At 64.9% G+C, this 55,496-nt stretch carries 56 protein-coding genes and 1 pseudogene (1 of these 57 running past the window's edge); 14 read left to right on the top strand and 43 right to left on the bottom strand.

Annotation, left to right across the window (positions count from 1 at the left end; all coding sequences use genetic code 11):
- Positions 1–725, top strand: the 3' portion of a protein-coding gene (locus tag I6F21_RS28120) for a LysR family transcriptional regulator (RefSeq protein WP_036040912.1). Its footprint begins 187 nt before the window's first position; 725 of the gene's 912 nt are visible here — the last part of the coding sequence; its start codon lies beyond the left edge, outside the window; its stop codon occupies positions 723–725.
- Between the two features lie 3 nt (positions 726–728).
- Here the strand turns inward: I6F21_RS28120 and I6F21_RS28115 are convergent, their stop codons facing one another.
- On the bottom strand, positions 729–1,730 hold the full coding sequence (locus I6F21_RS28115) for a D-glycerate dehydrogenase (RefSeq protein ID WP_036009043.1): 1,002 nt from the start codon (positions 1,728–1,730) through the stop codon (positions 729–731).
- A 321-nt stretch (positions 1,731–2,051) separates the two neighbouring features.
- Here I6F21_RS28115 and I6F21_RS28110 point away from each other — a divergent pair, with 321 nt between their 5' ends.
- Positions 2,052–2,582, top strand: coding sequence for an SH3 domain-containing protein (locus I6F21_RS28110; protein ID WP_225183835.1), 531 nt, complete (start codon positions 2,052–2,054; stop codon positions 2,580–2,582).
- Between the two features lie 175 nt (positions 2,583–2,757).
- Here I6F21_RS28110 and irrA read toward each other — a convergent pair whose 3' ends face one another.
- Positions 2,758–3,246, bottom strand: a complete 489-nt coding sequence (gene irrA, locus I6F21_RS28105) for an iron response transcriptional regulator IrrA (RefSeq protein WP_036009037.1) — start codon at positions 3,244–3,246, stop codon at positions 2,758–2,760.
- A gap of 348 nt (positions 3,247–3,594) precedes the next feature.
- Here irrA and fabA point away from each other — a divergent pair, with 348 nt between their 5' ends.
- The 3 genes from fabA (at position 3,595) to fabI (ending at position 6,315) form a co-directional block, all read left to right on the top strand.
- Positions 3,595–4,116 (top strand): bifunctional 3-hydroxydecanoyl-ACP dehydratase/trans-2-decenoyl-ACP isomerase, encoded by a 522-nt coding sequence (gene fabA, locus I6F21_RS28100; protein WP_036009034.1) that lies wholly within the window; start codon positions 3,595–3,597, stop codon positions 4,114–4,116.
- 39 nt (positions 4,117–4,155) lie between these two features.
- A complete protein-coding gene (gene fabB / locus I6F21_RS28095) occupies positions 4,156–5,379 on the top strand; it encodes a beta-ketoacyl-ACP synthase I (protein ID WP_036024480.1) in 1,224 nt (407 codons plus the stop codon).
- A gap of 135 nt (positions 5,380–5,514) precedes the next feature.
- Complete coding sequence (fabI, locus tag I6F21_RS28090; protein ID WP_036024482.1) at positions 5,515–6,315, top strand: enoyl-ACP reductase FabI; 801 nt, start codon at positions 5,515–5,517, stop codon at positions 6,313–6,315.
- A gap of 130 nt (positions 6,316–6,445) precedes the next feature.
- Here fabI and I6F21_RS28085 read toward each other — a convergent pair whose 3' ends face one another.
- From I6F21_RS28085 to I6F21_RS28070, 4 genes are all read right to left on the bottom strand, one after another.
- Positions 6,446–7,042, bottom strand: coding sequence for a glutathione S-transferase family protein (locus tag I6F21_RS28085; protein WP_036024484.1), 597 nt, complete (start codon positions 7,040–7,042; stop codon positions 6,446–6,448).
- Between the two features lie 11 nt (positions 7,043–7,053).
- On the bottom strand, positions 7,054–7,863 hold the full coding sequence (locus I6F21_RS28080) for a hypothetical protein (RefSeq protein WP_225183834.1): 810 nt from the start codon (positions 7,861–7,863) through the stop codon (positions 7,054–7,056).
- A 100-nt stretch (positions 7,864–7,963) separates the two neighbouring features.
- Complete coding sequence (locus tag I6F21_RS28075) at positions 7,964–8,431, bottom strand: GNAT family N-acetyltransferase (protein WP_036009017.1); 468 nt, start codon at positions 8,429–8,431, stop codon at positions 7,964–7,966.
- Positions 8,432–8,438: 7 nt separating this feature from the next.
- Positions 8,439–9,365: a hydrogen peroxide-inducible genes activator gene (locus I6F21_RS28070; RefSeq protein ID WP_036009013.1), complete on the bottom strand. Its 927-nt coding sequence runs from the start codon at positions 9,363–9,365 to the stop codon at positions 8,439–8,441.
- 114 nt (positions 9,366–9,479) lie between these two features.
- On the opposite strand from I6F21_RS28070, the gene katG reads away from it, so the two are divergent.
- Positions 9,480–11,654 carry a catalase/peroxidase HPI gene (gene katG / locus I6F21_RS28065; RefSeq protein ID WP_036009010.1) on the top strand — a complete coding sequence of 725 codons (2,175 nt, stop codon included), beginning with the start codon at positions 9,480–9,482 and terminating at the stop codon, positions 11,652–11,654.
- A 64-nt stretch (positions 11,655–11,718) separates the two neighbouring features.
- Here katG and I6F21_RS28060 read toward each other — a convergent pair.
- The 9 genes and pseudogenes from I6F21_RS28060 to rimP form a co-directional block, all read right to left on the bottom strand.
- Positions 11,719–12,451: pseudogene (locus I6F21_RS28060) on the bottom strand (superoxide dismutase).
- A gap of 205 nt (positions 12,452–12,656) precedes the next feature.
- Positions 12,657–14,819 (bottom strand): polyribonucleotide nucleotidyltransferase, encoded by a 2,163-nt coding sequence (pnp, locus tag I6F21_RS28055; protein WP_225183833.1) that lies wholly within the window; start codon positions 14,817–14,819, stop codon positions 12,657–12,659.
- A gap of 375 nt (positions 14,820–15,194) precedes the next feature.
- A complete protein-coding gene (rpsO, locus tag I6F21_RS28050) occupies positions 15,195–15,464 on the bottom strand; it encodes a 30S ribosomal protein S15 (protein ID WP_008540131.1) in 270 nt (89 codons plus the stop codon).
- Between the two features lie 2 nt (positions 15,465–15,466).
- Positions 15,467–16,585 carry a tRNA pseudouridine(55) synthase TruB gene (gene truB / locus I6F21_RS28045; RefSeq protein WP_225183832.1) on the bottom strand — a complete coding sequence of 373 codons (1,119 nt, stop codon included), beginning with the start codon at positions 16,583–16,585 and terminating at the stop codon, positions 15,467–15,469.
- Positions 16,582–17,013 carry a 30S ribosome-binding factor RbfA gene (rbfA, locus tag I6F21_RS28040; RefSeq protein ID WP_036008998.1) on the bottom strand — a complete coding sequence of 144 codons (432 nt, stop codon included), beginning with the start codon at positions 17,011–17,013 and terminating at the stop codon, positions 16,582–16,584. Before rbfA ends, truB begins: the two co-directional genes overlap by 4 nt.
- A 156-nt stretch (positions 17,014–17,169) precedes the next feature.
- Positions 17,170–19,875, bottom strand: a complete 2,706-nt coding sequence (infB, locus tag I6F21_RS28035; protein WP_225183831.1) for a translation initiation factor IF-2 — start codon at positions 19,873–19,875, stop codon at positions 17,170–17,172.
- Positions 19,876–19,945: 70 nt separating this feature from the next.
- Complete coding sequence (locus tag I6F21_RS28030) at positions 19,946–20,629, bottom strand: RNA-binding protein (protein WP_225183830.1); 684 nt, start codon at positions 20,627–20,629, stop codon at positions 19,946–19,948.
- A 23-nt stretch (positions 20,630–20,652) separates the two neighbouring features.
- On the bottom strand, positions 20,653–22,263 hold the full coding sequence (gene nusA / locus I6F21_RS28025; protein ID WP_036008974.1) for a transcription termination factor NusA: 1,611 nt from the start codon (positions 22,261–22,263) through the stop codon (positions 20,653–20,655).
- Between the two features lie 2 nt (positions 22,264–22,265).
- Complete coding sequence (rimP, locus tag I6F21_RS28020; protein WP_124162444.1) at positions 22,266–23,021, bottom strand: ribosome maturation factor RimP; 756 nt, start codon at positions 23,019–23,021, stop codon at positions 22,266–22,268.
- A gap of 368 nt (positions 23,022–23,389) precedes the next feature.
- Between rimP and I6F21_RS28015 the strand changes: the two genes are divergently transcribed.
- A complete protein-coding gene (locus I6F21_RS28015; RefSeq protein WP_225183829.1) occupies positions 23,390–24,472 on the top strand; it encodes a DUF2336 domain-containing protein in 1,083 nt (360 codons plus the stop codon).
- A 125-nt stretch (positions 24,473–24,597) separates the two neighbouring features.
- Here I6F21_RS28015 and trmB read toward each other — a convergent pair whose 3' ends face one another.
- From trmB to I6F21_RS27950, 13 genes are all read right to left on the bottom strand, one after another.
- Positions 24,598–25,311: a tRNA (guanosine(46)-N7)-methyltransferase TrmB gene (gene trmB, locus I6F21_RS28010; RefSeq protein WP_225128076.1), complete on the bottom strand. Its 714-nt coding sequence runs from the start codon at positions 25,309–25,311 to the stop codon at positions 24,598–24,600.
- Entirely contained in the window at positions 25,308–26,465 is a 1,158-nt protein-coding gene (locus I6F21_RS28005) for a M20 family metallopeptidase (RefSeq protein WP_036024516.1), read from the bottom strand. Before I6F21_RS28005 ends, trmB begins: the two co-directional genes overlap by 4 nt.
- 85 nt (positions 26,466–26,550) lie before the next feature.
- A complete protein-coding gene (locus I6F21_RS28000) occupies positions 26,551–26,964 on the bottom strand; it encodes a helix-turn-helix transcriptional regulator (RefSeq protein ID WP_018319423.1) in 414 nt (137 codons plus the stop codon).
- Between the two features lie 219 nt (positions 26,965–27,183).
- Positions 27,184–28,797, bottom strand: a complete 1,614-nt coding sequence (gene lnt / locus I6F21_RS27995; protein WP_109141848.1) for an apolipoprotein N-acyltransferase — start codon at positions 28,795–28,797, stop codon at positions 27,184–27,186.
- Positions 28,794–29,912, bottom strand: a complete 1,119-nt coding sequence (locus I6F21_RS27990) for a hemolysin family protein (protein WP_036008986.1) — start codon at positions 29,910–29,912, stop codon at positions 28,794–28,796. Before I6F21_RS27990 ends, lnt begins: the two co-directional genes overlap by 4 nt.
- Position 29,913: 1 nt before the next feature.
- On the bottom strand, positions 29,914–30,423 hold the full coding sequence (gene ybeY / locus I6F21_RS27985) for an rRNA maturation RNase YbeY (RefSeq protein ID WP_036008983.1): 510 nt from the start codon (positions 30,421–30,423) through the stop codon (positions 29,914–29,916).
- A gap of 59 nt (positions 30,424–30,482) precedes the next feature.
- Complete coding sequence (locus I6F21_RS27980; protein ID WP_036008958.1) at positions 30,483–31,478, bottom strand: PhoH family protein; 996 nt, start codon at positions 31,476–31,478, stop codon at positions 30,483–30,485.
- A gap of 64 nt (positions 31,479–31,542) precedes the next feature.
- On the bottom strand, positions 31,543–32,937 hold the full coding sequence (gene miaB, locus I6F21_RS27975; RefSeq protein WP_225183828.1) for a tRNA (N6-isopentenyl adenosine(37)-C2)-methylthiotransferase MiaB: 1,395 nt from the start codon (positions 32,935–32,937) through the stop codon (positions 31,543–31,545).
- A 168-nt stretch (positions 32,938–33,105) separates the two neighbouring features.
- A complete protein-coding gene (locus I6F21_RS27970; protein WP_225183827.1) occupies positions 33,106–33,786 on the bottom strand; it encodes an HAD family hydrolase in 681 nt (226 codons plus the stop codon).
- 53 nt (positions 33,787–33,839) lie between these two features.
- A complete protein-coding gene (locus I6F21_RS27965; protein ID WP_225148322.1) occupies positions 33,840–34,295 on the bottom strand; it encodes a Fur family transcriptional regulator in 456 nt (151 codons plus the stop codon).
- A 39-nt stretch (positions 34,296–34,334) separates the two neighbouring features.
- Positions 34,335–34,820 carry a ribosomal protein S18-alanine N-acetyltransferase gene (rimI, locus tag I6F21_RS27960; RefSeq protein WP_225183826.1) on the bottom strand — a complete coding sequence of 162 codons (486 nt, stop codon included), beginning with the start codon at positions 34,818–34,820 and terminating at the stop codon, positions 34,335–34,337.
- Positions 34,817–35,512 (bottom strand): tRNA (adenosine(37)-N6)-threonylcarbamoyltransferase complex dimerization subunit type 1 TsaB, encoded by a 696-nt coding sequence (gene tsaB, locus I6F21_RS27955; RefSeq protein ID WP_225183825.1) that lies wholly within the window; start codon positions 35,510–35,512, stop codon positions 34,817–34,819. Before tsaB ends, rimI begins: the two co-directional genes overlap by 4 nt.
- A 337-nt stretch (positions 35,513–35,849) precedes the next feature.
- Positions 35,850–36,491: a carbonic anhydrase gene (locus I6F21_RS27950; RefSeq protein ID WP_036008941.1), complete on the bottom strand. Its 642-nt coding sequence runs from the start codon at positions 36,489–36,491 to the stop codon at positions 35,850–35,852.
- Positions 36,492–36,592: 101 nt separating this feature from the next.
- On the opposite strand from I6F21_RS27950, the gene I6F21_RS27945 reads away from it, so the two are divergent.
- On the top strand, positions 36,593–37,474 hold the full coding sequence (locus tag I6F21_RS27945; protein WP_036024530.1) for a CoA ester lyase: 882 nt from the start codon (positions 36,593–36,595) through the stop codon (positions 37,472–37,474).
- A gap of 41 nt (positions 37,475–37,515) precedes the next feature.
- Here I6F21_RS27945 and I6F21_RS27940 read toward each other — a convergent pair whose 3' ends face one another.
- Positions 37,516–38,328, bottom strand: coding sequence for a Crp/Fnr family transcriptional regulator (locus tag I6F21_RS27940; protein WP_036024531.1), 813 nt, complete (start codon positions 38,326–38,328; stop codon positions 37,516–37,518).
- Between the two features lie 378 nt (positions 38,329–38,706).
- Positions 38,707–39,462, bottom strand: coding sequence for an SDR family oxidoreductase (locus tag I6F21_RS27935; RefSeq protein ID WP_036008930.1), 756 nt, complete (start codon positions 39,460–39,462; stop codon positions 38,707–38,709).
- Positions 39,463–39,656: 194 nt separating this feature from the next.
- Between I6F21_RS27935 and I6F21_RS27930 the strand changes: the two genes are divergently transcribed.
- Entirely contained in the window at positions 39,657–40,550 is an 894-nt protein-coding gene (locus I6F21_RS27930) for an AraC family transcriptional regulator (protein WP_225183824.1), read from the top strand.
- A gap of 11 nt (positions 40,551–40,561) precedes the next feature.
- Positions 40,562–41,335, top strand: coding sequence for an N-acyl homoserine lactonase family protein (locus I6F21_RS27925; RefSeq protein WP_081492926.1), 774 nt, complete (start codon positions 40,562–40,564; stop codon positions 41,333–41,335).
- 9 nt (positions 41,336–41,344) lie between these two features.
- Here I6F21_RS27925 and I6F21_RS27920 read toward each other — a convergent pair whose 3' ends face one another.
- From I6F21_RS27920 to I6F21_RS27905, 4 genes are all read right to left on the bottom strand, one after another.
- Positions 41,345–41,764 carry a hypothetical protein gene (locus I6F21_RS27920; protein ID WP_036008979.1) on the bottom strand — a complete coding sequence of 140 codons (420 nt, stop codon included), beginning with the start codon at positions 41,762–41,764 and terminating at the stop codon, positions 41,345–41,347.
- A 237-nt stretch (positions 41,765–42,001) separates the two neighbouring features.
- On the bottom strand, positions 42,002–42,787 hold the full coding sequence (locus I6F21_RS27915) for a hypothetical protein (RefSeq protein WP_036024535.1): 786 nt from the start codon (positions 42,785–42,787) through the stop codon (positions 42,002–42,004).
- 79 nt (positions 42,788–42,866) lie between these two features.
- Complete coding sequence (gene leuD / locus I6F21_RS27910) at positions 42,867–43,472, bottom strand: 3-isopropylmalate dehydratase small subunit (RefSeq protein WP_225183823.1); 606 nt, start codon at positions 43,470–43,472, stop codon at positions 42,867–42,869.
- Between the two features lie 170 nt (positions 43,473–43,642).
- Positions 43,643–44,041, bottom strand: a complete 399-nt coding sequence (locus tag I6F21_RS27905) for a metallopeptidase family protein (protein ID WP_225171998.1) — start codon at positions 44,039–44,041, stop codon at positions 43,643–43,645.
- Positions 44,042–44,198: 157 nt separating this feature from the next.
- Between I6F21_RS27905 and I6F21_RS27900 the strand changes: the two genes are divergently transcribed.
- Both I6F21_RS27900 and I6F21_RS27890 read left to right on the top strand, forming a co-directional pair.
- Entirely contained in the window at positions 44,199–44,474 is a 276-nt protein-coding gene (locus I6F21_RS27900) for a hypothetical protein (protein ID WP_036024546.1), read from the top strand.
- A gap of 474 nt (positions 44,475–44,948) precedes the next feature.
- Entirely contained in the window at positions 44,949–45,488 is a 540-nt protein-coding gene (locus I6F21_RS27890; RefSeq protein WP_036024552.1) for a hypothetical protein, read from the top strand.
- Positions 45,489–45,712: 224 nt separating this feature from the next.
- Here I6F21_RS27890 and leuC read toward each other — a convergent pair whose 3' ends face one another.
- The 7 genes from leuC to ffh form a co-directional block, all read right to left on the bottom strand.
- Entirely contained in the window at positions 45,713–47,119 is a 1,407-nt protein-coding gene (gene leuC, locus I6F21_RS27885; RefSeq protein WP_036024581.1) for a 3-isopropylmalate dehydratase large subunit, read from the bottom strand.
- Positions 47,120–47,527: 408 nt separating this feature from the next.
- Positions 47,528–47,908 (bottom strand): 50S ribosomal protein L19, encoded by a 381-nt coding sequence (gene rplS / locus I6F21_RS27880; protein WP_036008895.1) that lies wholly within the window; start codon positions 47,906–47,908, stop codon positions 47,528–47,530.
- A 110-nt stretch (positions 47,909–48,018) separates the two neighbouring features.
- A complete protein-coding gene (gene trmD / locus I6F21_RS27875) occupies positions 48,019–48,774 on the bottom strand; it encodes a tRNA (guanosine(37)-N1)-methyltransferase TrmD (protein ID WP_225142373.1) in 756 nt (251 codons plus the stop codon).
- An 87-nt stretch (positions 48,775–48,861) separates the two neighbouring features.
- Positions 48,862–49,179 carry a hypothetical protein gene (locus I6F21_RS27870; RefSeq protein WP_225142489.1) on the bottom strand — a complete coding sequence of 106 codons (318 nt, stop codon included), beginning with the start codon at positions 49,177–49,179 and terminating at the stop codon, positions 48,862–48,864.
- 418 nt (positions 49,180–49,597) lie between these two features.
- Positions 49,598–50,122 (bottom strand): ribosome maturation factor RimM, encoded by a 525-nt coding sequence (gene rimM, locus I6F21_RS27860; RefSeq protein ID WP_225142371.1) that lies wholly within the window; start codon positions 50,120–50,122, stop codon positions 49,598–49,600.
- A 9-nt stretch (positions 50,123–50,131) separates the two neighbouring features.
- Positions 50,132–50,464, bottom strand: a complete 333-nt coding sequence (rpsP, locus tag I6F21_RS27855; RefSeq protein ID WP_025032875.1) for a 30S ribosomal protein S16 — start codon at positions 50,462–50,464, stop codon at positions 50,132–50,134.
- Between the two features lie 100 nt (positions 50,465–50,564).
- Entirely contained in the window at positions 50,565–52,115 is a 1,551-nt protein-coding gene (ffh, locus tag I6F21_RS27850) for a signal recognition particle protein (RefSeq protein ID WP_109141835.1), read from the bottom strand.
- Positions 52,116–52,569: 454 nt separating this feature from the next.
- Between ffh and I6F21_RS27845 the strand changes: the two genes are divergently transcribed.
- Both I6F21_RS27845 and I6F21_RS27840 read left to right on the top strand, forming a co-directional pair.
- Complete coding sequence (locus tag I6F21_RS27845; RefSeq protein ID WP_036008880.1) at positions 52,570–53,634, top strand: MBL fold metallo-hydrolase; 1,065 nt, start codon at positions 52,570–52,572, stop codon at positions 53,632–53,634.
- Positions 53,635–53,810: 176 nt separating this feature from the next.
- Positions 53,811–54,221, top strand: coding sequence for a hypothetical protein (locus I6F21_RS27840; protein WP_225113772.1), 411 nt, complete (start codon positions 53,811–53,813; stop codon positions 54,219–54,221).
- An 89-nt stretch (positions 54,222–54,310) separates the two neighbouring features.
- Here I6F21_RS27840 and I6F21_RS27835 read toward each other — a convergent pair whose 3' ends face one another.
- Positions 54,311–55,015, bottom strand: coding sequence for an SIMPL domain-containing protein (locus I6F21_RS27835; protein WP_036008873.1), 705 nt, complete (start codon positions 55,013–55,015; stop codon positions 54,311–54,313).
- A 5-nt stretch (positions 55,016–55,020) separates the two neighbouring features.
- Positions 55,021–55,496: GyrI-like domain-containing protein (locus I6F21_RS27830; RefSeq protein WP_225183822.1), on the bottom strand; the 476-nt coding region annotated here is incomplete at its 5' end.

Genomic DNA, 55,496 nt, shown 5'->3' with positions numbered 1-55,496 from the left:
CGGGCGAGCTGCTGTTGTCGCGCGTCGCACCGGCGCTACGCGATGTCGGCGATGCCTTGGAGCAGGTCCGGGGCCTGCGCGGGGTCGCCTCGGGCCGCCTGCGCATCAATGCGCCGCCGCCCGCGGTCGATCTGGTGCTGGCGCCGCTGGCCGGGCCGTTCCTGAGTGCCCATCCGCAGGTCGATCTCGACATCGTCAGCGAAAGCGGCTTCGTCGACATCGTGAGCGGGGGCTATGACGCCGGCGTGCGCTATGGCGAGCATCTCGCGCAGGACATGGTGGCGATCCCGCTGAGCGGCCCACAGAGCTACGTCGTGGTCGCTTCGCCCGGTTACATCGCGCGGCGCGGCAGGCCGAAGCATCCGAAGGACCTGCTCGACCATGATTGCATCCGCGCACGCTATTCGAGCGGCGTCATGCACGATCTGGAATTCGAGAGAGCCGGGCAGGTGGTGAAGGTCGATCCGCCGGCGAAGCTGATCTCGACTAACATGAATCTTGCGATGCGCGCCGCGCTCGACGGCGTCGGCATCTGGGCCACGCTCGACGGCTATGTTGGCGATGCCGTGAAGTCGGGCGATCTGATCAGCCTAATGGAAGAATGGTGCGAGCCGTTTCCAGGCCCGTTCCTGTATTATCCGAGCCGGCGCCAGACGCCGCCGGCGCTGCGCGCGTTCATCGATTTCGTTGCGGATTGGCGCAAGCGCGAAGGGCGCGGGAAGTAAACCTCAAAGCATGCTCGGCAGCACGCGGTCCGGCGGCTTGTGGGCGTCGAGGAAGGTGCGGATGTTGATGATCACCTTCTCGCCCATCTCGACGCGGCCTTCGATCGTGGCCGAGCCCATATGCGGCAGCAGGGTCACCTTGCCGGCTCTGGCGAGCCGCACCAGCTTCGGATTGACCGCGGGCTCGTGCTCGTAGACGTCGAGGCCGGCGCCGCCGATCTCGCCGCCTTCGATCAGCTTGATCAGCGTGTCCTCGTCGGTGACCTCGCCGCGCGCGGTGTTGACGATATAGGCGTCTTTTCGGATCAGCTTCAGCCGCCGCGCCGAGAGCAGGTGATAGGTCGCCGGCGTGTGCGGGCAGTTCACCGAGATGATGTCCATCCGCGCCAGCATCTGGTCGAGGCTTTCCCAATAGGTCGCGCCTAACTCCTCGGCGATCACGGGGGCGACGGGACGGCGGTTGTGATAGTGGATCTGCAGGCCGAAGGCGCGGGCGCGGCGTGCCACCGCCTGGCCGATGCGGCCCATGCCGATGATGCCGAGGCGTTTGCCCCCGATGCGGTGGCCGAGCATCCAGGTCGGCGACCAGCCGGCCCAAGGCTTGCCTTCGGTCAGGATCGAGGCGCCTTCGATCATGCGCCTGGGCACCGCGAGGATCAGCGCCATGGTCATGTCGGCGGTGTCTTCGGTCAGCACCTTCGGCGTGTTGGTGACGGTGATGCCGCGGGCATGGGCGGCTGCGACGTCGATATTGTCGACGCCATTGCCGAAATTGGCGATCAGGCGGAGCTTGCAGTCGGGCTGGTTGACGACCTCGGCGCTGATGTGATCGGTCACGGTCGGAACCAGCACGTCGGCGGTGCGGGCGGCTTCCGCGATCTGCTCGGGCGACATCGGCGTGTCGTCGAGATTGATCCGCGCGTCGAACAGCTCGCGCATCCGCGTCTCGATCGAATCCGGCAGCTTGCGCGTCACCACGACGAGGGGCTTTTTCTTCACCGACATGTCCTGCTCTCATGAGACATCGCAGGCCGCCTCTGTCGCCAAAGGCCGGTCGTTGAGGCCTCATTAACCCGGTTGTTCGACACTGCCCTTGCCGTGTCCGTCCCCGGCGTTTCCTCCAAGCTCACCCGACATTTCCGGCCGGAAAATCGGGGCCAATTGGTTGCTCAAGTGCCCGTTCTCTCTAGCAGAAGGCCGGGCCAAGACAAGAACCACGGCTCAAGGCTTGGAACCCGCGTGGGGCGGGGAGAAGGGGCAGGCGCGGCAGGGTTTGGAATTTGGGGTGAGGGCCCGGTGTGCCGGGTCTTCGAAGGAGACGGGTTGATGGCGTTGGGGCGTTTTTGTTGGGTGATGGCGCTCGTTTGCACCTGGTTGAGCGCCTCGGTCGGGCCCTCGCATGCGGCGAAGGACAATACCCCGCAGACCACCAGCGGCTTGCCGGTGCCGCGCTATGTCAGCCTCAAATCGGATCACGTGAACGTCCGCGCCGGCCCGACCAAGGACAATGACGTCGCCTGGGTCTACACCCGTGCCGGCCTGCCGGTCGAAATTACCGCCGAGTTCGAGAATTGGCGCCGGGTGCGCGATTCCGAAGGCGCCGAGGGCTGGGTCTATCATTCGCTGCTGTCGGGCCGCCGCACCGCGGTCGTCACCATGAAGCACAAGGACGATCTGGCTCCGATCTATGACCGGCCTGATCTCGACAGCGCGGTTGCGGCCAAGCTCCAGGCCGGCGTCGTCACCCAGGTCAAGAAATGCGCCGCAGGCTGGTGCCGCGTCGTCGGTAATGGATTCGACGGCTGGATCCAGCAGGAGCGCCTCTGGGGCGTCTATTCGGACGAGCAGTTGAACTGACGCCAAAGGCGTCATCCCGGGGCGATGCGCAGCATCGAACTATGGTGCGCAGTTGTGCACCTGAGGATCTCGAGATTCCGGGTCTGGTCCTTCGGACCATCCCGGAATGACGGGCTAAAGGAAATGGCCGGGACAAGCCCGGCCATGACGATCTCAGCTCGATCTTAAGACGATCTCAGCGCTTCTTGCGCAGGCGCACGACCATGTCGATGCGGGAGATCTCGTAGCCCTCGGGCACCTCCGGCATCTTGGACAGCGCCAGATGCGGATCCTCGATGTCGACCAGCTCGTGGCTGTTCTCGAGATAATAGTGGTGGTGGGTGGTGACGTTGGTGTCGAAATAGGTCTTCGTGCCGTCGACGCTGACCTGGCGCAGCAGGCCGGCATCGGTGAGCTGGTTCAGCGTGTTGTAGACGGTCGCCAGCGACACCGGGACCTTGGCGAGGGTGGCTTCCTCATAGAGCATTTCAGCCGTGAGGTGGCGTGCGCCCTTGCCGAACAGCAGCCAGCCCAGCGCCATGCGCTGGCGCGTCGGCCGCAACCCCGCGGACTGCAGCATTTCGTTGACGTCGTGCCAGGGACACCCGGTCAGGGCCGGCTGGCGGCCGGACAGGAGGGCCGCGGCATGGTCGTCGTCGTGTTGGGACGCGGTATTCTCGTTCATTTCCAAGATTTCGGGCACGCGTGAACAATATCTCCCTGTAACATAAGAAGAGAAAGATGCAGATGCAAGTTTCTCGCAACTAGAGACGTTCTAATTAGGCTCGGAACCGGTTGGGGGAGCCCGTCATTTTACCTTCATCTCTGCGCTTTGCTACCCGAAATGGCCTGTGTTAGAGAGCGCGCGGTTCCGCTTAGCCGATTTTGGCGCAGCCGGGCATGGAGGCCCGGTTGGCAATCCATGCGAAGCTTGCGCAAGTCGCGGCCGGCGGTGGCGATTGGCGGTCCGATCGAGACGGGCCCATTTTCGCCAGGAACGCCGCTCAATCGGGATTTGAACAGAGGCTCGTGAATGCTGAACAGGCGCAACGGTTACGACTATGAAGATCTGCTGGCCTGTGCCCGCGGCGAGATGTTCGGCCCAGGCAACGCCCAGCTGCCGCTGCCGCCGATGCTGATGTTCGACCGCATCACCGACATCAACGACAATGGCGGTGAGTTCGGCAAGGGTCTGGTGCGCGCCGAGCTCGACGTGAAGCCCGACCTCTGGTTCTTCGGCTGCCATTTCAAGAACGATCCGGTCATGCCCGGCTGCCTCGGACTCGATGCGCTGTGGCAGATGGTCGGCTTCTACCTCGGCTGGAGCGGGGGGGAAGGCCGCGGCCGGGCGCTTGGCCTGAGCGAGCTGAAGTTCGGCGGCCAGGTGCTGACCGACGCCCGCAAGGTTGTGTACAACGTCGATATCAAGCGCGTGATGCGTTCGAAGCTCGTGCTCGGCATCGCCGACGGGTGGCTTTCGGTCGATGACCAGATTATCTATCGCGCCAAGGATCTGAAGGTCGGCCTGTTCAAGCAGGGCACGAGCCTGGGCTGAGCGCATCACTAAGAAGACAACGATTGAGGCGAGGCTGTCATGAGGCGGGTTGTGGTCACCGGGATGGGCATCGTCTCGTCGATCGGAAACAACACCCAGGAAGTGCTTGCGAGCCTTCACGAGGCGAAGTCGGGCATTTCGCGGGCTGAGAAATATGCCGAGCTCGGCTTCCGTTCGCAGGTGCAAGGCGAGCCGTCGCTCGATCCGTCGACGGTGGTCGACCGCCGCGCGATGCGCTTCCTCGGCCAGGGCGCGGCGTGGAATCACATCGCGATGGAGCAGGCGATCCAGGATTCCGGCCTGTCGCCCGACGAAGTCTCCAACATCCGCACCGGCATCATCATGGGCTCCGGCGGCCCCTCGGCGCGCACCATCGTCGAAGCCGCCGACATCACCCGCTCCAAGGGACCGAAGCGCGTCGGCCCGTTTGCGGTGCCGAAGGCGATGTCCTCCACGGCATCCGCGACGCTCGCGACCTGGTTCAAGATCAAGGGCGTGAACTATTCGATCTCATCGGCCTGCGCGACCTCGAACCATTGCGTCGGCAATGCCTATGAGACCATCCAGATCGGCAAGCAGGACGTCATCTTCGCCGGCGGCTGCGAGGAGCTGGACTGGTCACTGTCGGTGCTGTTCGACGCCATGGGCGCGATGTCCTCGAAGTACAACGACACGCCGGCCACGGCCTCGCGTCCCTACGATCTCAATCGCGACGGCTTCGTCATCGCCGGCGGCGCCGGCGTGTTGGTGCTGGAAGAGCTCGAGCATGCCAAGGCGCGCGGCGCGCGCATCTATGGCGAGGTGGTCGGCTATGGCGCGACCTCTGATGGCCACGACATGGTGGCGCCGTCGGGCGAAGGCGCCGAGCGCTGCATGCGCATGGCGATGTCGACGGTGAAAACCAAGGTCGACTACATCAACCCGCACGCGACCTCGACGCCGGCCGGGGACCCGCCGGAGATCGAGGCGATCCGCAAAGTGTTCGGCGTCGGCGAGAAGTGCCCGCCGATCTCGGCGACCAAGGCGCTGACCGGCCATTCGCTCGGCGCCACCGGCGTGCAGGAAGCGATCTATTCGCTGCTGATGATGAACAACGGCTTCATCTGCGAGAGCGCGCACATCCAGGAGCTCGACCCCGTGTTCGCCGACATGCCGATCGTGCGCAAGCGCATCGACAACGCCAAGATCGGCACCGTGCTGTCGAACTCCTTCGGCTTCGGCGGCACCAACGCCACGCTGGTGTTCAGCCGGCTGGATGCGTGATCTCTGACTTTGTCATGCCCCGCGAAGGCGGGGCATCCAGTACGCCGCGGCTTCTCTATTTATCACGACGGTCTCTGGAATACTGGATCGCCCGCCTGCGCGGGCGATGACGTCGAAAATAGGAGCGATGGCGGCATGGAAGGTTTGATGAAAGGCAAGCGCGGTCTGATCATGGGCATCGCCAATGATCATTCCATCGCCTGGGGCATGGCGCGGACGCTTCATGCCCATGGCGCCGAGCTTGCCTTCACCTTCCAGGGCGAGGCGCTCGGCAAGCGCGTCAAGCCGCTGGCGGAGCAGCTCGGCGTCGATCTGGTGCTGCCTTGCGACGTCGAGGACATCGCCAGCGTCGATGCCACCTTCGCGGTGCTCCGCGAAAAGTGGGGCAAGCTCGACTTCGTGATCCACGCGATCGGCTTTGCCGACAAGAACGAGCTGAAGGGCCGCTATGCCGACACCAGCCGCGAGAATTTCTCGCGCACCATGGTGATCTCCTGCTTCTCGTTCACGGAGGTCGCAAAGCGCGCCGCCGAGCTGATGACGGAGGGGGGCAGCATGATCACGCTGACCTTCGGCGCCTCAGAGCGCGCGATGCCGAACTACAACGTGATGGGCGTGGCCAAGGCGGCGCTGGAGGCCTCCGTGCGCTATCTCGCCGCCGATTTCGGACCGCGCGGCATCCGCGTCAACGCGATCTCCGCCGGCCCCATCCGCACGCTCGCCGGCTCCGGCATCGGCGAGGCGCGGGCGATGTTCGCCTTCATGCAGAAGCATTCGCCGCTGCGCCGCGGCGTCACGCTCGACGACCTCGGCGGCTCGGCGCTATATCTGTTGTCGGATCTCTCCGGCGGGGTGACCGGCGAAGTCCATTATGTGGATTCCGGCTACAACGTCATCCTGATGCCGCGGCCGGATGATCTGAAGTCATCGGAATAGCTTCGTAGCCTGGATGGAGCGCAGCGAAATCCGGGACAGGCTCATCCGCGGATGCGATTGCCCCGGATTGCGCTGCGCTCCATCCGGGCTACTGCAGCTACTTCGCTTTGCCTACCCTACGAGAGCTTGCTTAACCCGCCGCGATCTTCTCCGCGCGCTGGAAGGCCGGCCGCGCCGTGCAGCGCGCGAGATAGGCGTCGAACGCCGGGCGCGACGGCACCATCTTGAACAGGCGCACCGCGAAATTCAGGCCGGAGCCGATGACGACGTCGGCTGCGGAAAATTCCTCGCCGAGAATCCACGGGCCCTTCTCGAGCGCGGCCTCCAGCACGTCGAACACCTGCGTCGCGCTGCCCCAGGCCGCGGTCGAGGTCGGGATCTCGATCTTGGTGAAGATCTGGATAATGGCGGGCTCGATGCAGCCCGGCGAGAAGAACAGCCATTGCAGGTAGCGCGCCCGGCGCGGATCGGTCACGGCTGGCGCGAGCCTGGTTTCGGGATAGCGGTCGGCGATGTAGGCGCAGATCGCGGCGGCTTCGGCGAGCGCGGCATCGCCGTCGGTCAGCGCCGGCACCTTGCCCATCGGATTGATCTTCAGATAGTCCGGCGCCTTCTGCGCGCCGGTCGAGATGTCGGTCAGCACGCGCTCATAGGGCAGGCCGCTCTCCTCCATCAGCCAGAGCGTCGTGAACGAGCGCGAGCGGGGCGACCAATAAAGCTTGATCATGGCGGGAACCTTTATTGCTGGAGCAGCTGAGGTAGCGTTTTGTCGAGACTCGTCGTCAGCAGCGTGCGGACACCATCGCGCAGCGCTTGGTTGCCCGCCACCTCGTTGGCAGACGCCGGAAAGGCCGTCTCATCCAATTCCTTGTTGGGGCCGCTGATCGGGTTGATCCCGATCAAGCGTGACATCATGGGTTCGGCATCCGTTGACGCCGCGCCCTTCTTGACGACCTCGAACGACTGTCCGTCGTACACGGTGATATAGGTCAGCGCGAACAGGAACGTGCGTCGCTTGATGGGATTGCCCCACTTCACGATGCCAAATCCTTCGACGGATTGATTCGTGTTGCTGAAGCCGTTCTGAAATCTCTCGACCAGGACATAGAGCTGACATTTGGTGCCTGCCGCGCTCTGCTGAACGAATTCCTGCCGCTCCTGGTTTCGTCTCAGCATCGGCGATCCGGATCCGCCAGCCTGCGCCCAGGCGCTCGGTGAATAAGCGAGGCGCTTGACAGATTTGCCGGCTGCGGCCGCGCGAACCCGCGACATGACGATGTCATCAAGTCCCCAGCCATCGATCGCGACGGGCACGTACTCGTTGCCAAACATGGTGAAGCCAACCTGCTGAACACCGAACCGGTTGCCGACGACGGAAATGAGACCAATCCCGCACGGTCCTGCATCCGCAGCGACAGCCTGTTTGGAGCTCGGGGCGGCTTTCGGCGTGGTGCTCTTGGCTGGCCGAGCCGGCGATGGAGCGGATTGGGCCGCCGCGCCTGCGATGAGCCCTAACAGAAAGATCGTAGTCAAGCAGATGCGAAACATGGGACGGCTGATGCAGGTTGCGGTTTCAGGATATTCTCATCGACGAGAGACATCTACTAGTGCGCGCCGATGACAACCGCAAGGTGAAGACCCGCTCGTCCTACCCGCCGCCTGGCCGTTGCCGCTTCCACCGGTAACACTTCATCACGAACCCGTTCGACGGCTCGATCTCTTCCTTCTCGAACACAAAACCTTCGCGCTCGTACCAGCGCCAGGCCTTCTCGTTCTCGCGGACGCAGCGCAGATAGATCTCGTCGGGCATTTGCGTGCGCGTGAAAGCGAGCAATTGCCGGCCGAGCGATCGGCCCTGATGGGCAGGCGCGACGAACAGCATGTCGAGATAGAGCTTCGGCAGGTGCAGCGCGAGCATCGCTCCGATCGTGCCGCGATCGTCGGCGACGAACAGGCTCCAGCCGTTCTCGATCTCGCGCTTGATGCGCGCACGCAAATTGGCCAGCAGGAAGTCGCTGGCTTCGCCGAGCCCGGTCGAGACCCAGCTCTCCATCCAGACGCGGCCGATCTCATCGTATTCGTCGGAGCGGGCGAGGCGGATGACCGGATGCGACATGAGCCAGTCAAGCCTTCTGGCCGCGCAGGGATTGCCGCGCGCGCACCTTGCCCGCGGACAGGCACACCACCTCGGAGATCTGCAGCAGCTGCCGCGACAGCGGGCTGGTCTTGCGCCAGACCATGCCGATGGTTCGCGACGGCTCGGGGTCGCGGAAGCGCGCCAGCGAGACCGAGGCGGAGCGCGTCTCCACCGGCACCGCCATCTCCGGGATCAACGTGACGCCGATGCCGGCGCTGACCATCTGCACCAGCGTCGATAGCGAGTTCGCATCGAGCATCTCGCGCGGCGGCGCGGCCTGCATGTTGCAGAAGGAGAGCGCCTGGTCGCGGAAACAGTGCCCTTCCTCGAGCAGCAGAAGCCGCATCTCGCGCATCATCTCGCGCGACGGCACCGGCGTGCCTTCATCGGCGCCCGGCCGCACCAGCAGAAACTTCTCCTCGAACAGCGCGACCTCGGTGAGCGAGGGCTCCGACACCGGCAGCGCCACGATGGCGGTGTCGAGCCGGCCCTCCACCAGCTCCTGGATCAGCCGCGGCGTCATGGTCTCGCGCACGCGGATGTCGAGCTCCGGGTGCATGCGCGTGAGGTTCTTGGTGATCTTGGGCAGCAAATAGGGCGCGATGGTCGGGATCATGCCGATGCGCAGGCGGCCGGCGAAGCGGTCCTGCGAAGCGCGCGCGAAATCGCCGAGCTCGTCGACCGAGCGCAGGATGTCGCGGACCCGTTGCGCCAGCTCCTCGCCGAACCGGGTCAGCGCGACCTGGCGCGCGCTGCGCTCCAGCAACAGGCCGCCGAGCGTCTCCTCCAGTTCCTTGATCTGCATCGACAGCGCCGGCTGCGAGATCGAGCAGGCCTCGGCGGCACGGCCGAAATGGCCGTGGCGCGCCAGCGCATCGAAATACCGGAGCTGGCGCAGCGTCAGATTGATCATCAGAAAATCCTATCGCAGCGATCACTAAAGTCAACTTCCCCTGATAGGACGCGACGCTTAGAGTGGTTCTACCTGGCCAAGGGCGCGAGTTCGACGCCGCCAGAGGAGGTATTCATGGACGACACTTCGAAGTGCCCGTTTTCGGGCGGAAAACCCACGCGCTCAAACCGCGATTGGTGGCCGACGCAGCTCAACATCGAGGTGCTGCACAAGAATTCCGACAAGTCCGATCCGATGGACAAGGACTTCGATTACGCCAAGGAGTTCAAGTCGCTCGACCTGAACGCGGTCATCAAGGACCTGACCGCGTTGATGACGGATTCTCAGGAATGGTGGCCGGCCGACTTCGGCCACTATGGCGGCCTCATGATCCGCATGGCCTGGCACAGCGCCGGCACCTATCGCACCACCGACGGCCGCGGCGGCGCCGGCGCCGGTCAGCAGCGTTTCGCCCCGCTCAACAGCTGGCCCGACAACGCCAATCTCGACAAGGCGCGCCGTCTGCTCTGGCCGATCAAGCAGAAATACGGCCAGAAGATTTCCTGGGCCGACCTGATGGTGCTCGCCGGCAACGTCGCGCTCGAATCGATGGGCTTCAAGACCTTTGGTTTCGCCGGCGGTCGCGTCGACGTCTGGGAGCCGGAAGAGCTCTATTGGGGGCCGGAAGGCACCTGGCTCGGTGATGAGCGCTACAGCGGCGAGCGCCAGCTCGCCGAGCCGCTCGGCGCGGTGCAGATGGGCCTCATCTACGTCAATCCGGAAGGCCCGAACGGCAAGCCGGATCCGGTCGCCGCGGCCAAGGACATCCGCGAGACCTTCGCCCGCATGGCGATGAACGACGAGGAGACCGTCGCGCTGATCGCTGGCGGCCACAGCTTCGGCAAGACCCATGGCGCCGGCGATCCCTCGCTGGTCGGTCCAGAACCGGAAGCCGGTGCGCTTGAAGACCAGGGCCTCGGCTGGAAGAGCAAGCATGGGGCGGGCCACTCCGCCGACTCCATCACCAGCGGTCTGGAAGTGACCTGGACGAAGACGCCGACGAAGTGGAGCAACAACTTCTTCGAAAATCTCTTCAACTTCGAATGGGAGCTGACGAAGAGCCCGGCCGGCGCTCAGCAATGGACCGCCAAGAACGCCGAAGCGATCATTCCGGACGCGTTCGATCCGTCGAAGAAGCATCGGCCGACCATGCTGACGACCGACCTCTCGCTGCGCTTCGATCCCGCATATGAGAAGATCTCGCGTCGCTTCCTGGAGAACCCGGATCAGTTCGCGGACGCCTTCGCCCGTGCCTGGTTCAAGCTCACCCATCGCGACATGGGTCCGATCCAGCGCTATCTCGGCCCGCTGGTGCCGAAGGAGACGCTGATCTGGCAGGATCCGATCCCCGCCGTGAACCACGAGCTGGTCAGTGAGCAGGACATCGCGGCCCTCAAGTCGAAGATCCTGGCCTCGGGCCTGACGGTGCCGGAGTTGGTCTCGACGGCCTGGGCCTCGGCCTCGACGTTCCGCGGCTCGGACAAGCGCGGCGGCGCCAACGGTGCGCGCATCCGCCTTGCTCCGCAGAAGGACTGGGAGGTCAACGAGCCGGCTCAGCTCGCCAAGGTGCTCGGCAAGCTCGAAGCGATCCAGAAGGACTTCAACGCCTCATCCGGCGCCAAGAAGGTCTCGCTCGCCGACCTGATCGTGCTCGGCGGCACCGCCGCCGTCGAGAAGGCTGCCAAGGATGCCGGCGTCGACGTCAAGGTCGGCTTCACGCCGGGCCGCATGGATGCTTCGCAGGAGCAGACCGATGCGGCCTCCTTCGCCCCGCTGGAGCCGCGAGCCGATGGCTTCCGCAACTACATCGGCAAGCGGCATCAGTTCATGCAGCCCGAAGAGGCCCTCGTCGACCGCGCCCAGCTGCTGCGGCTGACCGGTCCGGAGATGACGGTGCTGGTCGGTGGCCTGCGTGTGCTCGGCGCCAATGCCGGCGGGTTGAAGCACGGCGTCTTCACCTCGAAGGTGGGAACGCTAAGCAACGACTATTTCGTCAACCTGCTCGACATGAGCACGCAGTGGGCACCGCCCGGTGCGGACGGCGTCTACGAAGGCCGCGACCGCAAGACCAACACCGTCAAGTGGACCGCAACGCGCGTCGATCTGATCTTCGGCTCGCACTCGCAGCTTCGCGCCTTCGCCGAGGTCTATGCCACCTCGGACTCCAAGGAGAAGTTCGTGAAGGACTTTGCGAAAGCCTGGACCAAGGTGATGAACCTCGACCGCTACGACATCGCGGCGCGATCCTGATCGGGGGCCCGCAAACAAAAGGGCGGCCGAGAGGCCGCCCTTTTTTCATCATCCCGGATCGGCGTTACACGTCGAGTGTGCCGGCCTTCGCGGCAGCGTAGCGCTCGCCCACCGCCTTCCAGTTCACCGTATTCCACCATGCCTTGAGATAATCGGCGCGCCGGTTCTGGTAGTTCAGATAGTAGGCGTGCTCCCAGACGTCATTGCCGAGCAGCGCCCGCTTGCCGTCCATCATCGGATTGTCCTGGTTGGGTCGCGTTTCGATGGCGAGCTTGCCATCCTTGCTGACAGTCACGAACACCCAGCCCGAGCCGAAGACCCGTCCGCCGGCAGCGTTGAAGTCGGCTTGCAATTTCTCCATGCCACCGAGATCGCTGTCGATCGCGGCGAGCAGGGCGCCTTCCGGCTTGCCGCCGTTCGGTCCCCATGATCTGCCAGAACATCGTGTGGTTGGCGTGGCCTCCCATGTTGTTGCGGACGCCGGTGCGGATCGCGTCGGGTACGGCGCCGAGATTGCCGAGCACCTCACCGACCGGCTTTCCAGCGATCTGCGGATTGTCCTTCGCGAAATTGTTCAGGTTGGTAATGAACGCCTGGTGATGGCGGCCGTGATGAATCTCCATCGTCTTGGCATCGATATGCGGTTCCAACGCGTTCGGCGGATAGGCCAGCGGATCGAGTTTGAACGGCCCTGTGGGCGCCATGGCCGCCTGCGCAAACGCCAAGCGCGGGGCAGCGGCGGCCGCAACGAGGCCGGTGGCTGCGAACATGAGACGGCGCCGGGATATGGATGACATCTGGTTCTCCTGTCTGGGACGATCCGCTGAGTGAAGCGTATGGCGGTAGACGTAGATACGCGGTTGCAGCCACTGCGGGTTTCGAACGAAGTGGCTGTGATGGTGCGACGGAATCGCGCATGGCGTTCGACGAAGCAGGTAGCAAACGGCCAAAAAAAGAAGGGCGGCCTTTCGGCCGCCCTTGGTGTTCAGATGTTCCGAGAGGTTACTCGCCGGCGGCTTCGCGCGGGGCCTTTTCGCCCTCGGCGGCCTTCTCCTTGCCCTCGAGATCCTCACCGGTGGTCTGGTCGACCACCTTCATCGACAGGCGGGTCTTGCCGCGATCGTCGAAGCCGAGCAGCTTGACCTTGACCTTGTCGCCTTCCTTGACGACGTCGGAGGTCTTCTGCACGCGGTTGGCCGCGAGCTGGCTGATGTGGACGAGACCATCCTTGGAACCGAAGAAGTTCACGAAGGCGCCGAACTCCATCACCTTGACGACAGTGCCGTCATAGATCTGGCCGACTTCCGGATCGGACGCGATCGACTTGATCCACTTGATCGCCGCCTTCATCGCCTCGCCGTCGCTGGAGGCGACCTTCACGGTGCCGTCATCCTCGATGTTGACCTTGGCGCCGGTCTTCTCGACGATCTCGCGGATCACCTTGCCGCCGGTGCCGATCACCTCGCGGATCTTGTCGGTGGCGATCTTGAAGGTCTCGATGCGCGGCGCATATTCGCCCAGCTCGGCGCGGGCCGCGGTGAGGGCCTTGGCCATCTCGCCGAGGATATGGATGCGGCCGTCCTTGGCCTGAGCCAGCGCGACCTTCATGATCTCTTCGGTGATGCCCTCGATCTTGATGTCCATCTGGAGCGAGGTGATGCCCGCTTCCGTGCCGGCGACCTTGAAGTCCATGTCGCCGAGATGGTCCTCGTCGCCGAGAATGTCGGAGAGAACCGCAAAGCGCTTGTCCTCGAGGATCAGGCCCATCGCGATGCCCGCGGTCGGCCGCTTCAGCGGCACGCCCGCATCCATCAGCGCCAGCGAGGCGCCGCAGACCGAAGCCATCGAGGACGAGCCGTTGGACTCGGTGATCTCCGAGACCACACGCGTGGTGTAGGGGAATTCATGGTGCGGCGGCAGCACCGGACGAATCGCGCGCCAGGCCAGCTTGCCGTGGCCGATCTCGCGGCGCTTGGTGCCGCCGAGGCGGCCGGTCTCGCCGACCGAATAGGGCGGGAAGTTGTAGTGCAGCAGGAACGTTTCCTTGTACGTCCCGGACAGCGCGTCGATGTACTGCTCGTCCTCGCCGGTGCCGAGCGTGGTCACGACCATAGCCTGGGTCTCGCCGCGGGTGAACAGCGCCGAGCCGTGGGCGCGGGGCAGCACGCCGACCTCGGCGACGATGTTGCGCACCGTCTTGCTGTCGCGGCCGTCGATGCGCTTGCCGGTATCGAGGATATTCCAGCGAACGATCTTGGCCTCGAGCTCCTTGAACACGCCGGCGACACGGAGCTTGTCGTATTTCGGCTCCTGGCCCTCCGGGAAGTAGTGGGCCATCACCTTTTCCTTGGCGACGCCGACGGCGGCATAACGCTCCTGCTTGATCGGAATCGCGTAGGCGGCGCGCAGCTCCTGCTCGACCAGGCCGAGCATCTCCTTCTCGAGCGCGGCGTTGTCGATGACGGTGACTTCGCGCGGCTCCTTGGCGGCCTTCTCGGCGAGCTCGATGATCGCGTTGATGACAGGCTGGAAGTGGCGGTGACCAAACATCACCGCGCCGAGCATGATGTCTTCGTTCAGTTCCTTGGCTTCCGATTCCACCATCAGCACGGCGTCGGCAGTGCCGGCGACGACGAGGTCGAGCTGGGTGTCGACCATCTCGTCGAGCGTCGGATTGAGAATGAACTCGTCATTGGCGAAGCCGACGCGGGCTGCGCCGATCGGGCCCTTGAACGGCACGCCGGACAGCGTCAGCGCCGCGGAGGCCGCGACCATCGCCACGACGTCGGGATCGTTCTCCATATCGTGCGACAGCACGGTGACGATCACCTGGGTCTCGTTACGCCAGCCGTCGACGAACAGCGGGCGGATCGGTCGGTCGATCAGGCGGGAGACCAGCGTCTCCTTCTCGGTCGGACGGCCCTCGCGCTTGAAATAGCCGCCGGGAATGCGGCCCGCAGCGTAGGCCTTTTCCTGGTAATCGACGGTCAGCGGCAGGAAGTCGACGCCTTCGCGCGGCGCCTTCGCCGCGACGACGGTGGCGAGCACCACGGTCTCGCCATAGGTGGCGACGACGGCGCCGTCGGCCTGGCGGGCGATCTTGCCGGTTTCGAGCTTGAGTGGGCGTCCGCCCCAGTCGATCTCGACTGAATGCTTATTGAACATAGAGGTCTTCTTTCATGGGTTCTCGAAAGAAGGGACGCTTCCAAAAACAAAAACCATGCGCAAGATTGCGGGACGCTGATCGGAGCGGATGATCAGCGTCCTGCGATCCTGCCATGGTTTTTGGATGTCGGATGGCGTCCATCCTTTCGGGTCATACGGGCGCCTTGCCCGTTGTGCCCAGCCGCCGGATTGCTGCTGGACTGTCAGTCGGCACGAATGCAAACACCGAAACTTCGATCTTCGCTCATCATGCCCGGACGCGAATCAACAATCCGCATCCGACGCGCACGCAACCTCGATCAAAAAGCTTAAAAACAAGCGCTTTCGTTCGAAACCACGCGCGAAAACGCGCGCCGGTGGCGCGCGCAGGAACTCTTAACGACGAATATTGTGCTTCTCGAGCAGCGCCTTGTACCGCGCCTCGTCCTTCTTCTTGAGATAGTCGAGGAGCGAGCGGCGGGTCGAGACCAGCTTCAAGAGGCCGCGACGCGAATGGTTGTCCTTCACGTGGGTCTTGAAATGGTTGGTGAGGTTGTTGATGCGTTCCGACAGGATCGCGACCTGAACCTCGGGCGAGCCGGTGTCGCCGGCCTTGGTGGCATTCGTCTTGATGACTTCCGCTTTGCGTTCTGCGGCAATCGACATCGTCAATTTCTCTCGTTGCGACCGGGGCTGGCAGTCAGGCCGGTCAGGTTGAACACACGCTTGGGGATGATTTCGCCATTGCCAACTTCGGCAAGCGCCAAAAGACGGCCTGCCACCGTGACATAGACTGTGCCGCTACAAGTGGGCGCATCCCGTCCGCGCAACAAAACGGCCTGGCCCCGATGGAGCCTTGCCGCATCAGCCCGAGTGACGGCCAGTGCCGGGATGTCGTCCAGCGCGGTCTCAACGGGCAAAAGCGCGTCGGCGAGGCTGCCCTCGCCGGACGCGGCTCTATCGCACAAAGCCTCCAACTGATCCAGCGGAATCATGTCGTTTTCGCCAAATGGGCCGACCAGGGTCCGCCTCAGCGCGCAGATATGGCCGTAAGTGCCGAGAATCCGGCCCATATCGCGGGCGAGCGCCCGCACATAGGTGCCCTTGCCGCACTCGGCCTCGAACACGGCCCGGTCGTTATCTGGTTGATCGACAAGGGTTAAATGGTGAATCTCGACCGGGCGGGGCGCCAGTTCCACAACCTCGCCGTCGCGGGCGAGGTCATAGGCGCGCTCGCCCTGGACCTTGATCGCCGAATAGCGCGGCGGGATCTGCTCGATCACCCCGGTGAAGCGGGGCAGCAGGGCCAGGATCGCCTCCCGGCTCGGACGCTGCTCCGAGGTCGCGGTCACCCGGCCCTCGATGTCGTCGGTATCGCGCTCCTCGCCCCAGCAGACCGTGAAGCGGTAGCGCTTGCGGCCGTCCATCACGAAGGGGACGGTCTTGGTGGCTTCCCCGAGCGCGACCGGCAAGCCCCCCGAGGCGAGCGGATCGAGCGTGCCGGCGTGTCCGGCGCGCTTGGCGTTGAACAGGCGCTTGAGCACGGCGACGGCCTGCGTCGAGGTCATGCCGATCGGCTTGTCGAGCACGACCCAGCCATGGACGTCGCGGCGGTCGCGGCGGACCTGGTTGCCCTTCTGCTGCTTGGCGCGCGGATCGTTGTTGACGCGGCGCGGCTCTTGATGCGGCTGCGAATTGCCGCCCATCTCCGCGAAATCGTTGGTCTGCGCGTCGCGCTGATCGGTGTCGTTGCCGCCGATCGTGCCGTGAGCGGGGTCCATGGTCATTGCTCTTCTTCCCGATCCGAATGCGGATCCTGTTCCAGGTCCTTCTGCACCGCAGGCGTTCGCAAAAGCTTCTCGATCCGTTCCGCTTCGTCGAATCGTTCGTCGACGCGGAAGCGAATGTCAGGTGCAAATTTCAGGTTAACGCGCCGCGCGACCTCGCCGCGCAAGAACTTCTTGTTGCGCTCGAGCGCAGCGATGACGATCTCGGTGTCGCGGCCACCGAGCGGCATCACGTAGACCGTCGCGAGCTTCAGGTCGGGCGACATCCGCACCTCCGGCACGGTGATGATGTGACCTTCGAGGTCGGCATCATGCACATTTCCTTGCGCCAGAATATCGGCCATCGCGTGGCGAACCTGCTCGCCGACGCGCAGCTGACGCTGCGAGCCTCCGGGCGCGGAACTCTTCTTCTGATGATGCCGTGGCATTTTTCGAAAATCACCTCGTCATGCCCGCATCTGGGACACGGGCATTGTCATTTGTCCTGTTGAAACGAAGAGGGGGTGGATGGCCGGAAAAAACCGGCCATCGCACTCCCGCAATCTCAGTTCAAAAAGATCCGAACGCTTCGGTAAGATTTGGACTTACAGGGAGCGCTGGATCGTCTCCACGCGATAACACTCGATCACGTCACCGGCACGCATGTCGTGGTAGTTCTCGAAGGCCATGCCGCATTCCTGGCCGGACTGGACTTCCTTCACTTCGTCCTTGAAGCGCTTCAGCGTCGACAGCTTGCCTTCGTGCACGACGACGTTGTCGCGGATGAGGCGCACATTGGCGCCGCGTTCCACGGTGCCGTCGGTGACGCGGCAGCCGGCAACCTTGCCGACCTTGGAGATGTTGAAGATCTCCAGGATTTCGGCATTGCCCAGCATGGTTTCGCGCAAGGTCGGCGCGAGCAGACCGCTCATCGCCTTCTTCACGTCGTCCACGAGGTCGTAGATGATGTTGTAGTAGCGGATCTCGATGCCGTTGCGCTTGGCGGCCGCAGCGGCCTCCTTGTTGGCGCGAACCGAGAAACCGATGATTGCGGCGTTGAAGCCTTCGGCCAGCGTCACGTCGGATTCCGAGATACCGCCGACGCCGGCATGCAGGATGCGGGCGGCGACCTCGTCGGTGCCGAGCTTCTCCAGCGAGCCGAGGATGGCTTCCAGCGAGCCCTGCACGTCGGCCTTGACGATCAGCGGGAATTCCTTGCGGCCCGCCGTCTTCAATTGCGACATCATCTGCTCGAGCGAGCCGCGCATGCCGGAGATCGAGGCTGCCGCGTTCTCGCGCTTCTGGTGCGCGCGGTAGCTGGTGACCTGGCGGGCGCGGGCTTCGTTCTCGACCACCGCGAGACGATCGCCGGCCTCGGGCGGGCCGTTGAAGCCGAGCACCTCGACCGGCACCGAGGGGCCGGCCTCCTGCACGGTCTCGCCCTGATCGGAGATCAGCGCGCGGACGCGGCCCATTTCGGCACCGGCGACGATAATGTCGCCGACGCGAAGCGTGCCGCGCTGCACCAGCACGGTCGCGACCGGACCGCGGCCGCGATCGAGCTTGGCCTCGATCACGGTGCCTTCGGCCGGACGCTCCGAATTGGTCTTGAGGTCGAGGATTTCGGCCTGCAGCGCGATCATCTCGAGCAGCTTGTCGAGATTGGTCTTGTTCTTGGCGGACACCTCGACGTCGACGACTTCGCCGCCGAAAGATTCCACCTGCACCTCGTGCTGGAGCAGCTCGGTGCGCACGCGCTCGGGCTTGGCGTCGGGCTTGTCGATCTTGTTGATGGCAACGATGATCGGCACGCCGGCCGCCTTGGCGTGATTGATGGCTTCGACCGTCTGCGGCATCACGCCGTCATCGGCCGCGACCACCAGCACGACGATGTCGGTCACCTTGGCGCCGCGGGCGCGCATCGCGGTGAACGCGGCGTGGCCGGGCGTGTCGATGAAGGTGATCTTCTTGCCGGTTTCAGGCGATGTCACCTGATAGGCGCCGATGTGCTGGGTGATGCCGCCGGCTTCGCCGGAGACCACGTTGGCGTGACGGAGCGCGTCGAGCAGCGAGGTCTTGCCGTGGTCGACGTGACCCATGACGGTCACCACGGGCGAACGGGTCTCGGTGTCGGTCGAATCGTCGGTCGCGTCGAACAGACCTTCTTCAACGTCGGAGGCGGCAACGCGCTTGACGGTGTGGCCGAGCTCTTCGGCAATCAGCTGCGCGGTGTCGGCGTCGATCACGTCGGTGATCTTGTGCATCGCGCCCTGCTTCATCAGCATGCGGATGACGTCGACCGCGCGCTCGGACATGCGGTTGGCGAGTTCCTGGATGGTGATCGCTTCCGGAATGACCACTTCGCGGATGAGCTTTTCCTTGGGCTCGTTCGAGGCGTGGCCCTTCAGGCGCTGGGTGCGGCGGCGGAACGAGGCGATCGAGCGCTCGCGCACCTCATCGGCATTGAGCGCGGTGACGACGGTCAGGCGGCCGCGCTCCTTCTGCGGGCCGGGCTTGTGGGTGGGCTTGGGGGCTACCACGGGACGCGCGGCGCCGCCGGGACCGCGGCGGATCTGGCGCGGCGCCTCGTCGTCGTCAGCTTCGGCCGCAACGGCGGGGCCGCGGCCAGCCGGTCCACCCGGACGCTGCGCGGTCGTGGTTGCAGGGCGCGCCGTCGTGGTTCCAGGACGCGCTGTGGTGGTGGTTCCAGGCCGGGACGCAGGCGCACCGGCGCGCGGTGCGGAGGCGGCCGGTACCGCGGCGGCGGGACGCGGTGCGGACGGCTGCTCGCCTTCGCCAAAACGCTTCTTGGCCTCGGTCTCGGCCTTCCGCTTGGCTTCGTCCTCGTGACGGTGGCGCTCTTCCTCGGCCTTGCGGCGGGATTCGGCGGCTTCGCGCTCGGCGCGCTCGGCAGCCTCACGGGCGGCGCGGCGCTGGGCCTCTTCCTCGGCCTGGCGGCGTTCCTCGACCTCGCGCAGCTTGGCATCGGCGAGCGCACTGGCGCGGGCCGAACGCTCATCCTCGGTGAGGGTACGAAGCACCACGCCGGAACCGGCGTTGCGCGGCGGGGGCGGAGCCGGACGCGGCGGCGCGGCGGGTGCGGCCGGCGCCGGCTTTGCCGTCACCTCGGGCGCGTGCGGCTCGGGTCCATCGCCAATGCGGCGCTTGCCGCGCTTCTCGACCACGACCTGCTTGCTGCGGCCATGGCTGAAGCTCTGGCGCACGGTGCCCGTTTCGACGCGCGGCTTGAGCGATAGCGTCTTGCTCGGAACGCTCAGCTTCTTGTCGCCAGGGGTCTTGGTATCAACCATTCAGCAGTCCTAATCCTGATTTATCAGTGTTGTGCGTTGCCGCACCATCCAATCGGGTCGTCGTTGTCTCTCAGAAATCCTGGCCGGGTTTTTCGGCAGTCTTGTCGTCGTCCGCCATCCGGTATCGGACCAGGATCTGGCTACGTGACAGGAATGGCTTGCTCGCCGGGCCCGCGAGCAGGGCAGCATGTATCACATTTGACCGGGTCAGTGCCAAATCCAATTCTACCGATTTCAGAGCGGTGACGACGGGAATCTGCGCCTTAGCACCGCGATTCCCGGCATTCTGACGCGCCAGCATGTCCAATTTGCGGATTCCGTCCGCGGCCCCGTCGCTGGCATGGATCAGGACCTCGACCGTTCCTTCCCGCAGGGCGCTCTCGACCTTGCCGAAGCCGGCCACGACCTGACCCGCCTTGGCGGCGATCCCAAGGGCTTCGGTCACGCTCCGGACCAGGAGCGCCTCGATGTCGGTGGGAAGCGTCTGAGGGATGCGCAGCTCGCGCTTGAAGGCCTTGCTAAACTGGTGACGCCGCACCGCTTCCGCAACCGTCTTGCGGGAGGCGGTGAGCCACATCCCGCGTCCGGGCAGCTTGCGCTTGAGATCGGGAACTATTTGTCCGTCAGGCGATGCAACGAAGCGGATCAGCTCGTCGATCGGCCGGACCTCGCGGCTGACCGCGCACATGCGCATGGTCGCGGACCTTTCGGTCCGCGGCCCATGGTCAAGTTCGAGGTCGGAATCTGCAAGCATCCGGGCGACATTCTCCTTTGCCCTTAAGCCGGTTGATCTTCGGTCGCCTCGGCCTCCTCGGTGGGCTTGGCGAGATCGGCTTCGGTGATCCAGCCGGCCTTGACGCGGGCCTGCATGATCATCGCTTCGGCGTCGTCACGGGAGATGTCGATGCCGTCGAGCGCACCGGCGTGCTTGGTCGGCTCGCTGCCTTCCTTGCGCTCGGTCCAGCCGACCAGATCGTCGGTGGCGCAGCCGGCGAGGTCCTCGACGCTCTTGATGTCGTTCTCGCCGAGCTTCACCAGCATCTTCGAGGTCACGCCGGGCACGTCCTTGAGCGCGTCCTCGACGCCGAGCTCCTTGCGCCTCGCCTCGAGCTCGGCTTCCTGCTGCTCCAGATATTCGCGGGCGCGGTTCTGCAGCTCCTGCGCGGTCTCCTCGTCGAAGCCCTCGATGCCGGCGAGCTCCTTGACGTCCACCATCGCGAGCTCCTCGACCGAGGTGAAGCCCTCGGACGCCAGCAGCTGGCCGACCACTTCGTCGACGTTGAGCGATTCCATGAAGACGCGGGTCGAGTTCTCGAAGTCGGCCTGGCGGCGCTCCGATTCCTCCTGCTCGGTCAGGATGTCGATATCCCAGCCGGTGAGCTGCGAGGCCAAGCGCACGTTCTGGCCGCGGCGGCCGATCGCGAGCGAGAGCTGGTTGTTGGTGTCGGGCACCACGACCTCGATGCGCTCGCGGTCCTCGTCGATCACGACCTTGGAGACTTCCGCCGGCGCCAGCGCGTTGACCACGAAGGTCGCGATGTCGGGCGACCATGGAATGATATCGATCTTCTCGCCCTGCAGCTCGTTGACCACGGCCTGCACGCGCGAGCCGCGCATGCCGACGCAGGCGCCGACCGGATCGACTGAGGAATCGCGGGAAATCACGCCGATTTTCGCGCGCGAGCCCGGATCGCGGGCCACCGCCTTGATCTCGACGATGCCATCATAGATCTCCGGCACTTCCTGCGCGAACAGCTTCGCCATGAACTGGGGATGGGTGCGGGAGAGGAAGATCTGCGGGCCTCTCGTCTCGCGGCGGACGTCGAAGATGTAGGCACGAACGCGGTCGCCGTTGCGGAACACCTCGCGGGGCAGCATCTCGTCGCGGCGGATGATGGCTTCGCCGCGGCCGAGATCGACGATCACGCTGCCATATTCGACGCGCTTGACGACGCCGTTGACGATGTCGCCGATGCGGTCCTTGAATTCCTGGTACTGCCGGTCGCGCTCGGCCTCGCGCACCTTCTGCACGATGACCTGCTTGGCCGATTGCGCGGCGATGCGGCCATATTCCAGCGGCGGCAGGGTGTCGGCGATGGTGTCGCCGACCTGGGCGCCGGGATTGGCGCGCTGCGCGTCCACCAGCGAGATCTGGTTGGAGTGATTCTCGACCTTGTCGACCACCAGCATGTGGCGCGACAGCCGCAGCTCGCCCTTCTTCGGGTCGATCTCGGCATGAACGTCAGTCTCGCTGCCGTAACGTGCACGCGCCGCCTTGGCGATGGCGTCCTCCATCGCCGCGATGACGATGCCGCGGTCGATCGACTTCTCGCGTGCGACGGCGTCGGCGATCTGAAGCAATTCGAGTCGGTTGGCGCTGACTGCCATGGCTAGTCTCCTTGGTCAGGCTCGATCTCGCCGCGCCGCGCGCGTTCGGCGGCAAGGCGATGTTTCTTCGTGTTGGTCGGGGCCGGCTTCTTCTTCGGCTTGGTGTTCTTGGTGATCTTCGCACTGATCTCCGCGTGCGGTGCAGCCGGCGGCTCCAGTCCGAGATCCCTGCGCATCTTGCGCTCCTCGGCCTTGCCGCGGCGCATGGATTCGGCGATCAGCTCGTCGGTCAGCACCAGCCGGGCCTCGCCGATATCCTCCATGGTCAGGAGAACGTCGGCATCGTCGCCAGCCTTGGCATCGTCGCGATGCAGATGCACGCGGTCGCCCTCGACCGCGCCGAGCGTGCCGCGGAAGCGCTTGCGCCCCTCATGCGCGACCGCCATCTCGATCTTCACCAGGTGCCCGGAATAGCGCTCGAAATCGGAGCGGCGCACCAGCGGGCGGTCGATTCCCGGCGAGGAGATCTCGAGCCGATAGGCGCGGTCGATGGGATCGGCGACGTCGAGCACGGGCGACAGGGCCCGCGAGATCGCCTCGCAATCCTCGATCTGCATCGAGCCGTCCGGCCGCTCGGCCATGATCTGCACGGTGCAGCCGGCCTCGCCGGAAATGCGGATCCGGACCAGGCGGTAGCCCATGCCCTGGAGCACGGGAGCTGCCACCGCGGACACCCGTGCCGCGACGCCGGGCTCGACCACGAGCCGCGGCTCGGCCAGCAATTCGGCATCCGTGGAACCAGGGTTCGGTTCGGTCATGTCCAGGGTCAGAGCGCTCGTTGGTTAAGGCTTGGGTTAAGGCTTGGTTACGATTTCAAAGCCCGCTTCGGAACTTTCCCGACGACACGTCGGGCGCATCTCCCGCCGAGCCGCGTTCAGGTAATAAAAAAGAGCGGGTCCTTGCGGGCCCACTCTCACTACGCGGATCGTATGAGAAGATGAATTGGCGCTGATATAGCCCTTTCCGCTTCTCCGGACAAGGCCCATTGCAGCGGGAACGGGGCCTTTTTGCGCCCGTCTGCGGGCCCTGCAACGCTTCCTTCATCAAGCAGGCCTAGATTTCCCGATTGTGGGGCGGCTTGGACCTAGGGCGCACCCGCGGCGTGCCCCGTTCGAGTTGCGTTTTCATGACCGTTGCCACGTCGCTCATTCCTGGACTGGACGATATCGTCAAGCGCGGCGACCCGAGGCGTCGTGGCGAGATCGCGCGCGCCATTTCCCAGCTGTTCTTCCAGGACGCGGAAAAGCTCCGCCCTGAACTGATCGATCTCTTCGACAATCTCCTGATCGATCTCGTCCCGCATGCCGAGCTGGCCTCGCGCGCCGATCTGGCCGAGCGCTTCTCGCGCCTGAACAACGCGCCGCCGCACCTCGTCAATCAGCTCGCGCGCGAAAACGAGATCGCGGTCGCCGGCCCCGTGCTGCGCCGCTCGCCAGTGCTCGACGACGCGGCTCTGGTCGAGATCGCGCGCTTGAAGGGCCAGGGTCATCTGTTGGCGATGACTGAGCGTCCAGCTTTGTCTCCCGCCGTCACCGACGTGCTGGTCGAGCGCGGCGATCGCGACGTGGTGCGCCGTGCCGCCGCCAATGCCGGTGCGGTGTTCTCGCCGGGCAGCTATTCCGAGATGATCAAGCGCGCGGCGCAGGACGGCGTGCTGACGCTGAAGATCGGCCAGCGCAACGACCTTTCCGGCGAGCACCTGAAGCAGCTGCTCGATGGCACGCTCGACGTCATCCGCCGCCGCCTCTCCACCGTGGTCAATCCCGCGCGCCAGGTCGAGATCAAGCGCGCGATGGCGGCGATCGAGGGGGCCGCGCTGCCGCCGGGTCCGCGCCGCGATTTCTCCGCGGCACAGCGCACGGTGCTGACCTTGAATCGCGAAGGCCATCTCGGCGAGAGCGCGCTGCTCGGTTTCGCCAAGGCGCACAAATACGAGGAATCGGTCGCCGCGCTGTCGGCGATGTCGGGCGTTCGCCTCCAGGTCCTCGACCGCCTGATCGCAGGCGACCGCTACGATCCGCTTCTGATCCTCGGCCGCGTGCTGAGCCTCGGTTGGCCCACGGTGCGCGCGCTCATCCTGCTCTGGTACGGCTCGAACCGCACGCCGGCCGATGCCGATATCGAGGCCGCGCGTCTGAACTTCACGCGCCTGATGCCGGCCACCGCCGAACGCGTCGTGAATTTCTGGCGCAACCGGCAGACGATCTAGCGTCCCACTCCGTCATTGCGAGCGAAGCGAAGCAATCCAGAACTCGTTCCGCGAAAACGCTCTGAATTGCTTCGTCGCCAGCGCAAATTGCCTTGCAATTTGTCGCGGGCTCCTCGCAATGATGGCTAACCCACCCGCCTGAACCGCAGATAAGCCGCCTTGCGTCCCTCGCGCGCGGCCTTTCGGCCGTAGCGCGTCATGGTGTAGCCCGGCCATGGAAGCCGGAAATCGTCGGCGCGTTCGGCCAGCCAGACGAAGTCCTGCGAGCGCGCAAGATGCGCCAGTGTCCAGGCGCAGTAATCGTCGATGTCGCAGACGAAGCGGAATTCGCCGCCTCGCTTGAGCACGCGCGCCATCGCGGCAATGGTGCGGTCCTGGACGAAGCGCCGCTTCCAGTGTCGCCGCTTCGGCCAGGGATCGGGATGGATCAGGTCGATCCGCGACAGCGACTCCTTGGGAAGCCAAGCCAAGAGCTCGGCGGCATCGCCCGCGAACAGGCGGATGTTGCCGATGTTGGCCGCCTCGATCTGCGCGAGGATCTTGGCCATGCCGTTGACATAAGGCTCACAGCCGATGAAGCCGGTGGTGGGGAAGTTCTGTGCCTCGGCCGCGAGATGCTCGCCGCCGCCGAAGCCGATCTCGAGCCTGACGTCGTCGGCTGCGGGATCGAAGATGTCGCGGGCGTCCGCCGGCGCCTCACCGTCGATATCGAGGGCAAGATGCGGCAGCAGTTGCTCGATCAAGCCGGCCTGGTGCTGCCTCAGCTTGTGACCCTTGCGGCGCCCGAAGAAGGCGCGCTCGCTGTCGTCGCGGTCGGGGCTTGATTTACGTTCGCTCATCGCAGCGTCTGATAAAGCCGATGGAGCAGCCGCGCGCGTGGAGCCAGCGAGGAGACATAGAGCTGCTCATAATGGGTGTGTGCACCCTTGCCGTCGACGCCGAGCCCGTCGAGCGTTGCGGTGAAGGGAGCGGTGAAATTGCCGTCCGAGCCGCCGCCGGTGTGGGTGTCGATCAGCTCGAAGCCGATCTCGCCGGCGAGCGTCTTGGCATGCTCGTACAGCGAAGCTCCCGCATTGCTCTTCTCGTAAGGCGGCCGGTTGAGCTCGCCCGTGACCGTGACGGTGACGCCATCGGTCTTCGAGGTCAAAGAGAGAATCTTGCCGACGAACTCGTCCGCGTCCTTGAGGCTCACGACGCGCAGATCGACTTCGGCATAGGCCTCCTCGGGCGTGACGTTGGGGCGCGTGCCGCCGCGCACCACGCCGACATTGACGGTCACGCCGCGCGCAACATCGTTCATTCCTTCCAGCGCGAGGATGACGTTGCCGAGTTCGCGGACGGCGCTGCGGCCGTCTTCGGGCCGCGAGCCGGCATGCGCGGGCACGCCCTTGATGAATACCCGGAAGCGTCCGACGCCCTTGCGCCCGGTGACGATCTTGCCGCCGTCGCGCGCCGGCTCGGTCACCAGCACGTATTTGGCGTTGCGCCCTTCCTGCTCGATCAGCGCACGCGAGGTCGGGCTGCCGATCTCCTCGTCGGAGGTGAACAGATGCGTGATGCCGAGCGGCGAGCGATCGCCCGTCGCGCAAAGCGCGCGGAAGGCGTGGTGGGCGATGTAGGCGCCGCCTTTCATGTCGTAGATGCCCGGACCGAACGCGACGTCGCCTTCGACCTTGAACGGCAGGCGCTCGATGAAGCCGATGGGATGGACGGTATCGAGATGGCTCAGCACCAGGATGCCCGGCTGATCCTGCCCCCAATTCGTGCGCGCCACGAGATGATCGCCGCAGCCGTCCGTGCCGGCGATGCGCTCGAGCGTGACGGGCAGGTCGCCGTATTGCTCCGCGACCACGGAGACCAGCTTGTTGACCTGTTCAGGTGCTTCCGTCGGCGTCTCGATCTCCACCCAGCGGCGGATGCCATCGAGAATAGTTTGTGAATCGAACCAATTGGAGCCGGTCATGGACGCATCTGTGCCTTTGAATCGCATCATCGAAGCGGACGCGCATCAAAGCGCGGTCGTAAATGACGACATAGGCCAGATTTGATGCAGTCTCAAATCGCGGGGGACATGAGCTTCAACGCTTGTCCGGACCTTCGCGGGCCGCAATCTGCTCGACGAGATCGACGATCGAGCGGCGCATCTTCGAATCAGTGATTCGCGTGAACGCCTTGGTCAAAGCGAGCCCTTCGGAGGTGGCGAGAAAGTCCGAGACGTAAGAGGGCGAGGCGCCTTCGCTGAAGCCATCCGGACCCGGCACGCCGCTCGGGCCGCCCTCGAACAGGAAGGACACCGGCACCTGCAGAATCTCCGCGATCTGCTGGATGCGGCTTGCGCCGACCCGGTTGGTGCCCTTCTCGTACTTCTGAATCTGCTGGAAAGTCAGGCCCAAAGCTTCACCGAGCTTCTCCTGGCTCATGCCCAACATGATGCGGCGCATGCGCACGCGACTGCCGACATATTTGTCAACAGGGTTGGGCGCTTTCGACATTTCCTCAGCCCTCCAAACACCACCTTCGGCGCAATGATCAAGCATGCCTCGGGTGCAGCACCGTCAAAATCAAACCCTGTTATTGGGAAACATTGCGGAGAAATTTAGCAATGCACCGCCATCTTTCGCAGCCGGTGCAGAATGGGGAGCCCGCGTGCAGTCTGTCAACCGTGGGACTACGGTTGTCAAAGGATTCCGGCCGCTGCGGCGGCGGTGCGATCAGGGCTGGCGTTTGCCTATTCGTCGGCGGACCGCCAGCAGCACGGCCACCGCGACGAGCATGATTGCGGGCACATCACCCACCCGTGCATAAACCGTCGGTGGGATCGCGGCCGGCAGGTTTGCGTCCAAAATGCCTTCGAGGCCGAGACCGAGGTTCGCGACGGTGCGGCCGACCGGATCGATCACTGCGGAGATGCCGGTATTGGCCGAGCGGACCAGCGGCAATCCGAGCTCGATCGCGCGCATCCGCGACTGTTCCAGGTGCTGGTAGGGACCGGTCGAGATGCCGAACCAGCCGTCATTGGTCAGGTTCACGATCCAGCCCGGACGTTCGTTGCGTACAGCCACTTCGTCGGGAAAGATCGCCTCGTAGCAGATCAACGGCAACACGGGCGGCGCGCCGGCAACGGGGAGCGCATGCCGCACGGTGCCTGGAATGAAGCCGCCGCGCACACGCGTCAGTTGCTCGAAACCGAGCTTCTCCATCAACGACTGGTACGGAAGAAATTCTCCGAACGGTACCAGATGCAGCTTGTCGTAGACGGCGAGCACGCTGCCGTCGTGATCGATCACGTAGATCGAGTTGTAGGCGCGCGTGATCGGCGTGCCCCGCGGCACATCGGGCGCGCGGACCGATCCCGTGATCAGCACCGTGCCCTTCGGCAACAGATCGGCGATTTGCGCCATCGCGTCGGCTTCGCGGGTCAGGAAGAACGGGAAGGCGGATTCCGGCCAGATCAGGATGGTGGCATCGCGCACGCCGGTCGATTGCGGGCCGGAGGCGCGGTCCGACAGCGCAAGGTACTTCTTCATCACCTCCGGCTTGGCGGCATAGTTGAATTTCTCGTCCTGCTGCAGGTTGGGCTGCATCAGGCGCAGCTTGGCGCCGGATACGATCGTGGTCGGATGCAGCGACAGGCGGATTGCGCCAAAGATGCTCATGACGAGCAGGAGCGCGCCGGCCGCGGCCGGCACCCGCCATTGCAGGCGCCGATCCGGCGTGCGGTCGATCAGCGTCGCCGGGCTCGCGAAGATCGCAATCGTCAGGAACGTCACGCCCCACAGGCCGATCAGCGAGGCCGTCTGCGCCAGCGGCAATGGCTCGGACAGCGCATAGCCGAACGTGTTCCAGGGAAAGCCGGTCAGCGCATGGCCGCGCAGCCATTCGCTGATGGTGAGGCTCGCTGCGAGCGCCAGCACGCGCGTGGCGTTCTTGCTCCAGAGCAGGCGCGCCAGCGCAAAGCCGATCGCCGTGAAGATCGAGAGATAGGCCGGCAGGCCCAGCACCGCGAACGGCGTCAGCCAGGCGAATGTGTCGGCTTCGACGAAGAAGGCGTAGCCGATCCAGTAGAGGCCGGGCACGAAATAGCCGAGCCCGAACCAATAGCCGGTCAGGGCGGCGGCGGGCACGCCGCCATAGCGGCCGGCCCCGGCGCCGTCGATCAGCCAGACCAGCACCGGGAAGGTGACGAACAGCACCGGAAAGAGGTTGAACGGCGCCAGCGCCAGCACCGACAGCGCTCCGGCCGCCATGGCGACGACTGCGCGCTGCCATCCCCAGGTGAGGATGATGGCGAGCGCAATTTGCCGTAGGCGCTGCGATGGGCTCACTGCGAGGCGGCCCCGTCGCGCGGCGGCGATGTCGGCGTGTCGCTGGCCGGCGCTTGTCCGCTCTCCGGCGTGGCTTCACGCCGCCGGCTCTCGCGCTGGGTGCGGGGCGCCGGGCGTTCCTTCCGCGTCGCGATGCGCAGCCGCTTGACGCGGCGCGGATCGGCATCGAGTACCTCGACCTCGTAATTGCCGGGGCCCGAGATCACCTCGCCGCGCACCGGCAGGCGCCCGACGAAGCTGACGAGATAGCCGCCCAGCGTCTCCACCTCCTCGCCAGCCTCGCCGGTGACGAAATCCTCGCCGATCACCGAGCGGACGTCGTCGAGGCTGGCGCGGGCGTCGGCGATGAAGGCGTTGTCGGGCAGGCGCACGATCGAGGGCGGCTCGTCGCTGTCGTGCTCGTCGTCGATCTCGCCGACGATCTGCTCGACGATGTCCTCGATCGAGACCAGCCCGTCGCTGCCGCCATATTCGTCGACCACCAGCGCCAGATGGATGCGCGAGGCCTGCATCTGCGCGAGCAGGTCGATCGCCCGCATCGACGGCGGCACGTAGAGCAGCTTGCGGATGATGTGCGCCTCGTGAAGCGGCAGCGCGAGATCGACCGCGCGCAAATCGAGCCCGGCCGGCAGCGGCTTCTTGCGCTTGGTCTTGGTGGCTTCCGACACGCGGGCGCGCGCGGTCATGAAGGCGAGCAAATCGCGGATGTGGACGATGCCGACGGGATCGTCGAGCGTCTCGTTGAAAACGACGAGGCGCGAATGGCCGGCGCTCTCGAAGCGGTCCATCAATTCCCCGAGCGGAATGTCGCGCTTCACCGCGACGATGTCGGCGCGATGCACCATGACGTCGGCGATGCGGCGCTCGTGCAGGCTGAGGATGTTGCGCAGCATGGTGCGCTCGACCGCGGAGAAGCCGGTGTCGTCGGGCGTCGAGGCGTCGAGCACGACCTGGAGGTCGTCGCGCACCGACCCCGCCTTCCAGCCGAACAGCGTGCGGATGGCGCGCAGCAGCCAGCTTTCGGCGCTCGGGCGCAGCACCTCGCCCGGCGTCACCACAACCGGCAAATTGGCCGTGGTGCGGGGATTGTCGTGGGTAGGCTCGGAATCCGGCATCTCAGTGCGTCCCCGGGCGGTCGGCATAGGGATCGGGGATGCCGAGATGGGCGAGGATCTCGGTTTCGAGCGCTTCCATCTCCTCGGCGTCGCCCTCGTTCTCGTGGTCGTAGCCGATCAGGTGCAGGAAGCCGTGCACGGCGAGGTGGCTCAGATGATGGTCGAACGGCTTGTGCTCCTCGTCCGCCTCGCGCCGCATGGTCTCATAGGCGATCGCGATATCGCCGAGCATGCGCGGGGCATCGCCCGGCTTCCACGCGCCCTCCGGCTGCAGCGCCGGGAACGACAGCACGTTGGTCGGCTTGTCGATGCCGCGCCAGTTGCTGTTGAGCGTGCGGATGCCGGCATCATCGGTCAGCATCACGGCCACTTCGGCGTCGGCAACATCTTCGTCGACGCTCTCGGCGGCCGCCGCCAGTGCGCGCTGGATCACGGCTTCGGAATCGGGCTCGCGCTGCCAGCAATCGGCGACGACGAGGACCTCGGTCATGGGAAGGTTGGAATGGGACATTGTGTTGTCTCGGACGAAGGGTGCCGTGCTCGCGCCCTGTTTGGTCCGGTGCTGCCTCGTCAGGATTGACCGGTGGCCGGCCGCTGCGGCGGCCCTTCATAGGCGGCGACGATCCGCGCCACGAGCTCGTGGCGGATCACGTCCTCGGCCTTGAAATGAACCTGGGCGATGCCCTCGACGCCGCTCAGGAGGCGGGTCGCCTCGGCCAGGCCCGAGGTCTGGCCGTTCGGGAGGTCGATCTGCGAGGGATCGCCCGTCACGATCATGCGGCTGTTCTCGCCGAGACGCGTCAGGAACATCTTCATCTGCATCGACGTGGTGTTCTGGGCCTCGTCCAGGATGATGGCGGCGTTGGTCAGCGTGCGGCCGCGCATGAAGGCGAGCGGCGCGATCTCGATCTCGCCGGTCTGCAGCGCGCGCTCGACGATGCGCGCATCCATGAGGTCGTAGAGCGCATCGTAGATCGGCCGCAGATAAGGATCGACCTTCTCGCGGAGATCGCCGGGCAGAAAGCCGAGCCGCTCGCCGGCTTCCACCGCCGGGCGCGACAGGATGATCTTGTCGACCTCCTTGCGCTCGAACAGCTGCGCGGCATGCGCGACGGCGAGCCAGGTCTTGCCGGTGCCGGCGGGGCCGATGCCGAACACCAGTTCGTGCCGCTTCAGCGCGCGGATGTAGGAATCCTGCGCCGCCGTGCGTGCCCGCACCGGACGCTTGCGCAAGTTGATGCTGTCGAAGGTCGATTTGGCCGATTTGGCGTCGAACTCGAACAGCGAGCCCTGCGCGATCACGGCGCGGATCGCGCCCTCGACCTCGCCCTGGTCGAGATCGTGCCCCTTCGCGGCCTGCGCGTAGAGCATCTCCAGCACGCGGCGCGCAGCGTCGCAGCCGTCGCGGGTGCCGCCGATCGTGATGTGGTTGCCCTTGGAATCGACGATGACGCCGAGCCGCCGCTCGATCTGCGCCAGGTGCTGGCCGTAGGGGCCGACCAGGGCGGATGCGGCGCGGTTGTCGTCGAAGTCGATGACGACCTGGGTCTCGGGCGGAACTTGCATGTCGCGGTCAAATTTGCGGCTGGGAGCGAACGAAGACGAATCCGATGCGCTTTTGGGCAAGGGTTCAGGCTCCACTGGCTTGCGATAAAGCGGGCTCGCGCGCCTTGCGCGGCGTCACGAGCTCGCCGAGAAAACTGTAGCGCTCGAGGCTGTCGATTCTGACAGGCAGGATCTGTCCAATGATGTCGGGCGCGGCCATTACGTGGGCGGGCTGGAGGTAGGCGGTGCGGCCCACGATCTGGCCCGGCTTGCGCGCCGGACGCTCGAACAGCACGTCGACCGTTGAGCCAATCGCGGCCTTGTTGAAGGCCGATTGCTGGCTGTCGATCAGTTCCTGGAGCCGCTCCAATCGCTGGTCCATCTCGGCGGGGGACACCATCTCCTGCATATCCGCGGCCGGCGTTCCCGGCCGGGCGGAGTATTTGAACGAATAGGCCGCAGCGTAGCCGATTTGCGTGACAAGCGCGAGGGTGGCGAGAAAATCTTGCTCGCTCTCGCCGGGGAAGCCGACGATGAAATCCGATGAAAAAGCAATGTCTTGGCGTGCGGTACGAAAACGGTCGATGACCCGCCGGTAATCATCGGCGGTATGTTTGCGGTTCATGGCCGCCAAAATGCGGTCCGAGCCCGACTGCACCGGCAGGTGCACGAACGGCATCAGGGCACCGAGATCGCGATGGGCCGCGATCAGGCTGTCATCGACGTCGCGGGGGTGGCTGGTCGAATAGCGCAGCCGCGCGATGCCGGGAATCGCCGCCAGATGTTCGAGCAGCCGGCCGAGCGGCCAGGTTTGTCCGTCCGGCCCCTCGCCGTGATAGGCGTTGACGTTCTGCCCGATCAGCGTGAGCTCGCGCACGCCGTTGTCAGCGAGCCGCTTCACGTCCTCGACGATCTTCGCCACGGGGCGCGAGACTTCGGCGCCGCGCGTGTAAGGCACGACGCAGAAGGTGCAGAACTTGTCGCAGCCTTCCTGTACCGTGACGAAAGCGGAAATGCCGCGCGCGCGGATCGCGTCCGGCTTGGGCTGGGCCAGGAAGCCGAACTTGTCGGCGGCGGGAAATTCGGTCTCGATCGCGCGGCCTTCGCCCTCTGCGCGCTTCAACAGCTCCGGCAGATGATGATAGCTCTGCGGTCCCACCACGACGTCGACGACAGGCGCGCGCCGCACGATCTCCTCGCCCTCGGCCTGCGCCACGCAGCCCGCCACCGCGATCTGCATCGCGCGGCCTGCACGCGCGGCCTCGTCCTTGGCGACGCGTAGCCGGCCGAGCTCGGAATAGACCTTCTCCGAGGCCTTCTCGCGGATATGGCAGGTGTTGAGGATGACGAGGTCGGCATCCTCCGCGCTCGCCGTCTCCACGAATCCTTCCGGGGCCAGCGTGTCCACCATGCGCTGGGCATCGTAGACGTTCATCTGGCAGCCATATGATTTGATGTGCAGCTTGCGCGGCGGCGTCATGGAACCCGAAATGGAGCTGGAGGACGGCCCTCAGATATAGGCTGGAGGGCCGAAAATCCAGCGAATGGAGCCATTTCCGCTTGTTGCGAACCCGGAATCCAGAGTTTTGCTGCGAGATTCCGGGTTCACGCGCCCACGCGTGCCCCGGAATAACGGTCTGGGCGAAAATCAGCCCGCCAGAGCGTCCGCCTCAACCCGCCGGACCAGTTCCGGCAATTGCCGCATATCGACGAATGTCAGGTTGGCGCCTGCGGCGCGCAACCGTTCGGCGTGGCCCGGCGGGCAGTGGCCGCCGCCATGAAAGCCGAGCACGGTCATCCCGGCGGCGTGCGCGCCTGTGACCCCGGGGACGCTGTCCTCGATCACGAGACACCGCTCGGGTGGGACCTTCATCTGCGCCGCGGCGAAGAGGAACAAATCGGGCGCGGGCTTGCCGCGCGCGACTTGGCTGGCGGAAAAGATGTTCGGGGCGAGCAGGTCGTAGAGCCCGGCGCAGGTCAAGCCGTGGTGGATCTTGTCCGGCGTGCCGCTCGACGCAACGCATTTGGGCAGGTCGATCGCGGCGATTGCTGCCGCGACATGGATGATCGGCTGCAGATCGCTGGCGTAGGATTGCAGCGTGGCCGCATTGATCTGCTGCTCCAGATCGTCGGGAAGACTGCGGCCGATCTCCTGTTCGACCATCCGCCGCGCGTCTTTCTCGGACACGCCGAGAAATCGGACCAGCACCTGCTCCGACGTGATCGGATAGCCGTGCTTCGTCAGCACGTCTGCATGCGCGCGACAGGAGATCACCTCGCTGTCCACTAGCACGCCGTCGCAATCGAAGATGATGAGATCGATGGGCATTAAGGCATGACCCGGAAAAGTGTGAAGCGGTTTTCCGACCAGGTCATGCCCAATCAAGACGTCGGCTTGTCGTCGTCGAGCGGGACGCAATAGAGCTCGAGCCGGTGATCGACCAGGCGATAGCCGAGCTTGCGGGCGATCTCGGCCTGCAGCTTCTCGATCTCCTCGGAGGTGAACTCGATCACCTTGCCGTCGCGCAGATTGATGAGGTGGTCGTGATGGCTGTCGCGCATCTGCTCGTAACGCGCGCGGCCCTCGCGGAAATCGTGGCGTTCGATGATGCCGGCGTCCTCGAACAGCTTCACGGTGCGATAGACCGTCGAGATCGAGATCTTGTCGTCGACCGCAACGCAGCGCCGGTAGAGTTCCTCGACATCGGGATGATCAATCGCTTCGGCCAGCACGCGGGCGATGACGCGGCGCTGCTCGGTCATGCGCATGCCCGTTGCGGCGCAGCGCGCCTCGATCTCGGATGTCTTGGACACAGAAGAATGTTTCAGTGTGGTCATAGCGTTGTCTGCCTGGGCGGGCGCTTTCTGCCACCGATGTTACGACAAGTCACGCCGCATCAGAAGGGCGTTCAATTGTTCCCCGTTGGGCTGCTTATAGTAGCGATCGCGGCGTCCGACCACCACGAATCCGGCTCGATCGTAAAGCCGCCGCGCCGGCTGGTTGTTCTCCTCCACTTCCAGAAATATGGTGCGTACGCCGCGCCCGGCGAGGTGGCCGAGATGGGTCATCAGCAGCGTGCGGGAGAGGCCGCGGCCGCGATAAGCCCCGTCCACCGCGATCGAGAGAATCTCCGCTTCGTCCGCGCCGATCCGCGACACCGCAAAGCCGATCGTCTTGCGGCCGAGCCGCAAGCGATGCACCAGCGTGTTGCGCTCGCTCATCATGCTCTCGAACTCGCCTTCGCCCCAGCCGTGCGCGAAGGAGGCGCCGTGCAGCTGCGCGAGGCGCGCGGCATCGCGCACGGTCGCGGGCTCGACGGCGGCGGTGCCGCCGCGCCACCACTCCGACAGCCATCCCATCATGAGGTCGCGGCTTGTGCTGCGAGCGGCGTCGATGCCGCCGGCTTGGCGTCGGGCGCTTTCAGATAGAACGGCCGCGCTGGTGTGGTGTCGGGATTGGCCGCCGCGCCGAGCCAGGCGACCCAACTGATGTCGGGCGCGGGCTGCGCGTCGACCGCGACGGGTTGCGGTCCGTCCTTCGGCCAGCGACCTGCGAGGATCCCGGCGGCATTGCCGACCAGATGCGGCGCGCCGAATTGCGAGGCCGCGATCGCCGCGTCGATGGAGGCGACAGCCGGCCGCACCAGCTGGCTGCCGTCGCCGGCGACGATCTGGAAATAGACGTGATCGTGCCGCGCATCGATCGCAGAGATCACCGGCACCGTTCCGCTCTTGGCGACGACCCCAGCGGCATAGGCCGACAGCGTCGTCAGCCCGACCGCCGGCCGTTTCGCCGCAAGCGCAAGGCCCCGCGCCGCCGAGATGCCGACGCGCAGGCCGGTGAAGCTGCCGGGCCCAACGGTGACGGCGATGCGATCGAGCGAGGTGAAGGAAAGGCCGGCCGATTGCATCACGCGCGCGATCATCGGCATCAGGGCCTCGGCATGGCCGCGCTTCATCAGCTGCGATTCCCGTGCGAGGAGCTCGCCGGCGTCGGTGTCGAGAACGGCGGCCGCGCATGCTTCGAGCGCAGTATCGATGGCAAGGATCAGCATGATGGAGCAAATGGCGAGTGGCGAATGGAGAACACTCTAGCGAACCAGGCGCCTGTCCGCCATTCGTCAGGCAGGATTTGCACTTCCGATATGCCCTATTGCGCAAGGAGGGCTATCGCATTTGAGAGTTTTTCCCTGCGGCCATCCTTCGAGACGCCCGCTGGGGCGGGCTCCTCAGGATGAGGGCGGAGTGCGCGGCAACAGTTTCAAGGAGCACTGACGCTGACTAGCCTCATCCTGAGGAGGCGCGTAAGCGCCGTCTCGAAGGACGAGGCGTGCGCACGCCCGCTGCCACAAATCATATGCGATAGCCCCGCATTTCGCAGGGTGGGCAGGATTATCCCTCGCGTGCGTTCCTGAATTCCTTAGTCGCCTTGTCCAGCACGAACAGCGACCCCTCCGCCACGCCGAAATAGGCGCCGTGGGTCTGCATCCGGCCGCTCTCCACGGCCTTGCGGACGAACGGGAAGGTCATCAGGTTTTCCAGGCTGCGGAACACGGCGGCCTTCTCGATGCGCTCGACGAATTGCGCCATGGTCTCGTGCTCGCGCTGCTCGACCACCTCGCCCGGCTTGATGAACATCTGCATCCAGCGGCCGATGAAGTCGCCGGGCGTGAGCGGCTCGATCTTGTCGATGAAGGCGCGGATGCCGCCGCATTGGGCGTGGCCGAGCACCACGATGTGCTTCACCTTCAGCACCGTCACCGCAAACTCCAGCGCTGCCGAGACGCCGTGCGCGCCTTCGTCAGGCTGATAGGTCGGCACCAGATTGGCGATGTTGCGGACAACGAAGAGCTCGCCCGGTCCAGCGTCGAAGATCACCTCGGGGGAGACCCGGGAGTCGCAGCAGCCGATCACCATGGTCTCAGGCGACTGCCCTTTGACCGAGAGCTCGCGGTAGCGGTTCTGCTCGGTCGGCAGCCGCTGGGTGGCGAAGGCCTTGTAGCCTTCCAGCAAGTGCGTCGGGAATGTCGTCATGGGCCATGCCTAATCACATACCGCCAAGGCCGACAAGCCTTTCGAATGGGCAGGCCAAATGCTATCGGCTGGGGGACGACAGACCAGGAAGGAACGCCAGCATGACCCGCCCGCGCCGCAGCCATCTGTTCATGCCCGGCTCCAACCCGCGCGCGCTGGAAAAGGCGCGCAATCTCGCCGCCGACGGCCTGATCCTCGATCTCGAGGATTCCGTCGCCCCGGAGGCCAAGGCGGCGGCGCGCGACGGCATTGCGGCGGCGATCGCCGCCAAGGGTTTTGGCAGGCGCGAGGTCCTGATCCGGACCAACGGCCTCGATACGCCCTGGTGGCCAGATGACGCCGCCATGGCCGCCAAGGCCTCGCCGGACGGCATCCTGGTTCCAAAAGTTTCAAGCGTCGAGGATCTCGACGCCATCGGCCGCAAGCTGGCCGAGCTCGGCGCCGGGCCGACCGTCAAAGTCTGGGCCATGATCGAGACCGCGCGCGCCGTGCTGCATGCCGAGGAACTGGCCGCCGCCGGCCGCGATCCTTCGCGCCGTCTCTCGGGCTTCGTGTTCGGCCCGAACGACATCTCGCGCGAGACGCGGATCAGGATGCTGCCGGGCCGCGCCGCGATGATCCCGATGATCACCCATTGCATCCTGGCGAGCCGCGCGCACGGCCTCGAGATCCTCGACGGCCCCTACAGCGACATCGCAAATTCCGACGGTTTCGCCACCGAATGCGCGCAAGGCCGCGATCTCGGCTTCGACGGCAAGACGCTGATCCACCCCTCCCAGATCGACGCTTGCAACGCCATCTTCACCCCGCCGGAGGAGGAAGTCGCCCGCGCGCGAAAAATCATCGCGGCGTTCGAACTGCCGGAGAACGCCTCGCGCGGCGCGATCCGCCTCGATGGTGCGATGGTGGAGCGCCTGCACGCCGACATGGCCCGGCGCACGATCGCGATTGCGGACGCGATCGCTGCGATGGGGAAGGGCTGAGGCGCGAGATCCACTTCTCCACGCGCCGCAGGTTTTGCACTCTATCGTCCCGCCCGCGAAACGGCTTTGAATTCACCGCCTGCTCCGTGGGAGGCGGCGATGGCGCTTTGCCGGAATCGCGCATCGGCAGGCTGGGGCGCCGCCAATTCCTGGCAATACATTCGATCGATCGTGCGCTGCATGAGCGCATAGCAATCGCATGCGATCCTCTCGAGCCGCGACCGATGGATCTCGACAAACCCGCGCCGCTCGGACGGGATGGCGCCGGCCTCGCGTAGCTTGCTCATCGTCAAAGTCACCGTCGTCCGCCGGACCCCAACCAGTTGCGCCAGCGCCTCCTGCGTCACCGGAAGCAGGTCCTCGGGAACGCGGTCGTGAAGCTGCAGGAGCCACCGCGCCATGCGGCCATCCACCCGGTGCAGCGCGTTGCAAGCGGCGACATGCTGGAGCTGCAGCAACACGGCGCGGGCGTGGACCTGCACGACATTCCTGATCGCTGCGCTTTGCGCATGGGCAGCGCGAAATTTGGCGGCGGAAATCACCGATGCAGTGCCGGCTGTGCGGGCAATCGCGGTCACGGATGAAGGCGAGGGGCCGAGCACGGAGAACGAGGCCAAAGCGCCTTCGCGTCCCATCAAGCTGGTCGCGACCGTTTGCCCGTCCGGCATATCGAGCATGAAGGCGATCGCGCCGCTATGGGGAAAATAGACAGGGTCGAGTTCGTCGCCCGATCGCACCAGGACGGCATCGGGTTCGAACGAGACCTTCTGGAAGTGGGGCGTCAGCAAAGCGAGATCCGCGGGCGGCAGCGCCGCCAATAGCCGATTCCCGATGCCCTTGCGGTGGGCAGTCACGGTGTCCTCTGTTGAACGAGCACCCAACGAACGACGGGAATCATCTGTTTCATTCGCCATGATTATCCGAAATGCGAATTGCGGAACGGCAGCGATCCAAACAGAGCTAATAATCGAGATCAAGCACGGATATTTGCGGTGAGCTTTCCCCGCATCCTCGCCGCGCAAACAGTCATACTATTTACGCCCGTTGCCATCCGACGATGCGCACAAGCGAAAGCTCTGCTGTACGCTCCCATCAGCGGTCCGGCAGATGGTCGGGTCTTTCTCGGTGACGGTAGCGGTGACGAAATCGCGGATGCGATCGCGGTGATGCGGAAGGGCTGAGGGCTCGCACACTCCGTCGCCTCGCGACGGAGTGCGCCAATGCCGCCGCACTCAGATCGTCTGGCCGCCGGACACCTCGATGCGCTGGGCCGTAACCCAGCGATTCTCCGGACCGAGCAGGCTCGCGACCATCGGCCCGATGTCGTCGGGCACACCGACGCGGCCAAGCGCGGTCATTTGCGCGAACTGCTTGTTCAAATCCGGCACGTCGCGGACGGCGCCGCCGAGGAAGTCGGTCTCGATCGCGCCCGGCGCTACGACGTTGGCGGTGATGCCGCGTTCGCCGAATTCTTTTGCCATGTAGACGGTCAGAACCTCGATGGCGCCCTTGGCGGCGGCATAGGCCGAGAAGCCGGGGAAAGACACGCGCGTCAGCCCGCTCGAGAAGTTGACGATCCGGCCATTGTCGCCAAGCAGCGGCAGCAAGGCCTGCGTCAGAAAGAACGGCCCTTTGACATGGGTGTCGAAGAGTGCGTCGAACTGCTGCTCCGTCGTCTCGGCTATGGCGGCCATTTCGCCCTGGCCGGCATTGTTGACGAGATGATCGAACTTGTCGGCGTGCCAATGCTCCGCCAGCGCCGACGCGACTTTTGCGGCGAACGCCGGAAAGGTCGATACGGAGGTGACGTCGAGCTGGAGCGCGACCGCTTTTCGGCCGAGCGCCTCGATCTCGGTGACGACCTCGCGGGCGGCGGCGGCGCCGCTGCGATAGGTCACGATGACGTCGCCGCCGTGACGCGCGATGGCGATTGCGGTATTGCGGCCAAGGCCCCGGCTGGCGCCGGTGACGAGCGAAATGGTGGGCATTTGAGGCTTCCTCGTGAAGTTTCGGTGGGGCCTTTCTGCCTGTGATCGAGCATCCGGTGTTGCCGGATGCTGTGATCGTCTTGCCCAATCCTCCAGGAATGCGGCCGGCGGCAGCCTTGCCTGAAACTCCCGTCTTCTTGCCCGATCGCCCCTCGGCAATTGCCGGCATGCTTGGCGCGGCCTAGATTGGGCCCGTGACCGAAACGCTGCTCCAGATCGCCAGCAATTACGCCGCAGCTCACGCCGACGGCAAAGGCCTTGCGTGCACGCCTTTCGCCGGCATCTCGATCATTCGTGAGACCGCGCCGAGCGCGCTCCAATTTGCGATCGCCAAGCCGCTGGTCGCTTTGGTGCTGCAAGGTGCCAAGCGTGTTGCGGTCGGCGCCACGTCGTTCGACCTGGGTGCGGGCGATTCGCTGGTGATCTCGAGCGACGTGCCGACGGTCAGCCAGATCACGCGCGCCACAGCCGCGGTGCCCTATTTGTCGCTCGTCGTCGAGCTCGATCCCATCGTCATCGAGGGGCTGGTCGTCGAGATGGGGGCCGCGCCTTATGTTCCGTCGCAGCCGCTTCGGGTCGAGCCAGCGGAGCGGGATGTGAGCGATGCGGCGCTGCGGTTGTTGCGCCTGATCGATCGGCCCTCGTCCGCCTCAATTCTCCAGAGCCAAGTGCTGCGGGAGCTGCATTATTGGCTATTGGCCGGTCGGCACGGTGGTGCCATCAGGGCGCTCGGTATGGCCGACAGCCATGCGCAGCGGATCGGCCGTGCGGTTGCGATCATTCGCGCCGACTATGCCAAACCTTTGCGTGTCGACCGGCTCGCCAAGGCCGCGGGGATGAGCCACTCGGCCTTTCACCTGCACTTTCGCAGCATCACGTCGCTGACCCCGCTTCAGTTCCAGAAGCAGTTGCGTCTGATCGAGGCGCGCCGCACCATGCTGGCCGATGGCGCGAGCATCGCGACCGCCTCTCATCGGGTCGGCTACGAAAGCGTTACGCAGTTCACGCGGGAATATTGCCGATTGTTCGGCATGCCGCCTGGGCGCGACATGCGCGAGGCGAAGCGGCGCGTCGAATCGGCGGCTTGAAGAGCTCTCACATGGCGACCATCGACCGGATCTACATCCTCGACGGAGGCATTGCTGAGGTCGAAGACGGTTCGATCTACTCTCCCGGTATCAATGTCGGCATTCCCATGACGTTGAGCTGCAATGCCTATCTCATCCGTCACCGCGGTGAGTGGCTGATCTGGGATACGGGAATAGCGGATGAGCTGGCGAAGCATCCGGAAGGACGGATCATCGCACACGGCATACGCGGCATCGTGCGCCGCCCTCTCGCGGATCAATTGGATGAAATCGGGGTGCGGCCCCGCGATATCGGCACGATCCTCCTCTCTCACGCGCATTTCGATCATATCGGAAATGTCGACCTGTTCGAAAACGCAAGATGGATCGCTCAACGGGCCGAGTTCGAAGCCATGTTCGGACCTGACCTCGACGAGTTCGGCTACTCACTGCCGCACTACGAGGCGTTGCAGGAGCGGCCTTTCGAGATTGTCGATGGCGACCACGACATATTTGGCGACGGCGCGGTGCGCATGATCTTCACGCCCGGCCATACCCCCGGGCATTGCTCGCTGCTGGTGAAGCTGCCGCGGCGCGGCGCCGTGCTGCTGAGCGGTGACGTCGCGCACAACCGGGAGAACCTCCGGCACATGCGCGTGCCGTCGTTCAATGCCGACCCGCAGGCGACGGTTGCGTCGATGGCCAAGGTGGTCGAGCTGCTACGCGTCGAGAACGCCGAAATCTGGATCAATCACGATACGGCGCAAAGCCAGGGGATGGCTTACGCGCCGAAATGGATCGAGTAGCGCAATGCCTCACCGCGGCACGAGGTCGGCACGCTCGAGCGTCTCCAGGGTCGAGGCGTTGGCGCAATAGCCGTGGTAATTCTCCGCGGCGGTGCCCTCAGTGAGATCGCGGTCGCACTGTCCCTTGTGATTGCAGAGCGAGCAGACCCGCTCGAGGTCGCGGAGCAGCAGCGGCTGCGCGCGGCCGAGCGCCTCACTGCTGATGCCGAGCTGTTCGAGCATCTTCGGCAGCTCGTCGGCGGCGTGCCGGCCATGACGGACCAGTTCCTCCAGATCGTCCGGCGCGATCCTGAGATCATTGGCGATCCGGTCGAAATCGGCGCGGTCGAGCTGCCGCATTTCGTTGATCTCGCGGCGGTGCTTCACCCAGTTCGCGAAGGACTCGATGAGATCCTGGACGATGGGGTAGGGCCTGGTTGCGGTGCTCATGGAAAGCTCCATTCGGACGGTCGGAATTGGAGCGAGATAAGCACAATGATGCAGAAGCGCGTTGCGCTGGATCAAACAGGAAAGAGCGGGGTTGCCAACCTCTCCCGCTTGCGGGAGAGGTCGCGCCGAAGGCGCGGGTGAGGGCTCTTTCCTCTGGGGGATTGTCCCATTGCGGAGATACCCTCTCCCCGACCCTCTCCCGCAAGCGGGAGAGGGAGCGCACCTCCTGCGCAGCAGCTACCTGAACCGCTCCGCCGCCCAGGCATACAGGCTGCCGGGAATCGGCTTCTCGCCGCCGCGTCCCTTCGGCGAGATGTGCAGGCCGATGATGGCGGGGTCGGTGACCAGGCCAAGATAGCTCGAGGGATCGAAGAACAGCTTTGGCTCGGCATGCACGGCATAGAACGATTGCTTCGGCAATGCGTTCTGCAGCTCGCCGGTGCGGCGCGCGAGCGCGGTGAGTGCCGCGGGCCCGTAGATCGCGACGCGAACATCCGAGAGCCGGTTCGAGCCGCCGCGCAAACGGCGCATCATGAAGGTGATGCGATGGCGCAGCGACAGCCAGTTCGGCGTCAGCTCCTCCTGCTCCATCAGCTCCGCGAAGGCGGCAACGATGCCGTGCGCGGGCGGCAGATAGAGCACGGAATTGCCGAGCTGGCGCGGCCGCTCCCAGGCGAAGTACGGCTTGGCCGGATCGATCTCGACCGGCCTCAACAGCAGCACGTCGGCATCCAGCCAGAGGCCGAGGCCCTTCGCCATCAGCTTCATGCGGAAGAAGTCGCTGAACTGCAGAATGGTCCAGTCGCGCCAGCTGCCGTCCGGCTGCGGCGGGCGCAGGCGTTCGGAGAACGCATGCGGCAGGATCGCCTCGGCCTCGGCATTCGCGACGCCGGCCGGCAATCCGGGAATAGTGTCGAAGCTGTAGACCGTGACCTTGTGGCCGGCAGCCAATTGCGAGCGCAGACAGGTCTGGCGCAGCGCGTCCATCGGGCCATGCCAGAAGGTGACGATCTCGGGCAGCATGGGCAAATCTATACGGGACAATCCAGGCAACGAAAAAGCCCCGGCGCTTGCGGCACCGGGGCTCAACAAAAACTTGCGATCAGGCCCAGGCGCGCTCGCGCTTGAGCTTGTCCTCGTAGGAGTCGATCGAGGCCTTCTTCTCCATGGTGAGGCCGATGTCGTCGAGGCCGTTGATCAGGCAGTGCTTGCGGAACGGGTCGATCTCGAACTTGACCTTGCCGCCGTCGGGGCCGCGGATCTCCTGATTCGGCAGGTTGATCGTCAGCGTCGCATTGGCGCCGCGCTCGGCGTCGTCGAACAGCTTGTCGAGGTCCTCTTGGGTGACGCGGATGGGCAGAATGCCGTTCTTGAAGCAATTGTTGTAGAAGATGTCGCCGAACGAGGTCGAGATCACGCAGCGGATGCCGAAGTCGAGCAGCGCCCAGGGCGCGTGCTCGCGGCTCGAGCCGCAGCCGAAATTGTCGCCGGCGACCAGCACCTTCGCGTTGCGATAGGCCGGCTGGTTGAGCACGAAGTCCGGATTCTCGCTGCCGTCGTCCTTGTAGCGCTGCTCGGAGAAGAGCCCCTTGCCAAGGCCGGTGCGCTTGATGGTCTTGAGGTACTGCTTCGGAATGATCATGTCGGTGTCGACATTGATGATCTTCAGCGGCGCCGCGACGCCTTCCAGCGTGGTGAACTTGTCCATGGTTGCGCTTTCCCGCACGTGGTTCAGGGAACCGGCTATTTATCGCGATCGGGCCGGAAATCCTAGGCCGAATTCGGCAGGGCTAGTCTGCCGTAGGGGGTTTGAAGCCGAACTGGCGCGGCATCGGGATTTCACCTCTCCCCGGTGGGGAGAGGTGGACCGAGAGCGTCCTACTCCGCCTTAGCCTCAATCGCGGCCATATCGTCGTCCGACAGACCAAAATGGTGGCCGATCTCGTGGATCAGGACATGGCGGACGATGTGGCCGAGACTTTCGTCGTGCTCGGCCCAATAATCCAGGATCGGGCGGCGGTAGAGCCAGACCATGTTGGGCAGCCGTGCCACGTCGCCAAAGCTCTGCTGGGGCAGGCCGACGCCCTGGAACAGGCCGAGCAGGTCGAACTCGCTCTCGCATTCCATCTCGTCCAGGACCTCCTCGGTCGGGAAGTCCTCGACGCGGACGATCACGCCCTCGCAAAGCTTGCGAAATTCCGCCGGCAGGCGCTCGAACACGTCGTGAGCCATCGCTTCCATTTCGGCCAGCGAAGGGGCTTTCAATTCCGTCCACATGAGCACCTCTTAGCGCGGGTTTCCCGCTGATGCATCTGGCTTTATAAGCGCGGCGAGGTTGACGGGCGCCGCCAAAACGGGGAGCGTGGGGCGATCGATGGGACGGTTCAGGGTGGGCGGAAAAATGCGAGCGAAAACAGCGCTGACTCTACTGTGCATGGGGTTGTTTTCGCAGTCTTGCGTCGGCGCCGAGGCGCAGGCCGCCAGTTCCGAAATCCGGATGGCCCAACTGGTCTCGCCGGACGATGTCCCCCCGCCGCGCAAGCGGCCGCGCCTGCGCATCACGCCCTATTACAGCCCGGACGGCGTCTATCCCCGCTACAATCCCGGCCCCGACGCGGTCCGGGTCTGCAATGCCACCTATGTGCAGGAGTACCGGCCAAGCGGCACGGTGATCGTGCCGCGCGTGAGCTGCTACTGGCGCCGGGGCTGACTTCGCGGCGACCTCGTGAGGGTGTGATGGCGAGATGGATCGCATGGGCCTTTGCCGTCGCGCTGGCCACTGGGCTGCCTCGCGCGTCCGCCGCGCCAAGGGCGACGGTCCCGGAGGCGTCTGCGGGGATTGCGGTTTTTGATGTACGACGACACGCGCGGACCTATGACATGGCGCGGCCTGCCGTACGCCGCGATCCGCGCTACTACGCGCGCCCTGTCTACTATCGTCCCTATCCCTACGGCGTGCCGGCACCGTTTGTGTTCACCTACGGCCCCTTCTGGTAAGGCGCCGCTTTGGCGGCCGGCTTTGCGATCGCGCGAGGCACGGCGTCGCATCGCGGCGCCGCGGGTCGTTCATTCATGGCGCGTTCACATCGCTGTCCGCAACTTGATCCCGGCAGCGACCGCAATTGAACGGCCATGGCGCGGCCGAGACGTCGCAGCTCTGCTGTCCGGATTCAGGGAGGATTCCATGCTGAGGATGTTTGGCCGCCGGGCTGTCCCGATGCGCCTGCTCGGGCTTGCGGCCGCCGCGACGCTGATGCTGTCGGCCGGCAGCACGCGTCGTGCTGAAGCGCTCACCTTGATCAATCCGGCGACGTCGCCGATGACGAAGGCCGCGACCGACGATCTCGTCACGCAGGTTCGCCGTGGCGGGCACGGTGGACATGGCGGCGGGCATTTTCACGGCGGCGGTTTTCGCGGCGGCGGCGGGCATATCGGCCGCGGTTTCCACAGCGGTGGCGTCCGCGCCGCGCCGGCCTTTCACCACAGACATGTCGGCATCCATCGCCATGGCGGCTTTCGCCACGGCGGATATGGCGGGGTCCACCGGCACTGGGGCCATCACCGCCCCCATTTCCGGCATCGTCACTTCTACCGGCCCTATTATGTCGGCGGCTACTATCCTTCCTACTCTTATCCGCGCCGCTGCCGGATCATCTGGACCTATTACGGCCCGCGCCGCGTCTGCCACTGGCCGCGGTGGCACTATCCGTACCGCTATTGGTGACGTGAGTGGATTGCTGGCTCTGCATTCGTCATGGCCGGGCATAGCCGTCCGAAGGACGGCGTCGCTTCCGCTCGCCTATGTCCCGGCCATCCACGTTCTTGGGGCTTGTGCAGAGAGTTCGTGGATGCCCGGGACGAGCCCGGGCATGACGGAGAGACTGGTTAGAGCCAATCCTTCAGCTTCCACGACGAAGCTTTCCACCGCATCAGATTGCAGGGACCAGCTTAGCGCCAGTCCCTGACGTCGACGAAGTGGCCCGCGATCGCCGCCGCTGCCGCCATCGCCGGCGACACCAGATGGGTGCGGCCCTTAAAACCCTGGCGGCCTTCGAAATTGCGGTTCGAGGTCGAGGCGCAGCGCTCTTCCGGCTTCAGCTTGTCCGGGTTCATGGCAAGGCACATCGAGCAGCCCGGCTCGCGCCATTCGAAGCCGGCCTTGATGAAGATCTTGTCCAGACCCTCGGCTTCGGCTTGCTCCTTCACGATGCCGGAGCCCGGCACGACCATGGCATTGACGTTCGCCGACACGGTCTTGCCTTCGGCGATCTTCGCCGCGGCCCGCAGGTCCTCGATGCGGCCGTTGGTGCAGGAGCCGATGAAGACGCGGTCGAGCTTGATGTCGGTGATCTTCGTGCCCGCCGTCAGGCCCATATATTTCAGCGCGCGATGCTTGGAGATGCGCTTGGCCTCGTCCGCGATCTTATCAGGATCGGGCACGATACCGGTGACAGAAATCACGTCTTCAGGCGAGGTGCCCCAAGTCACGATCGGCGGCAGCTTTGCGGCATCGAGGCGCAGCTCGTGGTCGAAATGCGCGCCGTCATCGGAGCGCAACTTCTCCCAGTAGCGCATCGCCGCGTCCCAGGCCGCGCCCTTCGGAGCCTTCGGACGATCACGCAGGAAGTCGAACGCCTTCTGGTCGGGCGCGACCAGGCCAGCGCGCGCGCCGCCTTCGATCGACATGTTGCAGACCGTCATGCGGCCTTCCATCGAGAGCGCGCGGATCGCTTCGCCGGCATATTCCAGCACGTAGCCGGTGCCGCCGGCGGTGCCGATCTCGCCGATGATGGCCAGGATGATGTCCTTGCCCGTCACGCCATCCGGCAATTTGCCGTCGACAGTGACGCGCATGTTCTTGGCCTTCTTCTGGATCAGCGTCTGCGTCGCCAGCACGTGCTCGACCTCGGACGTGCCGATGCCGTGGGCGAGCGCGCCGAACGCGCCATGCGTCGAGGTGTGGCTGTCACCGCAGACGATGGTGGTGCCGGGCAGCGTAAAGCCCTGCTCGGGGCCGATGACGTGGACGATGCCCTGGCGCTTGTCGAACTCGTTGTAATATTCGATGCCGAACTCCTTGGCGTTTTCGGCCAGCGCCTTGATCTGCTCGATGCTTTCGGGGTCGGGATTCGGCTTGGTGCGGTCGGTGGTCGGCACGTTGTGGTCGACGACCGCGAGCGTCTTCTCGGGCGCATGGACCTTGCGCCCCGTGGCGCGCAGGCCTTCGAACGCCTGCGGCGAGGTCACCTCGTGCACCAGATGGCGGTCGATGTAGAGCAGGCAGGTGCCGTCCTCGGCTTCGTGCACCAGATGGTCGTTCCAGATCTTGTCGTACAGGGTGGTCGGCTTGGACATGAGCTCGAGCTCCAAAGAATGTGTGTCAGCGATGAGCGCGGCAGAGCGCGCGGGCAACAAAATCGTCAGCGCAGCCTTCAGGCTGCGCGGCTAAGCTCTGACGTTGCCGAGGTCGCGAAGCGTCCGAAGAACCGGCCAGGCAGCCGCGAGCGATCGTCGATGACGATGCGCTGGATGGGGGCGAAGCTGGTCAGATCTGGAAACATTCTAGAAGTTATATAGCACGCGGAAGCTAAAGCGCGAGAGCTTCAGCTCGTCATTGCGAGCGGAGCGAAGCAATCCAGAAATGCATCCGCGGAGACAGTCTAGATTACTCGTCGCAAGAGCTCCTCGCAATGACAGCAGAGCCAACAAAAAAGCGCGGAGCCGAGCCCCGCGCTTTCGAAAGACCTGCCTGGTGGCGAAAGCTTACTCGCCGACGGCAGCAGCGCGGTCCTGCTTCTCGACGATGCGGGCCGACTTGCCGCGAAGATTGCGGAGATAATAGAGCTTGGCGCGACGCACCTTGCCGCGGCGCACCACCTTGATCGAGTCGATCATCGGGGAGAGCAGCGGGAACACGCGCTCGACGCCCTCGCCATAGGAGATCTTGCGCACGGTGAAGCTCTCGTTGAGGCCACCGCCGGAACGGCCGATGCAGACGCCCTCATAGGCCTGCACGCGGGTGCGGTCGCCTTCGACGACCTTCACGTTGACGATCACGGTGTCGCCGGGGGCGAATTCCGGGATGTCCTTGCCGGCCGACAGCTTGTCGAATTGCTCCTGCTCGAGCTGCTTGATCAGGTTCATGGGTAAATCTCCATCGGCGCGCCCAGCCCTGGAAACGGGGGGCTGCGCAAAATTCGTCTATCCAGCCATTGCGGATTTGGCCGCTCCTATAAGGCAAGCCGGAGCGTTTGTCACCCGTCTGTCTTGTTTTTTGGCGTTTTTTGGCCGATCCCCCGATTCGCGGCTTTTTCCCACAAATCCGGGCGCCGGGCGGCCGTCAGGGCCTCGGATTCGGCCCGCCGCCAGGCCGCCACCTTGGCGTGGTCGCCGGAGGTGAGGACAGCAGGGATCGGAATTCCCTCGAACAGCTGCGGGCGGGTGTATTGGGGGTACTCCAGCAGGCCGTCCGAAAAGCTTTCCTCGGTTCCGGAGGCTTCCTTGCCCATCACCCCCGGCAGCAGCCGGACGCAGGCGTCGATGAGGGCTAAAGCTGCGATTTCGCCCCCGGACAGCACGTAATCGCCGATCGAGACCTCCTCCAGGCCGCGCGCGTCGATCACCCGCTGGTCCACCCCCTCGAACCGCCCGCAGACGATCAGGGGGCCGGGGCCTCGGGCGAGCTCGACCACCCGTGCCTGGGTCAATGGCCGACCCCGCGGGCTCATGAGCAGGCGTGGCCGCGCTTTTGACGGGTCTTGCCCGATCTCGGCAGCATCGATCGCCGCGGCGAGAACATCCGCCCGCAGCACCATGCCCGGCCCACCGCCGGCCGGCGTGTCGTCGACGCTGCGGTGGCGGTCGGTGGCGGAGGCCCGGATGTCCCGCGCCTCGATCTGCCAGAGCCCAGACGCGAGCGCCCGGCCGGCGAGGCTCACGCCGAGCGGCCCCGGAAACATCTCCGGAAACAGCGTCAGCACCGTCGCGCGCCAGGGTGAGGGATTGGTCATGTTCGCTGGTTAGGACATCGTGCGCGCCAGGTCGAGACCCGGCATGGGGCGCACTCAAGTGGCAATCTTTAGGGCCGCGGCGTCCCGTTACGTCTGCTTCGATTCCGTTGCTCTACACAACTCCTCCAGTTCCGGACGAAGAGCGGACGCATTTGCCAAACTCGCCAGCGCGATCCGGGCGAAGGCGTTGGCGTCAGCCAGATTGCCAATCGATTGCCTCATGAGCGCCAATGAGCGCGCCATTCGAACCTTCGTGGAGCCGAAGCCTGAAAAGCTATACTCGCCGGCCTCGAATTGTGCAGGCGTGACCTTTTGCAACGGAGATTCTGGTCCGGACACCTCGGAGAATAGCCTCCAACCGATTGTCGCGTAGACCAATGCTGCCGCCCGAACGGCCGCGTCCATGCTCTCTTCTGACCCTTCGTGTTCCCACCATTGATCGCTCTTGTTTCAGACAGTCTTCGCCGAAATTCGCAGAGCTCTTCTCTGATTTTCATTGGATCAGGTGAGTTGCCAGCGACATCCGGGATCGACCGAGGCTGGATGCCGAGGTTTATCGCGAACTTGCCGCCGTACCGCGATCCTTGAACCTGAACAACGTGGATGAGATCTTCCGAGACACGACGAAATGTGCGGCCGAAGCCGACGAAGCCGTCGTTCTTGAGCGTTGGATTCAGGTGCTTCTTGATTGAAGATTCGAGGCGAGGCATCGGTCCATTCACATGTCTCTCCGAACCTTTGCTCTCAGTTCCGCTCGCCGGCGCACTCAGGAATCTCCTGCGCATTTCGCGCGCGGTCCCTGTGCATGAATTCAGACGAGAACTTATAGCGATGACTTCTCGTCCTCGCCCTCGATCTCCTGCGGCAACGCGATCACGACGCGGCCGCCTTTGAGGTCGACTTCCGGCACCACCGCGTTGGAGAACGGCAGCAGCATCGTCGGGCCCTTGAGCGGCGCGATCTCGATGATGTCGCCGGCGCCGAAATTATGGATCGCGAGCACGCGGCCGAGCGCATCGCCATCAGTTGTGACGGCGGCGAGCCCGATCAGATCGGTGTGGTAATATTCGTCCTCGTCCGTCGCGGGCAGTTTTTCGCGCGCGACGTAGAGCTCGATGCCGTTGAGGCGCTCGGCCTCATCGCGGGTCACGACACCCTTGAATGTCGCGACCAGATGATCTTTGGCCTCGCGCACCTGCGCGATTTCGAACTGGCGCCTGCCGTCCTTGGTCGACAGCGGACCGTAGCGGCGGACGGCAAAGGGATCCTCGGTGAAGGTCCACAGCTTGACCGCACCGCGCACACCATGCGCGGCGCCGATCCGCGCGACGCAGACCAGCGCCGACATGATCCGGCCTTACGCCTTGGCGGCGGCTTCGGCCTGCGCCTTGCGCTCCTTGCGCGGCACGGCCTTCTCAGGGTTGTTGCGCGCTTCGCGCTTCTTGACTCCGGCGGCATCGAGGAAACGCGCGACGCGGTCCGACGGCTGCGCGCCCTTGGCGAGCCAGGCCTTCACCTTGTCCATGTCGAGCTTGAGGCGGGTCTCGTTGTCCTTCGGCAGCAGCGGATTGAAATGGCCGAGACGCTCGATGAAGCGGCCATCGCGCGGAAAACGCGAATCGGCGACGACGACGTGATAGACGGGACGCTTCTTGGTGCCTGCACGGGCGAGGCGGATAACGACGGACATTCAGTTCTCCTTGAAAGTGTGGTTTGCAAAGTACGTTTTGTTCGGTCGATTGGTATTCCGCGTCGCCTGAGATGCTGATGATCCCCGTGCGACGAATTCCTCATTTCTTCTTGCCGGGGAAACCGCCGAGGCCCGGCAGCGTCGGCTTGCCGCTCAGCCCGGTTAGTCCCGGAAGGTTCGGTAGGCCTTGGCGAAGACCGGGCGGCAGATCCTTCGGCAGATTCGGCAGGCCTTGTCCGCCGCCCGCGCCTTGCATCTTCTCCTGCAGCGCCTTCATCTCTTCGGGCGAGGGCATCTTCATGCCGCCGCCGAAGCCCATCGCCTGCGCGATGCCGGCGAGCGGGCCGCGCTTGCCCGATCCCATGGCCTTCATCACGTCGGCCATGTTCCGGTGCATCTTCAGCAGCTTGTTGACGTGCTCGACGCTCTGGCCGCTGCCGGCCGCGATGCGCTTCTTGCGGCTGGCCTTCAAGAGGTCCGGATGACGCCGCTCCTCGCGCGTCATGGAATCGATGATTGCGACCTGACGCTTCAGGATCTTGTCGTCGATGCCGGCGGCCGCGATCTGGTTCTTCATCTTGGAGATGCCGGGCATCATGCCCATCAGCCCGCTGATGCCGCCCATATTGGCCATCTGCAGCAGCTGCTCGCGCATGTCGTTGAGGTCGAACTGACCCTTGCGCATGCGCTCGGCGGTGCGCGCGGCCTTCTCGGCGTCGATATTGGCGGCGGCGCGCTCCACCAGCGACACCACGTCGCCCATGCCGAGGATGCGGCCGGCGATACGATCCGGGTGGAAGTCTTCCAGCGCGTCGGTCTTTTCGCCGGTGCCGATCAGCTTGATCGGCTTGCCGGTGACGGCGCGCATCGACAGCGCGGCGCCGCCGCGGCCGTCGCCGTCCACGCGTGTGAGCACGATGCCGGTGAGGCCGACGCGCTGATCGAACGAGCGCGCGAGGTTCACGGCGTCCTGGCCGGTGAGCGAATCCGCAACCAGCAGCACTTCATGCGGATTGGCCGCGGCTTTGATCGCGGCCGCCTCTGCCATCATCTCTTCGTCGAGCGTGGTGCGGCCGGCGGTGTCGAGCAGCACGATGTCGTAGCCGCCGAGCTTGCCGGCTTCCAGCGCGCGTTTGGCGATCTGCGGCGGCTGCTGGCCGGCAACGATTGGCAAAGTGGGAATGTCGAGGTCGCGGCCGAGCACGGCCAGCTGCTCCATCGCCGCCGGGCGGTAGACGTCGAGCGAGGCCATCAGCACCTTGCGCTTGTCGCGCTGGACCAGGCGGCGGGCGAGCTTTGCGGTGGTGGTGGTCTTACCGGAGCCCTGCAGGCCGACCATCATGATCGGCACCGGCGGCACCGAATTGACGTCGATGGTCTGGCCTTCGGCGCCCAGCGTGTTGACCAGCTCGTCATGGACGATCTTGACCACCATCTGGCCGGGCGTGACCGACTTGACGACGGTGGCGCCGATCGCCTGCTCGCGGACGCGCTCGGTGAAGCTGCGGACCACTTCGAGCGCGACGTCGGCCTCCAGCAGCGCGCGGCGCACCTCGCGCATCGCGGCGTCGACGTCCTTCTCGGTCAGCGCACCGCGCCCCGTCAGACGATCGAGAATGCCACCAAGCCGTTCCGACAGATTGTCGAACAATGCCGTTGTCCTGTTGCTGTCTTCCCGATGGGAAGAGCGCTCCGTAACTCACCGCTGTCATGCCCCGCGAAGGCGGGGCATCCAGTACGCCGCAGCACCTCAGTTCAAGCCGAGCCGCCTCTGGGATACTGGATCGCCCGATCAAGTCGGGCGATGACACCTTCCTGGATAAGCATCTTCCAAACACCTTTGCGCCCGAGGGCGCACAGCGCTGTCGGGCGTTGACCTCCGGCCTCGAGGGTCGGTCGGCGGGTCGAAAAGAAAGCCTTTCCGAGAAAGTGGCGGGGTTAAACGCCGCTCCCGCCCAAAAGTCAAGGAAAGTTAGGGTGTCGGCCCGCCCTTGGTAAGGCAAGGTTCTGAAAACGTGATCCTTTTGTCGCAGGTTCCTTTTCCGCCAGCCCCGCCCATATAGGCGGTGATGTCTTACCCCTCCAACCATCCCTAGAAGCCCGCCGTGCCGATCACCCGCCGCCGCCTTTTCGGACTATTCGCCGGAACCGGTGCGCTGGTCGGCGTCCCCTCCCTCTGGATGTCCAGCATGAAAACCTATGACGGCCCCGCCTCCGATCATTTCGACGGCCTGACCTTCTTCGATCCGGACGGGGCGCCGCCGAAATCGCTGCGCGAGGTGCTGCGCTGGCAGCTCGGCGGCAAGCGGCAGCGGGCGACCTGGCCGGATTGGGCGCCCAGCCCACACGCCGACACCCCGCCGGCGCGCGTTGACGGCGACAAGGTGCGGCTCTCCTTCGTCGGTCATGCCAGCTGGCTGATCCAGGCCGGCGGCCTCAACATCCTGGTCGATCCGGTCTGGTCGGAGCGGGTCTCGCCGGTCGCCTTCGCCGGGCCGAAGCGGCACAACGACCCCGGCATCGCCTTCGAGAAGCTGCCGAAGATCGACGTCGTGCTGGTCTCGCACGGCCATTACGACCATCTCGACATCGCGACGCTGTCGCGGCTCACCAAGAATTTCGCCCCGCGCGTGGTCACCCCGCTCGGCAACGACGTCACCATGCGCAGCTGGGATCCCGGCATCAAGGTGGAGGCGTTCGACTGGCATGATCGCGTCGAACTCGGCGAAGGCGTCGCGGTGCATTTAGTGCCGACAAGGCACTGGACCGCGCGCGGCCTGTTCGACCGCAACAAGGCGCTGTGGGCGAGCTTTGTCCTGGAGACGCCGGCCGGGAAGATCTACGTGGTCTGCGATTCCGGCTACGGCGATGGCCGCCATTTCCGCCGCGTCGCCGAGAAGCACGGCAAGCTGCGCCTGGCGATCCTCCCGATCGGCGCCTACGAGCCGCGCTGGTTCATGCGCGACCAGCACATGAACCCCGAAGATGCGGTGAAGGCGCTGGCCGATTGCGGCGCCGAGCAAGCGCTCGGGCATCACCACGGCACGTTCCAGCTGACGGACGAAGCGATCGACGCGCCGGCGACAGCGCTGGTCGAGGCGCTGGATGCCGCGAAGATTCCGCAGGAAAGATTCGTGGCGATGCTGCCGGGGCAGGTGGTGGAGATTTAGGTCGTGTATCCATAAACCCGGCGGCTTGATGCGACGAAAGCAATGTCCGCTTTGCTCCCATTGCGGCAGGTGCGTGCGGTTCTGCGCCGTTGAACCAGAAAGCCCATGACGCAACAAAGCACCATGGATTTCTTTTGGTCGGAAGACCTTTATTAATCGATGGATGGAGCCGGCCTGTGGGATTTTTGCTGAGAATTGTGCTTGCAACCGCTCTCGTGAACCTTGCTCCGGCCGCCGCCCAGGCGAGGAACGCCGTCGCTTCTCCTGCCTTGCAGAAGGAATTCGATGGCTTCATCGAGAAGTTTCGCGCGGCGCTGAAGGCAAACGATTCCGCCGCCGTCGCCGGTATGACACGGTTGCCGTTCATGAACGACAACGCAATTCGCGACGCCGCGCAATTTGGCGCCAAGACCTATCGGACCTCGTTCACGGCGAAAAATCGCGCGTGTATCCAGCGCGGCAAGGCCGTCTACGATCGCGATGACTATAAGAACGACAGTTACTTCGTCTTCTGCGGCGAGCTCATCTTCGTCTTTACCAAGACGCCGACGGGGTTTCTTTTTACTGATATCAGCGTGAATGATTGATCGGGCAACAATGCCATCCCCTGCCGCCGGACGTATGATCGGGTCGCCGGCCCATTGGTATTGCGGCGATGCGCCTCTTACGAAAGAGGCTACTGCCCCTGCTTGATCGCCCAGCTCACATTCACCGTCACCGTCAGCGTCTCCTCGCCGGGCGCGACGGCGGCCTGTGGGGCCGCGGCCATCCGTTCGGCCATGCGGCCCTTGAACAGCGGCACCGGGCCGCCGCCCTCGGTGACGCTGAGCGGCGCGCCCAGCGTGACGCCGGCAGCCTTCGCATAAATCTCCGCCTTGCGCCGCGCATCGGCAACGGCCTGCTCGCGCGCATCATCGAGCAGCTTTGACGCCTGCGTCACCTCGAACGAGATATTGCCGATGTCGTTGGCGCCGGCGCTGACCAGAGTGTCGATGATGCCGGCCACCTTGGTCACGTCGCGGATCTTGACGGTGACGCGGTTGCTGGCGCGGAAGCCGACCACCGGCGAGGCGCCGGTGGATTTGTTCTGGCCGTATTGCGGCTGCAGCGACAGCCGCGAGGTCTGGTAGTCCTTCTCGGCGATCCCGGCGCCCTTCAGCGCCAGCAGCACCTTGCCCATCGCGGCATTGTTGGCATCGGAGGCCTCTTTCGCCGTCTTGGCGTCGTTGGCGACGCCGGCATCGATTTGCGCGAGATCGGGCGCCGCGGATACGGAGGCTTCGCCGCTCACCGAGATCGCGGAGGGAAAATCCTCGGCGCGCGCGGGCGCGGCGAGCAGTGTGGTGGCGAGGGCGGCGGCGAGTAGGGCAGGCTTTTTCATCAGTCTCACTTCAGTGGCACGAAAACATTGATCACGAGCTTGTCCTCGGACGTCTTTAGGGGATCGGTGAGGTACTCCTCGATGAAGGTGTCCTTGGCTTCCAGCCTCTTGTCGTCGAGGTGATTGGTGATCGCCTCATACGTATTGTCCATGTTGTCGTAGGAGCCGCGATGGACGAATTTCAGCGCCTTGCCTTCAGGCGATTTGCCGATGCTCATGTCCTTGGACAGGTTCTTCGGGTCCTGATCGACCGGGATCTGGGCAAGAAAGGTGAAGCCGGTATCGTCCGTCGAGGTGTAGACGATCATCGAATTGCCCGATGGCTTGATGCCCTGCTTGTCGAGCAGCGTGTTCAACGCCTTGAAGGCGTCGATCAGCGTGTCGAAGGCGGAGTCCCAATTGGCGGTGCCCTTGACCATCACGACCTTCTTCGGCTCGAGCGTGGTCTCGAGGCCAAAGGGATCGGCGGTCTGAACCGGGG

Source organism: Bradyrhizobium sp. NBAIM03, assembly GCF_020194055.1.
Lineage (GTDB): Bacteria > Pseudomonadota > Alphaproteobacteria > Rhizobiales > Xanthobacteraceae > Bradyrhizobium > Bradyrhizobium yuanmingense.
This window is presented reverse-complemented; position numbering and strand designations above follow the sequence as displayed.

Excerpts from the sequence above, each read along its gene's own strand:
- I6F21_RS27925 (WP_081492926.1), top strand. The coding sequence starts at position 40,562 with ATGGCGACCATCGACCGGATCTACATCCTCGACGGAGGCATTGCTGAG.
- rimI (WP_225183826.1), bottom strand. The coding sequence starts at position 34,820 with ATGATGGGATGGCTGTCGGAGTGGTGGCGCGGCGGCACCGCCGCCGTC.
- fabB (WP_036024480.1), top strand. The coding sequence starts at position 4,156 with ATGAGGCGGGTTGTGGTCACCGGGATGGGCATCGTCTCGTCGATCGGA.
- rplS (WP_036008895.1), bottom strand. The coding sequence starts at position 47,908 with ATGAACCTGATCAAGCAGCTCGAGCAGGAGCAATTCGACAAGCTGTCG.
- rimM (WP_225142371.1), bottom strand. The coding sequence starts at position 50,122 with ATGTCGGCGCTGGTCTGCGTCGCGCGGATCGGCGCCGCGCATGGTGTG.
- I6F21_RS27835 (WP_036008873.1), bottom strand. The coding sequence starts at position 55,015 with ATGAAAAAGCCTGCCCTACTCGCCGCCGCCCTCGCCACCACACTGCTC.
- leuD (WP_225183823.1), bottom strand. The coding sequence starts at position 43,472 with ATGGACAAGTTCACCACGCTGGAAGGCGTCGCGGCGCCGCTGAAGATC.
- trmB (WP_225128076.1), bottom strand. The coding sequence starts at position 25,311 with ATGAGCGAACGTAAATCAAGCCCCGACCGCGACGACAGCGAGCGCGCC.
- I6F21_RS27900 (WP_036024546.1), top strand. The coding sequence starts at position 44,199 with ATGGGGTTGTTTTCGCAGTCTTGCGTCGGCGCCGAGGCGCAGGCCGCC.
- rpsO (WP_008540131.1), bottom strand. The coding sequence starts at position 15,464 with ATGTCGATTGCCGCAGAACGCAAAGCGGAAGTCATCAAGACGAATGCC.
- I6F21_RS28110 (WP_225183835.1), top strand. The coding sequence starts at position 2,052 with ATGGCGTTGGGGCGTTTTTGTTGGGTGATGGCGCTCGTTTGCACCTGG.
- fabI (WP_036024482.1), top strand. The coding sequence starts at position 5,515 with ATGGAAGGTTTGATGAAAGGCAAGCGCGGTCTGATCATGGGCATCGCC.
- tsaB (WP_225183825.1), bottom strand. The coding sequence starts at position 35,512 with ATGCTGATCCTTGCCATCGATACTGCGCTCGAAGCATGCGCGGCCGCC.
- leuC (WP_036024581.1), bottom strand. The coding sequence starts at position 47,119 with ATGTCCAAGCCGACCACCCTGTACGACAAGATCTGGAACGACCATCTG.
- ybeY (WP_036008983.1), bottom strand. The coding sequence starts at position 30,423 with ATGTCCCATTCCAACCTTCCCATGACCGAGGTCCTCGTCGTCGCCGAT.
- I6F21_RS27890 (WP_036024552.1), top strand. The coding sequence starts at position 44,949 with ATGCTGAGGATGTTTGGCCGCCGGGCTGTCCCGATGCGCCTGCTCGGG.
- I6F21_RS28085 (WP_036024484.1), bottom strand. The coding sequence starts at position 7,042 with ATGATCAAGCTTTATTGGTCGCCCCGCTCGCGCTCGTTCACGACGCTC.
- I6F21_RS27920 (WP_036008979.1), bottom strand. The coding sequence starts at position 41,764 with ATGAGCACCGCAACCAGGCCCTACCCCATCGTCCAGGATCTCATCGAG.
- I6F21_RS27965 (WP_225148322.1), bottom strand. The coding sequence starts at position 34,295 with ATGACCACACTGAAACATTCTTCTGTGTCCAAGACATCCGAGATCGAG.
- pnp (WP_225183833.1), bottom strand. The coding sequence starts at position 14,819 with ATGTTCAATAAGCATTCAGTCGAGATCGACTGGGGCGGACGCCCACTC.
- I6F21_RS28080 (WP_225183834.1), bottom strand. The coding sequence starts at position 7,863 with ATGTTTCGCATCTGCTTGACTACGATCTTTCTGTTAGGGCTCATCGCA.
- irrA (WP_036009037.1), bottom strand. The coding sequence starts at position 3,246 with ATGAACGAGAATACCGCGTCCCAACACGACGACGACCATGCCGCGGCC.
- miaB (WP_225183828.1), bottom strand. The coding sequence starts at position 32,937 with ATGACGCCGCCGCGCAAGCTGCACATCAAATCATATGGCTGCCAGATG.
- fabA (WP_036009034.1), top strand. The coding sequence starts at position 3,595 with ATGCTGAACAGGCGCAACGGTTACGACTATGAAGATCTGCTGGCCTGT.
- rbfA (WP_036008998.1), bottom strand. The coding sequence starts at position 17,013 with ATGCCACGGCATCATCAGAAGAAGAGTTCCGCGCCCGGAGGCTCGCAG.
- I6F21_RS27870 (WP_225142489.1), bottom strand. The coding sequence starts at position 49,179 with ATGGACGCGGCCGTTCGGGCGGCAGCATTGGTCTACGCGACAATCGGT.
- I6F21_RS28000 (WP_018319423.1), bottom strand. The coding sequence starts at position 26,964 with ATGTCGAAAGCGCCCAACCCTGTTGACAAATATGTCGGCAGTCGCGTG.
- I6F21_RS28030 (WP_225183830.1), bottom strand. The coding sequence starts at position 20,629 with ATGCTTGCAGATTCCGACCTCGAACTTGACCATGGGCCGCGGACCGAA.
- truB (WP_225183832.1), bottom strand. The coding sequence starts at position 16,585 with ATGACCATGGACCCCGCTCACGGCACGATCGGCGGCAACGACACCGAT.
- I6F21_RS27950 (WP_036008941.1), bottom strand. The coding sequence starts at position 36,491 with ATGACGACATTCCCGACGCACTTGCTGGAAGGCTACAAGGCCTTCGCC.
- I6F21_RS27980 (WP_036008958.1), bottom strand. The coding sequence starts at position 31,478 with ATGCAAGTTCCGCCCGAGACCCAGGTCGTCATCGACTTCGACGACAAC.
- I6F21_RS27905 (WP_225171998.1), bottom strand. The coding sequence starts at position 44,041 with ATGTGGACGGAATTGAAAGCCCCTTCGCTGGCCGAAATGGAAGCGATG.
- nusA (WP_036008974.1), bottom strand. The coding sequence starts at position 22,263 with ATGGCAGTCAGCGCCAACCGACTCGAATTGCTTCAGATCGCCGACGCC.
- I6F21_RS27970 (WP_225183827.1), bottom strand. The coding sequence starts at position 33,786 with ATGCCCATCGATCTCATCATCTTCGATTGCGACGGCGTGCTAGTGGAC.
- infB (WP_225183831.1), bottom strand. The coding sequence starts at position 19,875 with ATGGTTGATACCAAGACCCCTGGCGACAAGAAGCTGAGCGTTCCGAGC.
- katG (WP_036009010.1), top strand. The coding sequence starts at position 9,480 with ATGGACGACACTTCGAAGTGCCCGTTTTCGGGCGGAAAACCCACGCGC.
- I6F21_RS27935 (WP_036008930.1), bottom strand. The coding sequence starts at position 39,462 with ATGCCCACCATTTCGCTCGTCACCGGCGCCAGCCGGGGCCTTGGCCGC.
- rimP (WP_124162444.1), bottom strand. The coding sequence starts at position 23,021 with ATGACCGAACCGAACCCTGGTTCCACGGATGCCGAATTGCTGGCCGAG.
- I6F21_RS28115 (WP_036009043.1), bottom strand. The coding sequence starts at position 1,730 with ATGTCGGTGAAGAAAAAGCCCCTCGTCGTGGTGACGCGCAAGCTGCCG.
- I6F21_RS28070 (WP_036009013.1), bottom strand. The coding sequence starts at position 9,365 with ATGATCAATCTGACGCTGCGCCAGCTCCGGTATTTCGATGCGCTGGCG.
- I6F21_RS27915 (WP_036024535.1), bottom strand. The coding sequence starts at position 42,787 with ATGCTGCCCGAGATCGTCACCTTCTGGCATGGCCCGATGGACGCGCTG.
- I6F21_RS28075 (WP_036009017.1), bottom strand. The coding sequence starts at position 8,431 with ATGTCGCATCCGGTCATCCGCCTCGCCCGCTCCGACGAATACGATGAG.
- trmD (WP_225142373.1), bottom strand. The coding sequence starts at position 48,774 with ATGACCAATCCCTCACCCTGGCGCGCGACGGTGCTGACGCTGTTTCCG.
- I6F21_RS27945 (WP_036024530.1), top strand. The coding sequence starts at position 36,593 with ATGACCCGCCCGCGCCGCAGCCATCTGTTCATGCCCGGCTCCAACCCG.
- I6F21_RS28015 (WP_225183829.1), top strand. The coding sequence starts at position 23,390 with ATGACCGTTGCCACGTCGCTCATTCCTGGACTGGACGATATCGTCAAG.
- I6F21_RS28005 (WP_036024516.1), bottom strand. The coding sequence starts at position 26,465 with ATGATGCGATTCAAAGGCACAGATGCGTCCATGACCGGCTCCAATTGG.
- I6F21_RS27990 (WP_036008986.1), bottom strand. The coding sequence starts at position 29,912 with ATGCCGGATTCCGAGCCTACCCACGACAATCCCCGCACCACGGCCAAT.
- rpsP (WP_025032875.1), bottom strand. The coding sequence starts at position 50,464 with ATGTCCGTCGTTATCCGCCTCGCCCGTGCAGGCACCAAGAAGCGTCCC.